The sequence below is a fragment of the Mucilaginibacter sp. CSA2-8R genome, from assembly GCF_038806765.1.
Classification (GTDB): Bacteria; Bacteroidota; Bacteroidia; order Sphingobacteriales; family Sphingobacteriaceae; genus Mucilaginibacter.
Window position 1 is genome coordinate 3,283,326 of sequence record NZ_CP152389.1, and the last position, 57,671, is coordinate 3,340,996.

56 protein-coding genes and 1 tRNA gene (1 of these 57 only partly in view) are annotated in these 57,671 nt (G+C 40.4%); 35 read left to right on the forward strand and 22 right to left on the reverse strand.

Annotated features, from left to right (window positions below):
* Positions 1-99: 99 nt before the first annotated feature.
* Positions 100-321, forward strand: coding sequence for a hypothetical protein (locus tag AAGR14_RS14035; RefSeq protein ID WP_342644854.1), 222 nt, complete (start codon positions 100-102; stop codon positions 319-321).
* 101 nt (positions 322-422) lie between these two features.
* On the forward strand, positions 423-947 hold the full coding sequence (locus AAGR14_RS14040; protein ID WP_342644855.1) for a hypothetical protein: 525 nt from the start codon (positions 423-425) through the stop codon (positions 945-947).
* Positions 948-1,132: 185 nt separating this feature from the next.
* Here the strand turns inward: AAGR14_RS14040 and AAGR14_RS14045 are convergent, their stop codons facing one another.
* The 4 genes from AAGR14_RS14045 to AAGR14_RS14060 all read right to left on the reverse strand — a co-directional run bounded on the left by AAGR14_RS14045 (position 1,133) and on the right by AAGR14_RS14060 (position 6,644).
* Positions 1,133-1,987, reverse strand: coding sequence for a hypothetical protein (locus tag AAGR14_RS14045; protein WP_342644856.1), 855 nt, complete (start codon positions 1,985-1,987; stop codon positions 1,133-1,135).
* 703 nt (positions 1,988-2,690) lie between these two features.
* Positions 2,691-3,377, reverse strand: coding sequence for an arylesterase (locus tag AAGR14_RS14050; RefSeq protein ID WP_342644857.1), 687 nt, complete (start codon positions 3,375-3,377; stop codon positions 2,691-2,693).
* A gap of 13 nt (positions 3,378-3,390) precedes the next feature.
* Entirely contained in the window at positions 3,391-5,955 is a 2,565-nt protein-coding gene (locus AAGR14_RS14055) for an FtsX-like permease family protein (RefSeq protein ID WP_342644858.1), read from the reverse strand.
* A complete protein-coding gene (locus AAGR14_RS14060; protein ID WP_342644859.1) occupies positions 5,952-6,644 on the reverse strand; it encodes an ABC transporter ATP-binding protein in 693 nt (230 codons plus the stop codon). Before AAGR14_RS14060 ends, AAGR14_RS14055 begins: the two co-directional genes overlap by 4 nt.
* A 328-nt stretch (positions 6,645-6,972) precedes the next feature.
* On the opposite strand from AAGR14_RS14060, the gene AAGR14_RS14065 reads away from it, so the two are divergent.
* A complete protein-coding gene (locus AAGR14_RS14065; protein ID WP_342644860.1) occupies positions 6,973-7,422 on the forward strand; it encodes an Rrf2 family transcriptional regulator in 450 nt (149 codons plus the stop codon).
* A 94-nt stretch (positions 7,423-7,516) separates the two neighbouring features.
* On the opposite strand, the gene AAGR14_RS14070 is transcribed toward AAGR14_RS14065, so the two are convergent.
* The 6 genes from AAGR14_RS14070 to AAGR14_RS14095 form a co-directional block, all read right to left on the reverse strand.
* Positions 7,517-8,152, reverse strand: coding sequence for a peroxiredoxin (locus AAGR14_RS14070; RefSeq protein ID WP_342644861.1), 636 nt, complete (start codon positions 8,150-8,152; stop codon positions 7,517-7,519).
* Between the two features lie 1,124 nt (positions 8,153-9,276).
* Positions 9,277-10,641, reverse strand: coding sequence for an oligosaccharide flippase family protein (locus AAGR14_RS14075; RefSeq protein WP_342644862.1), 1,365 nt, complete (start codon positions 10,639-10,641; stop codon positions 9,277-9,279).
* A 51-nt stretch (positions 10,642-10,692) separates the two neighbouring features.
* The gene (locus tag AAGR14_RS14080) at positions 10,693-11,481 is read right to left on the reverse strand and encodes a glycosyltransferase family 2 protein (RefSeq protein WP_342644863.1); all 789 of its coding nucleotides are present in this window, start codon (positions 11,479-11,481) and stop codon (positions 10,693-10,695) included.
* 19 nt (positions 11,482-11,500) lie between these two features.
* The gene (locus tag AAGR14_RS14085; protein WP_342644864.1) at positions 11,501-12,385 is read right to left on the reverse strand and encodes a glycosyltransferase family 8 protein; all 885 of its coding nucleotides are present in this window, start codon (positions 12,383-12,385) and stop codon (positions 11,501-11,503) included.
* A 282-nt stretch (positions 12,386-12,667) separates the two neighbouring features.
* A complete protein-coding gene (locus AAGR14_RS14090; protein ID WP_342644865.1) occupies positions 12,668-13,522 on the reverse strand; it encodes a fumarylacetoacetate hydrolase family protein in 855 nt (284 codons plus the stop codon).
* 157 nt (positions 13,523-13,679) lie between these two features.
* Positions 13,680-14,240, reverse strand: a complete 561-nt coding sequence (locus AAGR14_RS14095; protein WP_342644866.1) for an arylesterase — start codon at positions 14,238-14,240, stop codon at positions 13,680-13,682.
* Positions 14,241-14,349: 109 nt separating this feature from the next.
* Here AAGR14_RS14095 and AAGR14_RS14100 point away from each other — a divergent pair, with 109 nt between their 5' ends.
* Both AAGR14_RS14100 and AAGR14_RS14105 read left to right on the forward strand, forming a co-directional pair.
* The gene (locus AAGR14_RS14100; protein ID WP_342644867.1) at positions 14,350-15,165 is read left to right on the forward strand and encodes an SDR family oxidoreductase; all 816 of its coding nucleotides are present in this window, start codon (positions 14,350-14,352) and stop codon (positions 15,163-15,165) included.
* A 103-nt stretch (positions 15,166-15,268) separates the two neighbouring features.
* Positions 15,269-16,324: a spore photoproduct lyase family protein gene (locus AAGR14_RS14105; protein WP_342644868.1), complete on the forward strand. Its 1,056-nt coding sequence runs from the start codon at positions 15,269-15,271 to the stop codon at positions 16,322-16,324.
* A 3-nt stretch (positions 16,325-16,327) separates the two neighbouring features.
* Here the strand turns inward: AAGR14_RS14105 and AAGR14_RS14110 are convergent, their stop codons facing one another.
* The 4 genes from AAGR14_RS14110 to AAGR14_RS14125 form a co-directional block, all read right to left on the reverse strand.
* Positions 16,328-17,473 carry a GAF domain-containing protein gene (locus AAGR14_RS14110; RefSeq protein WP_342644869.1) on the reverse strand — a complete coding sequence of 382 codons (1,146 nt, stop codon included), beginning with the start codon at positions 17,471-17,473 and terminating at the stop codon, positions 16,328-16,330.
* 125 nt (positions 17,474-17,598) lie between these two features.
* Positions 17,599-18,216, reverse strand: a complete 618-nt coding sequence (gene msrA, locus AAGR14_RS14115) for a peptide-methionine (S)-S-oxide reductase MsrA (protein WP_342644870.1) — start codon at positions 18,214-18,216, stop codon at positions 17,599-17,601.
* 84 nt (positions 18,217-18,300) lie between these two features.
* Positions 18,301-18,552 (reverse strand): hypothetical protein, encoded by a 252-nt coding sequence (locus AAGR14_RS14120; RefSeq protein ID WP_342644871.1) that lies wholly within the window; start codon positions 18,550-18,552, stop codon positions 18,301-18,303.
* Between the two features lie 76 nt (positions 18,553-18,628).
* Entirely contained in the window at positions 18,629-19,498 is an 870-nt protein-coding gene (locus AAGR14_RS14125) for an MOSC N-terminal beta barrel domain-containing protein (RefSeq protein WP_342644872.1), read from the reverse strand.
* 121 nt (positions 19,499-19,619) lie between these two features.
* Between AAGR14_RS14125 and AAGR14_RS14130 the strand changes: the two genes are divergently transcribed.
* The 10 genes from AAGR14_RS14130 to AAGR14_RS14175 all read left to right on the forward strand — a co-directional run bounded on the left by AAGR14_RS14130 (position 19,620) and on the right by AAGR14_RS14175 (position 28,973).
* A tRNA-Arg gene (locus AAGR14_RS14130) sits at positions 19,620-19,693 on the forward strand.
* Positions 19,694-19,819: 126 nt separating this feature from the next.
* The gene (locus AAGR14_RS14135; RefSeq protein WP_342644873.1) at positions 19,820-21,040 is read left to right on the forward strand and encodes a site-specific integrase; all 1,221 of its coding nucleotides are present in this window, start codon (positions 19,820-19,822) and stop codon (positions 21,038-21,040) included.
* Between the two features lie 59 nt (positions 21,041-21,099).
* Positions 21,100-22,254, forward strand: a complete 1,155-nt coding sequence (locus tag AAGR14_RS14140) for a hypothetical protein (protein WP_342644874.1) — start codon at positions 21,100-21,102, stop codon at positions 22,252-22,254.
* Between the two features lie 103 nt (positions 22,255-22,357).
* Positions 22,358-22,774, forward strand: coding sequence for a hypothetical protein (locus AAGR14_RS14145; protein WP_342644875.1), 417 nt, complete (start codon positions 22,358-22,360; stop codon positions 22,772-22,774).
* Positions 22,775-22,879: 105 nt separating this feature from the next.
* A complete protein-coding gene (locus AAGR14_RS14150) occupies positions 22,880-24,721 on the forward strand; it encodes a hypothetical protein (RefSeq protein WP_342644876.1) in 1,842 nt (613 codons plus the stop codon).
* An 88-nt stretch (positions 24,722-24,809) separates the two neighbouring features.
* Positions 24,810-25,142, forward strand: coding sequence for a hypothetical protein (locus tag AAGR14_RS14155; RefSeq protein ID WP_342644877.1), 333 nt, complete (start codon positions 24,810-24,812; stop codon positions 25,140-25,142).
* 240 nt (positions 25,143-25,382) lie between these two features.
* Entirely contained in the window at positions 25,383-26,603 is a 1,221-nt protein-coding gene (locus AAGR14_RS14160) for a hypothetical protein (protein WP_342644878.1), read from the forward strand.
* Positions 26,604-27,249: 646 nt separating this feature from the next.
* Positions 27,250-27,612: a hypothetical protein gene (locus AAGR14_RS14165; RefSeq protein ID WP_342644879.1), complete on the forward strand. Its 363-nt coding sequence runs from the start codon at positions 27,250-27,252 to the stop codon at positions 27,610-27,612.
* Positions 27,613-27,868: 256 nt separating this feature from the next.
* Positions 27,869-28,375 (forward strand): hypothetical protein, encoded by a 507-nt coding sequence (locus AAGR14_RS14170; protein ID WP_342644880.1) that lies wholly within the window; start codon positions 27,869-27,871, stop codon positions 28,373-28,375.
* An 82-nt stretch (positions 28,376-28,457) separates the two neighbouring features.
* Entirely contained in the window at positions 28,458-28,973 is a 516-nt protein-coding gene (locus AAGR14_RS14175; protein ID WP_342644881.1) for a hypothetical protein, read from the forward strand.
* A 26-nt stretch (positions 28,974-28,999) separates the two neighbouring features.
* On the opposite strand, the gene AAGR14_RS14180 is transcribed toward AAGR14_RS14175, so the two are convergent.
* Positions 29,000-29,245 (reverse strand): helix-turn-helix transcriptional regulator, encoded by a 246-nt coding sequence (locus AAGR14_RS14180; protein ID WP_342644882.1) that lies wholly within the window; start codon positions 29,243-29,245, stop codon positions 29,000-29,002.
* 140 nt (positions 29,246-29,385) lie between these two features.
* Between AAGR14_RS14180 and AAGR14_RS14185 the strand changes: the two genes are divergently transcribed.
* Complete coding sequence (locus AAGR14_RS14185) at positions 29,386-29,577, forward strand: hypothetical protein (protein WP_342644883.1); 192 nt, start codon at positions 29,386-29,388, stop codon at positions 29,575-29,577.
* Positions 29,578-29,659: 82 nt separating this feature from the next.
* On the opposite strand, the gene AAGR14_RS14190 is transcribed toward AAGR14_RS14185, so the two are convergent.
* Positions 29,660-30,955, reverse strand: a complete 1,296-nt coding sequence (locus AAGR14_RS14190; protein WP_342644884.1) for a hypothetical protein — start codon at positions 30,953-30,955, stop codon at positions 29,660-29,662.
* A 772-nt stretch (positions 30,956-31,727) separates the two neighbouring features.
* On the opposite strand from AAGR14_RS14190, the gene AAGR14_RS14195 reads away from it, so the two are divergent.
* The gene (locus AAGR14_RS14195; RefSeq protein WP_342644885.1) at positions 31,728-32,384 is read left to right on the forward strand and encodes a hypothetical protein; all 657 of its coding nucleotides are present in this window, start codon (positions 31,728-31,730) and stop codon (positions 32,382-32,384) included.
* A 148-nt stretch (positions 32,385-32,532) separates the two neighbouring features.
* A complete protein-coding gene (locus tag AAGR14_RS14200) occupies positions 32,533-33,267 on the forward strand; it encodes a hypothetical protein (protein WP_342644886.1) in 735 nt (244 codons plus the stop codon).
* A 215-nt stretch (positions 33,268-33,482) separates the two neighbouring features.
* Here the strand turns inward: AAGR14_RS14200 and AAGR14_RS14205 are convergent, their stop codons facing one another.
* From AAGR14_RS14205 to AAGR14_RS14215, 3 genes are read right to left on the reverse strand one after another with little or no spacing between them, the layout of a single operon-like run.
* Positions 33,483-33,854, reverse strand: a complete 372-nt coding sequence (locus AAGR14_RS14205) for a hypothetical protein (protein WP_342644887.1) — start codon at positions 33,852-33,854, stop codon at positions 33,483-33,485.
* Entirely contained in the window at positions 33,832-35,364 is a 1,533-nt protein-coding gene (locus tag AAGR14_RS14210; RefSeq protein WP_342644888.1) for a PIN domain-containing protein, read from the reverse strand. Before AAGR14_RS14210 ends, AAGR14_RS14205 begins: the two co-directional genes overlap by 23 nt.
* A gap of 10 nt (positions 35,365-35,374) precedes the next feature.
* Positions 35,375-36,448 carry a hypothetical protein gene (locus tag AAGR14_RS14215; RefSeq protein ID WP_342644889.1) on the reverse strand — a complete coding sequence of 358 codons (1,074 nt, stop codon included), beginning with the start codon at positions 36,446-36,448 and terminating at the stop codon, positions 35,375-35,377.
* A gap of 260 nt (positions 36,449-36,708) precedes the next feature.
* On the opposite strand from AAGR14_RS14215, the gene AAGR14_RS14220 reads away from it, so the two are divergent.
* The 4 genes from AAGR14_RS14220 to AAGR14_RS14235 all read left to right on the forward strand — a co-directional run bounded on the left by AAGR14_RS14220 (position 36,709) and on the right by AAGR14_RS14235 (position 39,861).
* Positions 36,709-37,296 (forward strand): N-6 DNA methylase, encoded by a 588-nt coding sequence (locus tag AAGR14_RS14220; RefSeq protein ID WP_342644890.1) that lies wholly within the window; start codon positions 36,709-36,711, stop codon positions 37,294-37,296.
* 210 nt (positions 37,297-37,506) lie between these two features.
* Positions 37,507-38,031 (forward strand): hypothetical protein, encoded by a 525-nt coding sequence (locus AAGR14_RS14225; protein WP_342644891.1) that lies wholly within the window; start codon positions 37,507-37,509, stop codon positions 38,029-38,031.
* A gap of 425 nt (positions 38,032-38,456) precedes the next feature.
* Complete coding sequence (locus AAGR14_RS14230) at positions 38,457-39,503, forward strand: HNH endonuclease domain-containing protein (protein WP_342644892.1); 1,047 nt, start codon at positions 38,457-38,459, stop codon at positions 39,501-39,503.
* Between the two features lie 127 nt (positions 39,504-39,630).
* Entirely contained in the window at positions 39,631-39,861 is a 231-nt protein-coding gene (locus AAGR14_RS14235) for a DUF2188 domain-containing protein (RefSeq protein ID WP_342644893.1), read from the forward strand.
* A gap of 73 nt (positions 39,862-39,934) precedes the next feature.
* Here AAGR14_RS14235 and AAGR14_RS14240 read toward each other — a convergent pair whose 3' ends face one another.
* Positions 39,935-40,108 (reverse strand): hypothetical protein, encoded by a 174-nt coding sequence (locus AAGR14_RS14240; RefSeq protein ID WP_342644894.1) that lies wholly within the window; start codon positions 40,106-40,108, stop codon positions 39,935-39,937.
* Positions 40,109-40,276: 168 nt separating this feature from the next.
* On the opposite strand from AAGR14_RS14240, the gene AAGR14_RS14245 reads away from it, so the two are divergent.
* From AAGR14_RS14245 to AAGR14_RS14260, 4 genes are all read left to right on the forward strand, one after another.
* Complete coding sequence (locus tag AAGR14_RS14245; RefSeq protein WP_342644895.1) at positions 40,277-41,167, forward strand: ATP-binding protein; 891 nt, start codon at positions 40,277-40,279, stop codon at positions 41,165-41,167.
* Between the two features lie 541 nt (positions 41,168-41,708).
* Positions 41,709-42,656 (forward strand): zincin-like metallopeptidase domain-containing protein, encoded by a 948-nt coding sequence (locus tag AAGR14_RS14250; RefSeq protein WP_342644896.1) that lies wholly within the window; start codon positions 41,709-41,711, stop codon positions 42,654-42,656.
* 265 nt (positions 42,657-42,921) lie between these two features.
* Complete coding sequence (locus tag AAGR14_RS14255) at positions 42,922-43,731, forward strand: hypothetical protein (RefSeq protein WP_342644897.1); 810 nt, start codon at positions 42,922-42,924, stop codon at positions 43,729-43,731.
* 568 nt (positions 43,732-44,299) lie between these two features.
* A complete protein-coding gene (locus AAGR14_RS14260; protein ID WP_342644898.1) occupies positions 44,300-45,043 on the forward strand; it encodes a hypothetical protein in 744 nt (247 codons plus the stop codon).
* 45 nt (positions 45,044-45,088) lie between these two features.
* Here AAGR14_RS14260 and AAGR14_RS14265 read toward each other — a convergent pair whose 3' ends face one another.
* Positions 45,089-46,186 carry a S1/P1 nuclease gene (locus AAGR14_RS14265; RefSeq protein ID WP_342644899.1) on the reverse strand — a complete coding sequence of 366 codons (1,098 nt, stop codon included), beginning with the start codon at positions 46,184-46,186 and terminating at the stop codon, positions 45,089-45,091.
* Positions 46,187-46,564: 378 nt separating this feature from the next.
* Here AAGR14_RS14265 and dinB point away from each other — a divergent pair, with 378 nt between their 5' ends.
* The 6 genes from dinB to AAGR14_RS14295 all read left to right on the forward strand — a co-directional run bounded on the left by dinB (position 46,565) and on the right by AAGR14_RS14295 (position 54,237).
* Positions 46,565-47,746: a DNA polymerase IV gene (dinB, locus tag AAGR14_RS14270; RefSeq protein WP_342644900.1), complete on the forward strand. Its 1,182-nt coding sequence runs from the start codon at positions 46,565-46,567 to the stop codon at positions 47,744-47,746.
* A gap of 3 nt (positions 47,747-47,749) precedes the next feature.
* Positions 47,750-50,698: a DNA polymerase III subunit alpha gene (gene dnaE / locus AAGR14_RS14275; protein WP_342644901.1), complete on the forward strand. Its 2,949-nt coding sequence runs from the start codon at positions 47,750-47,752 to the stop codon at positions 50,696-50,698.
* A 5-nt stretch (positions 50,699-50,703) separates the two neighbouring features.
* A complete protein-coding gene (locus AAGR14_RS14280; RefSeq protein WP_342644902.1) occupies positions 50,704-51,189 on the forward strand; it encodes a hypothetical protein in 486 nt (161 codons plus the stop codon).
* Positions 51,190-51,195: 6 nt separating this feature from the next.
* Complete coding sequence (locus AAGR14_RS14285) at positions 51,196-52,008, forward strand: SOS response-associated peptidase family protein (RefSeq protein WP_342644903.1); 813 nt, start codon at positions 51,196-51,198, stop codon at positions 52,006-52,008.
* Between the two features lie 891 nt (positions 52,009-52,899).
* The gene (locus AAGR14_RS14290; RefSeq protein WP_342644904.1) at positions 52,900-53,676 is read left to right on the forward strand and encodes a hypothetical protein; all 777 of its coding nucleotides are present in this window, start codon (positions 52,900-52,902) and stop codon (positions 53,674-53,676) included.
* A 255-nt stretch (positions 53,677-53,931) separates the two neighbouring features.
* Positions 53,932-54,237, forward strand: coding sequence for a hypothetical protein (locus AAGR14_RS14295; protein ID WP_342644905.1), 306 nt, complete (start codon positions 53,932-53,934; stop codon positions 54,235-54,237).
* 1,011 nt (positions 54,238-55,248) lie between these two features.
* Here AAGR14_RS14295 and AAGR14_RS14300 read toward each other — a convergent pair.
* Positions 55,249-55,722, reverse strand: coding sequence for a PA2169 family four-helix-bundle protein (locus tag AAGR14_RS14300; RefSeq protein ID WP_342644906.1), 474 nt, complete (start codon positions 55,720-55,722; stop codon positions 55,249-55,251).
* 476 nt (positions 55,723-56,198) lie between these two features.
* On the opposite strand from AAGR14_RS14300, the gene AAGR14_RS14305 reads away from it, so the two are divergent.
* From AAGR14_RS14305 to AAGR14_RS14315, 3 genes are all read left to right on the forward strand, one after another.
* Positions 56,199-56,612 carry a hypothetical protein gene (locus AAGR14_RS14305; protein WP_342644907.1) on the forward strand — a complete coding sequence of 138 codons (414 nt, stop codon included), beginning with the start codon at positions 56,199-56,201 and terminating at the stop codon, positions 56,610-56,612.
* Positions 56,613-56,746: 134 nt separating this feature from the next.
* Positions 56,747-57,463 (forward strand): DUF2071 domain-containing protein, encoded by a 717-nt coding sequence (locus tag AAGR14_RS14310; RefSeq protein ID WP_342644908.1) that lies wholly within the window; start codon positions 56,747-56,749, stop codon positions 57,461-57,463.
* 103 nt (positions 57,464-57,566) lie between these two features.
* Positions 57,567-57,671, forward strand: the 5' portion of a protein-coding gene (locus tag AAGR14_RS14315) for a hypothetical protein (RefSeq protein ID WP_342644909.1). 240 nt of this gene lie beyond the right edge of the window; only the first 105 of its 345 coding nucleotides appear in the window; the start codon lies at positions 57,567-57,569; the stop codon falls past the right edge of the window.

Here is a 57,671-nt window from a genome sequence, read left to right on the forward strand (position 1 = left end):
CCCAAAGGGTAACACTAATAGAAACTTGTTCACATAACGCTGAGCGATTTTGAGAATAGCAAAGCTCTAATCAACACATTTTTGAAAAGCTATAGCTTAATGAAGAATAAGGAGGCCAGTAAAATTGCTTTTCTCTCGAGCGAATGCATCTTTGCGGTACTTCACCGGAATGAGCACATTCTTAAGGACAAGATTGAGTATATCAAAATCAACACTGCAATTAACTGCTCATTTAATAACGTCACAGACAGCACCATAATTAAAAAAGCTAAATTTAATAACGATTGGACATACGAGATCGCTGAGCGGGAAATTGAATGAGATGATGATCAAAACACTGGTTTAGATCAAAATCATCATCTTGACTCATGTTCTGCCGCTAGTATAAGACCTAACTACAGTTACTTTTTACGCTTATTCTTTTGAGAAACTTAATATACTCTATAACTATTGCGCTTTTTATTAGCTCACAATTTGGATGCAATAACTTTGAAAAGAAGTTTTATAGGGCTATTGAAGATGGTGAAAACCGGGCAATCAAAACTCGAAATCCTACTACTTTTGATTTAACATCAGTAACCGATTTTCAATGGGACAGTGTTCTTTTAATTAAAGGTAACGAAAGCGTTCCAATTTTTTCCGAAGACATAGAGACTTCCTTACATCGAAAAACGACTGATTTACCGGTTTTAAGAGACCGTTTCTACTTTTTACAACATAATAAATCGTTAATTGTCAAAGAAATAAAGAGCAGTTTTAATTCAAATTATCCAGACTATGATCTTGAATCGTGCATGATCGATTCTACTCATTACCGTGAATGGTTATCAAGGCGAGAATGCAAATTCAAATTGATGACAAACAGTTTTACAAAGGGTCGCGGAACTATATTTCTATTCCCGCCTTGCAAAACGTTTATTATTCCGGATAGCCTTTTTGTTAATTAAGCAACGTCTTTTCCAAGTAAAATCACTGAAAATAATTGCCTTTACCATTCGAGTGATAAAATTTACATAGCAAGTATAAACTGGCTGATGATCAATGAAATCCAACAAATTCCAGCTACACTTGCGCTGCAATAGTATAAACTATCTGTATCAGCAAAACTATTCGCCTATATAGCGCTCCCCGATCAAAACTTCAACCCAACCCCCATCTCAAAATACAACACCGACGAATTATTAGACAGCCCTACCGCCCTGGCTACGGCGCCTGATTTAAACCCGTTTTGGACGATGGCGTAAGTGGGTGTAAAATGGGCAATGAAATGCTTGATTTTATAGTCAAACGGTACCGAAATTTCGTAATCAAGCAACTGGAACTGGTTAAGCCGGCTTTCGAAGGTGTTCATGAGCGCTAATTGTCTTTCGGTTTGGTTGGTCTTGCGTTCAATGTAAGCTTCGTAGAAATTTTGCGTGCCCCAGTTAACCGATACCGTGGGCGAAATAATTAAAGCATCTTTTTTATCGAATACATTGTGGCTGATAAAATCGTGTGATAGGCCGGCGTTCAGAAAAATATCGTTGGCCACACCCCGATTATTCAGGCTGTAATCTACGCTGACGCTTGGGGTGATGATATGATCGATATTATAATCCAGGTTAAAGTTAAAAATGTTGGTCATAGAAGCACCTACCAGGGTGCTGTTGGCGTTGTAAAACATTTTGCTGTAGGATATGCCGCCTTCAAGGTTTCGGGTGAGGTCGAAATCGTAACCGGCGGTCAGGCTCCCGCCGTTGATTCGGTCTTTTTTAAGCCCCGGTACAATGTCCATGTCACCGGCAAAGTATAAACCCGATGCAAACATATACTTAAAGTCCGGACTTATAATAGGCACCGCCTTTCGGCCTGTGCGGCCCATAAAAACGTTATTACTCAAAAATTGAGTACCAATTTGGAGGGATGATTTTTGGTCGGCCTGACCGGTAGAATCGGGCCGGGCCTGACTAAACGCACTATAGCTCAATATGGTTAGCAAGCTAACCATCAACAGTTTACAATAATTAGGATACATAGCAAAAAACAGGGTCCGGAAAAACTAAAACTTACTTGCGCTTTCGCGGGTCAATGATAGTTAATCAGATACTAATAAGCGGGTTGACCAAATTAGTTTTAACTTAGAATTGAGGGTGGTGAAAAGGCTGTTGCAGTTGGAGTGCTAAATTTATTACCAATGTAATAGTGGATAACTCGTTAACCTTACACAAAAGCTACATCTGGATGTGCTTGTCGGATAAAAATGATAGATTAGCTTCTAATCAATTAACCTTATATTGAAAAAAATTCGCATCGCTGGAATATGTGTCGTACTGCTGGGTTTAGGCATGTTATCACTTGGAGCATCTATATTTTCATATCAAGGCAGCTACCGAAATCCATGGTTAAGCAAAGCGGGCGAATTTTCATTTTTTTTCTGGTTTCCTACCGTCATCATCGGTATTTATCTTATAAAATCAGGCCGAAGCAAAAATTCGGTTTCATAACTTTTGCTTTATAAAAATTTAAGTCTAGGCAATACACTCCCACATATAAAAAAACGCGTCATTGCGAGGTACGAAGCAATCTCTTTAGGACGGGCGAACCCTGTACCGGTTTAAAAATGCTTACCGTTAAACGCTGGCTAAGCTTAAAGAGATGGCGCCCGTACCTCGCAATGACGAGGTTATACAAAATTTATTTTTAACCCGGCGTTACAACACCCCCTTCAAAATCGACCACACGTTGCCGGCCACTATTTTGGCGCCTTCGGCGGTGGGGTGTATGCCGTCGGCCTGGTTTAGTTTGGGGTTGCCACCTACGCCTTCCAGCAAAAACGGAATCAGCAGCATATCATTTTTTACGGCCAGTTTGGGGAACACGTCCCTGAACTGTTTGGCATAACTTACGCCCATACTTGTCGGAATCTGCATGCCGGCCATTACCAATTTAGCGTTGGGGTATTTGCCTTTTACCTTATCAATAATGGCTTGCAGGTTGCGGTTGGTTTCGGCCACGGGTATGCCACGCAGGCCGTCGTTAGCACCCAGTTCGAGCACAAAAACATCTACCTTTTGCTTTAGCACCCAATCAATACGGCTACGGCCGCCGGCACTGGTTTCGCCGCTGTTTCCGGCGTTCACCACCTTGTAAGGGAAACCTTCCTGCGTAATCTTTTTCTGGATTACGCTCGGGTAGGCATCGGTAGCCGGGTCGTCCAGGCCGTAACCTGCGGTTAGGCTATCACCAAAAAACAGCACCGTTTTGGTGGGTTTAGAGGTACTGTCCTTAGCTGCGGTCTGTTTAGTTTCGCTTTCCGTAGCTGTATTATAAGTATTCTGACAGGCAGCCAGGCTCATCAGGCCTGCCAATAGAAAGGTTTTTATATTGAGTATTTGCATAGTTATATTCTGCTTATGTATCTGATCGGAGCACCTCCAGCGGCGGGCGGTTAAGCACGCCCCTGCTGTTGAGCAAACCAATAATAATAGTTAACGCCACGGTTAAACCAAACAGTATGCCAGCCGGTGCATAACTAACGTCGAAAGGTATTTCGAAACTATATTTAGCCAGCAGCCAACTACCGGCAATAGCAATTACAATACCCGTAAGGGCCGATAACGCTCCTAAAAACAGGTATTCGAGTGCTGTAATAACCAGTATTTGCTTACGGCTGCCGCCCAGGGTACGCAGCAGCACGCTCTCTTTAATGCGCTGGTATTTGCTTATGCGTACCGAGGCAATCAATACGATAATGCCTGTAGCAATACTAAAGCCGCTCATAAATTTAATCACGTAACTAATTTTGTCCAGTATCTCATCCAATACGGTGAGCACCAGGCCCAAATCAACTATAGATACGTTGGGGTAACCGCGCACCACTGCCTGCTGATATTGTGCCGACACTGCGCTGGATGGCACGTGTGTTAACAGCACATGTGTTTGCGGTGCCTGCTCGAGTGCCCCGGTCGGAAACACCACCTGAAAATTGGTTTGCACCTTGTTCCAGTTCACCTTTCTAAAGCTGGCTACATAGGTATCCATAGGTGTACCCTGCACGTTAAACACCAGCTTGTCATTCAGCTTAAGTTTTAGCCGACGCGCCAGCCGCTCATCAACCGATACTGGTATATCCTCGCCGTCTTTCGCCTTGCCTATCCATTTGCCTTCGGCTATTTTTTCGGACGAGGTTAAAAAGTCGCGGTAAGTTACCCGGTATTCGTAACCGTAGGCCCGTCGCATTTTGTCGGCCGTTGTATCTTTAGGTAACGATGCCGACGTTTTGCCATTAATGCTTTCGAGCTTGATGCTGATAATAGGCACCTGCTGTATTACCGGCAGTTTAAACTGTTTGGTAATGCTTAAAACGCCTTTTTCCTGATTGGTCTGGATATCAAACAATATCATGTTGGGCTGGTTGCCGCTGGTAGACAGCGTAACCTGCTTAATGAGCAGCGCCTGAACAAAAATTAACAAACAGATAAAAGCTGTACTTAACCCGATAGATACCATCAAAATGACGGTTTGGTTATTGGGCCGGTACAGGTTGGCAAAGCCCTGGCGCACCAGGTAGCTCCAGGAAGCCTTCATCACCAGTTTAATTACCCGCATTAACAGCAAAGCGGTTAGGGTAAGCAGTAAAAAAGACACCAACAGCGCAGCCGTAAATGCAGCACTGGCCTGCCACGATTGTAATTGCAGGTAACTAAACCCAACCACAAAACCCAGTATCAGCAGGTAAACCAGCCAGCGCAACGGGTCGCGACCGGTAGGTGCATCCTCAAAAGCCGAACGCAGTGTATTTAACGGCGATATATTACGAATGCTGATTAGCGGCAACAACGCAAACAGCACCGAAACAATGATACCCAAAACTACGCCCTGGCCAACAGCCATCCACGATATGGTAGTGGTAATTTCGAACGGCAAAAAATCTTTAAATACCACCGGCAGCACCAGCTGCACCACGGCACCCAAAAAAGCACCGATTACCGAACCGATAAGTCCGATGCCCGCTATCTGGATTAAAAATATAAGAAATGCCTCGGAGGCTCTAACGCCCAGGCAACGCAAAATGGCGATGGAGGCTACTTTTTCGCGCACATAAATTTGGGTGGCACTGGCCACGCCAATACAGCCTAACAGCAGGGCAATAAACCCAACTAAGGATAAAAAGCGGTTCAGATCACTAAAGGCACGGCCGGTACTGTCTTTACGGGTTTGGATGGTTTCGTAATGCAGGCTGTTTTTGTCCAGCCGGTCGTCCAACCTGTCGGCCAGTTTGTCTACGTCGGTTTTACTGTTAAATTTATAGTAATAGTTGTAAGAGATACGGCTACCGTTGCCCAACAACCCGGTCGAGTCCAGGTATTGCATGGGTATATATACCACCGGCGCCACCCCTGCTGCCAGTCCGGTTTGCCCCGGCGCCTGGTTAAGCACCCCGGCAATCTGAAAGGTAAGCTTGCCTATTTTAACCGAATCGTTAATATGTGCCTTGTATTGCTGCATCAGCGCAGCGTCTACCAGCGCATATTTGCCCTCTTTAAAATCTGTTGATGCTTTTGCAGGTGTAGTCTCTATACTGCCATAGTAAGGATAGCTACCTTGCAGCGCTTTGATTTGCACCAGGCGGGTATCATTACTTTTAGTAAAGTACACCATTGATGCAAAGTTGCGTTCTTGCGAGCGGCTGTCGCCCAGGCTATCCAGCAAAGGCTGTATTTTTTTATCGGGTGCCCGGTTGCCCGAAATCACCAGGTCGGCCCCCACCAGCGTGGCGGCCTGTGAATCGATGTCGGCACGCAGGTTGTAACCAAACGAGTAGATGGCTACCAGCGCAGCAATGCCCAGTACTATAGACGAAATAAACAAAAATAAGCGCGACCGGTTACGACGACTATCGCGCCAGGCCATGGTAAACAGCCAGCTCCATTTAATGGGGCGGCTTAAGTTATGCTGATCAGACGCTGTGCTCATAAACCGTTAGCTGTTTTTTGGTCTGATACCAGCTTACCGCCTTTAATGCTGAGGATGCGTTGCGTTTTACGGGCAAGTTCCAAGTCGTGCGTAACCACCACCAGCGTGGTGCCGGCATCTTTGTTTAAATCAAATAAAAGCTTTTGCACCCGCTCGCCGGTTTCGGCATCCAGGTTACCGGTAGGCTCGTCGGCAAACAAAATTTGAGGTGCGTTAGAAAAAGCGCGTGCAATAGATACCCGTTGCTGCTCGCCGCCCGACAATTGTGTCGGAAAATGATGACTGCGCCCGGCCAGCCCCACTTTATCGAGCAAATCCATAGCACGGGCCTTAATATCCCGCTCGCCCCGCAGCTCAAGCGGTACCATCACGTTCTCCAGCGCAGTTAAGGTAGGCAGCAACTGGAAGTTTTGAAATATGAACCCCACATGCTGGTTGCGCACCTGCGCACGCTTATCCTCGCTCAGGTTATTCAGGTTGATGTTGTTGAGCACTACCTCGCCGGTACTGGCACGGTCTAAGCCGGCACACAGGCCCAGCAGCGTAGTTTTACCACTCCCGGACGGGCCCACAATGGCGTTGGTAGAACCCGTGGTAATCGAAAAATTAATATCATCAAGCACCGAAAGCGTTTTGCCGGCGCTGTTGTAGGTTTTACTTAAATGAGTAATATTCAGGATGCTTTCCACAAACAGTAATTTAATTTTATATATATCATAGACTTTGTGCCAGCGTATATGTTACAACGCCCTTAGCAGCAAAATCTGTAATAAGCCGGGTTAAAAGGTGTATTTACCATTACTGACAATACACTGACCAACGTACCATAACCCCATGCATACATGTACCGGGTTGGCAATGCAGTAACAATTGCAATGGCATAACGTTTACCTTAATGTGCCTGCATTAATTTTGGACTTAAGCCCTTGCTTTAAGGTATGACAACAGCTACTATAATGGCAGAATGCTAATTGCCTGCGATTTTTTTAATATAATTGTATTTATTTAGTGTAATCTATGCTATCAAAAAAGACTAAGTATGCTATTAAAGCGCTGATTGTTATGGGTAAAAACCAAGACAAGCCGCCTATGCAGATTGCACAAATTGCCGAGCTGGAAAAGATACCTAAAAAGTTTTTAGAGGTGATATTGCTGGAGATGCGTAAAGCCGGGTTTTTATATAGCAAAAAAGGTGCAGGAGGCGGTTACGCGCTTAATAAAGACCCCAAGGATATTTACCTGGTTAACGTACTGCGTATTACCGACGGTCCCATTGCTATGGTGCCCTGCGCAAGCCTCAACTTTTATCACCGCTGCGAGGAGTGCCACAACGAGTCTACCTGCGGCATCCGCAGCATGTTTTTAGACATCCGCGACGCGACGCTTAAAATATTATCAGAAACCAGTATTGCCGATCTGATTGCCAAAGAGACTGCCCTGGGCGACTCGGCTTTGGTTGATTTGTAAACGCCTTTACGGTTAATTAAAAAGCCGGAGTTTATGCAGATTAATTTGCATAAGCTCCGGCTTTTTAGTGAAGCCTAAATTAACGTGCAATCAATTATTTGTTAGGCTGTGGCGTCATTCGCAAATAGGGCTTGATGACGGTATGTCCTTTTGGAAACTTAGCCGGCACATCTTCATCTTTTACGGCGGGTGTAATTACCACGTCCTCACCCTGTTTCCAATCGGCAGGTGTAGCCACGCTGTAGTTAGCGGTTAGCTGCAAAGAGTCGATTACCCTTAAAATTTCCTGAAAGTTACGGCCGGTTGATGCAGGGTAGCTAATAATCAGCTTGATAGTTTTATCGGGTGCAATTACAAACAGCGACCTTACGGTAGCGGTAGCAGACGCATTTGGGTGAATCATATCATACGCCTCGGCAATCTCGCGGCTTTCGTCGCCGATGATTGGGAAATTCACCTCCACATCCTGGGTTTCGTTAATATCGTCAATCCAGCCGTAGTGAGATTCGACCGAGTCAACGCTCAGTGCCGCAACTTTTACATTGCGCTTTTCAAATTCGTCTTTTAAGGCGGCGGTACGGCCCAGTTCGGTGGTACAAACCGGTGTGTAATCGGCAGGGTGCGAAAACAACACGCCCCAGCTATCACCTAAAAATTCGTAAAAATCTATTTCGCCTTTTGATGTTTTGGCTTTGAAGTTTGGGGCTTTATCGCCCAATCGTAAACTCATATGGGTTTGATTTAAGTAGTAAACGCTATAATAACCCCTGCCCTGCACCATTGTTAGCAGGGCTAATGGATTATGACAAATATATAAAGGTTTAGATAATGTCTATGAAAAAGGTAGATTATTTTACGTATGGTTGATAGGAGCACAATCCTTTAATTATGTTATTTAAGTCGTTTATGCTAAGTAATGAAAGTTTTTACAATTTTGACTTAAGTTAGTGGTGCTCCACCTACTTCGTCTGCTCTTGGCCGCAGGGGCCAGTTACTTTTGTCATAGCCACAAAAGTAACCAAAAAGGCCTAGCTGTTGCGATCACCTCACACCCGCACATGCCCATCGCTGGCCCGGGCGCAACAGCGGGCCATTGCGCTCTTTTTTCTGAACAGAAATCTGAACCTGAATTTTATCAGAATTTGATGAATTTACAGAAATGAATATCATTTTGTAAAGTCAAAGTCCTCCCTTCAGCTGGAGATTTAGGTGGGACTGTTCGCTGCCGCAGGCCTATCCTCCAGCCTTGTGGTATACAAGGCGGTTAAAACGCCGGATATACCTGTCAGCGGACCACAAGCCAGGAGGCTTGCGGCAGCAATTAATCAAAATCTCTTCATTCAGAGGGCTGGAAGCTTCGTCATCCTCCCCAGCTTCGGCCGAAATGCGGGCAGCACATGGTGGCCTGTGTGTAAAGGCAGAGGCCTCTTAGATTTTGCTGAAGCGTAGGCTATGTGTGCGAAGCAGGGGCAAAATGTAAGCAGCCTGTGGTGCTGTCCGGCTTTGCAGCGCAATGGCCTCGTGCGGCAAAGAAGCAAGCGGGAGGTGACTTGAATTTTTGCTTCTTTTGTTTCAAGACAAAAGAAGTAGCCATCCGCGGCAATGAGCGGACGAAGTGAATTCATTACCACAGCCTTGTGTCAAAAGCGTAGAAACCGAAATTAGATAGCTCAGGGTACGCTGCTACGAATTCAGTACGACTATCAGTTTGTTGATATCTCAACCTATCGCTCCAACTCACCGCGAGTATCAAGTTGTCTCATTAGCATTCGACATGACATGATTTTTTATAAGCTTTTCATCGTGAATCGACTTACGGACTCAACGGACTTCCTCACTCAGGGACTCGCCCCACTACTCAGACGCTATACTCTTCTTCTTTCTTACCATCGCTAAGCTATCCTTAATTAACCATTGCGTTTCGAGCCAGCCTATTTTATAGACGTCCCAAAGGTTGAACTTTTCGTAACGCTGCAGCCAGTTGTAGCTGATGACCAAACCGGTGAGGATAGGCAGTATGGTAGCGAAAGCTACACCGTATACGTTGCCAAAAATCCACACGCCTAAGAAGTCGCCGATGACGTTGGCGGCCAGCATAAAGATGAGTTTAATCATATTTACCTTAGGCTGGTTAATGGCATCCAAAGTAAGGGCCATAAAGCGCTCTACCGGGTACAGCAAAGCAAAAGTCATAAACACCCTGAACACGTTGGCCGCAGGCGTAGCCAGGTACTTTTTATCAACAATCCAGATGGCTACCTCGGCAAAAAACAGGGAGCCGATGACCACCGGTATTAAGATGACAGTGAGTAGTCCGGAGTATTTTTTGAGCAGATAGATAACGTGATACTTATTATCCTGGTTATACGCTGCTGATAAGGGCGGCATAATGGTAGCCGCAAAGCTGCGTAAAGGTATTTCTACCAGTTCCATCAGTCTCAAACCCAGGTTGTATACCGCCAAACTGCCCGGGCCTAACATGAAGTTAATAATGGCTGTATCCGAATATCGGAACAAGTTACTGCCCAGCGATGTGCCTACGCTGTATTTACCGAAGGCAAACAAGGCTTTAACCGTTTGGGTGGATTTTTTAAAAATGGTATCTACCCTGGCCCAGCCAAAAACAATGGTGGCTAAACTGGTTATACTACCGGCGGCAAAGCCCGAGTAAACCACATTCATGAAGTTAATGTGCTTGGTTACAATCAGCGCCAGTACCATTACAATAGATAAACCTGTACTAATAACCCGGATGTACAGCAGCCGGTCAAAACGCTGTTCGGCCTGCGCCACGCAGCTGGCAATAAACGAGGGAAGCGTAAAAATAAAGATCAGCCCGAACCAGTGCATAAACAGGTTTAAGCCTTCATCTTTAATCTGGAACGGAACGGCCAGGTAAACCAGATTAACAACTACAAACAACGCAGTTACCAGCAAGGCTAAAAACCAGGCCGAGCCGGCCACCTCTGCTGCACGCTCTTTGGCCGTACCTGCATAAGAGGTTATAAATGCAGTAGTTAGCAGCCCGGCCCTAAAGGTATCTACCAACCCTACCGTACCCTGAAAAAAGAACCACACTCCCATCTCGTCTACCTTGAGGTAGTTAAACAGTACGGCAACCAGCACCATGTTGAGCACCGACATTACGGCGTTGCCCACCAGGTTAATTATATGAGGGTTTCTCAGTTTATCAAGTATCTGCTTAATCTTAGCCAGCATCAGCGCTTAGGGGTGTTAATTAGGGTGGGTATGGATAGTAAAAAAGAAGGCTTATTTCATGCGCTTTAACTGCATAGAGCTGTTAACAACCTTGCCAACCAGGTACATGCGGCGCAAGGTAGTTATGGGTAAAGAGTTGCTCAGCTTCCATTTGCTGCGCACCATGGTATTAGGCTCAATAGCGCCTGCCTCGTGCAAAAACAAATCCGGACCGTTAAACATCAGGGCCTTGCCGCCCTTTTGGATAAACTTTAAACACATGTTGTATTCGGTTGGATCGCCGCGCTGGCCTTCAACATACCGGCCAAATTTTTCAAAATAGTTGCTGCGGCGCAGGTGCGGATGGTCGCTGTAAATGCGGAATTTTAAGTGGTTCATGTGCCACACATAAGGCTTAAAAAGCATTTTAGCGTAGCCGTACTTATAATTTTGCAGGTACGGGAACGGCGCCCACGGGAAAGTGTAAAAGCGAATCATGTCCCAGCTTTCATTATCCATCAGGTTTACCGCATTGTTAAAGTTAACAGCAAACTCAGGTGTAGGCTCAAAATCTTCCTGCACGTACAGGGTGTACGGCGAGGTTACAGCATCTTGCCCTTTGTTAATATTATTACCCAAACCTTTATTTACCGGCGTGGTAATCAGCCTGAAACCGTATTTGGCCTGAAGCTCTTTCACGTAGTTGAGGTGTGCAGGTTTACTGCCATCATCAGACACCACGATTTCGTCAAAGCCTAAGCTTTCCTCGGTGCACCGCTTTAATAAATGCTCTAATGATTTACTGCGGTTATAATGTGTAACCAGCATGGTTACCCGGTCGAATTGATATTTTGCCGACATTGAAATTGATATATTTTGATTAACCGGTTACTTTTCTAAGAAAGCGTCTGATCATGCGCACCCTGCGGGTAAATGCCCCTACCATTTTAAAATTGCGCCAGGCCGTTTGGTTCAGGTACTCAAAAAAGATGTCCTTATATTTTTGGCTATAGGTATAATTGGTATAAATGGGCTTATTACCTATGTAATGCAAGAGCTTGGCGCCGGGCTTGTCGTTATCCACTAAATGGTTCCATTCCGGGTCCAGAGGCAGCCAGCGGTTAGCCAGCACGGCATTCAAACAATACTGGTCGCCGTATACAATATGTTTCTGGTATTTAACAGCGGCATCAAGTGCTTTGCCGCAAACATCAAACTCGTTCCATTTTTTAAGGTTGATGAGCAACAAACCCGCATTAAGGTACGGGTCGTCGGCTTTGAAACCCAACTCAGCGTAGTTGCGCACGCCTCCACCCCATGAGCAGCCCAGCGTTTTAATACCCGGATCCTGCACGGCGGCAATGATGTTATCGCCAAAATCAACATCCCATAGCTCATCAATGTTACCTAACACAATCATATCCGAATCCAGGTAAAGCACCCGTTCGGTACCCTCAGGGATAAACGTATGCACAAACAAACGAAAAAACGTAGTAACCGGCAGGGCGGCATTGTTAAAGTATGGGATGGTTACTTTGCCAACCACATCTTTAACGAGTAAAAACTTCAGTGTAATTTCGCTGCTGGTTATGGAGCTAACCAGTTTTTGCCGGTTGGCCGCATTAATACCGTCATCAATAATGTAGATGTCTTTTTGCGAACCGGCCGAATTTATTTCCAACGATTTGATAGATGCTGCCAGCAACGGAACAAAGTTATTATCGCAAGCATAAACAACACTTAAACGCCTGTCGGTATTAGTCATATAGTTATATAGGGATACGTGTTAAAATTATAGGGCGTAGTTAGTTGTTGCCGGCCATCATTGGGTTGGTATAATACCTTTACACTAATGGTTTAACAACGCTGCTGTTAGGCTTAAATACGCTATTTAGCACGTTGTACGTACAAGCACAGCTTAGTGTTATACCCATTAACACATAAAAACAGGGGGCGCTTTATTGGGCCAGGCTGCTTAAACGGCAGTAAACAAAAACACCTGCATCTTCCGTAGAAAACGCAGGTGTTTAAATCAATTTTGTACTTGTTATTTGCTATAAGCTACTACCGTTTGCTTTTGAGTGCCCAGGCCGTCAATACCCAGCTCAATTACGTCGCCTGGTTTAAGGTAAACCGGAGGGTTAAAGCCCAGGCCTACGCCAGCCGGTGTTCCGGTTGATATTACATCGCCGGGCAGCAATGTCATAAACTGACTTACGTACGAAATAAGGAATGGTATTTTAAAAATCAGGTTAGCCGTGGTGCCGTCCTGCATTGTTTTCCCGTTAACACTCAGCCACAAACGCAGGTTATCTACATCACTTACTTCATCTGCGGTAGACAAAAACGGACCTAACGGTGCAAAGGTATCACAACCTTTACCTTTATCCCAGGTACCGTTCCGCTCTAACTGAAATTCGCGCTCGGATACATCATTATGCAGCACATAACCGGCAATGCATTCAGCAGCTTCGGCTTCATCTACGTAGCTTGCTTTTTTACCAATAACTACCGCCAACTCCACTTCCCAATCAGTTTTTACCGAGTTTTTTGGGATCATTACGTTATCATCCGGGCCCACTACCGCAGTGGTACTTTTCATAAACAATACCGGCTCGGGTGGCAGTGGTGCTCCGGTTTCTTTGGCATGGTCGGCGTAATTAAGGCCGATGCATAACAGCTTTGAAGGGCGCGCTACAGGGCTGCCCAAGCGTGCATCCTCATCAGCCACGGGCAAGTTAGTACCATGCTCTTCTATGATGGCCGCCAGTTTGGCCAGCCCGTCGGTTTCAAAAAATGTTTCATTATAATCCGGAATAAAGCCCGATACGTCGTAACGTTTGTCGTTGATGATTACCCCTGGCTTTTCCTGATTGGCGTGGCCAAATCTGATTAATTTCATGTGCTTATGTATTGGTATTTTCAGGTTTTTAAAGTAACCGCTTTAGTTTTATCCCTACAAGACATTTCGGCTAATTATCAAAAATAATACACCTGACTGATGTTAATATGATGGACAGCAGATGAGGATGAACAGAAAATGACCACTGCATTACCCCTTAAAATGCCAGTAACGGCCTGATGACCGGCCATATCTTTCCGGCAATGATTTGGTAACCCGCTGCTGTAGGGTGTAAACCATCGCGCAGGTTCAGGTGGGCAATGCCAGCCACGCCATCTAACAAAAAAGGCACAAAGGCCATTTGGTTAGCTTTGGCCACCTGTGCAAACACAGCCCGGTATGTGGCTGCAAAGGCACCGGGTATCCAGCCCGGTAACTCCATACCCAACAGCAGCATTTTGGCGTGCGGCCAGGCTGCTTTAACCTTATCTACGATAGCCTGCAGGTTTTTAGCCGTAGTTTGCGGCGGTATACCGCGCAATATATCATTAGCGCCCAGTTCTAACACAAACACATCTATTGGTTGGTGCAGCAGCAAATTAATACGGGCTAAACCGCCGGTAGTAGTTTCGCCGCTTACGCCCGCATTAATGATGTGGTAAGGCAAGCCTTCAGTTTTAATTTTGTTTTGTATAAGCGCCGGTAACGATTCCAGCGAAACGTTGGCCAGGCCATAACCCGCAGTCAGACTGTCGCCAAAAAAAAGAATATTTTTCAAATGAACTCCTGTTAGTACAATGTATAATAACGCACAACCCCGGCACTTCTGATATGTTTTATGAGCAAAAGCTACCGTTATTGACGTTAATCTGTTTAATTTTGAAACCATGATCAGTATTTTAGGTTGCGGATGGTTCGGCTTTGCTTTAGCGCAGGCCCTGGTTAAAAACGGCACGCCTGTAAAAGGCTCCACCACCACGGCCGAAGGGCACGAACGCTTGCGCGCAGCCGGCATTCAGCCTTACACGGTTAAAGTAACAGCTGCCGGCATTGATGCCGACAATGATTTTTTTAATTGTGAGGTATTAGTGATCAGCATTCCACCTAAATTGCGCAGCGGCGAAACCGACTACGCCGAAAAAATAGCACAGATTGCTCAAAAGGTGGCAGAGCATCAAATACAAAAAGTTATTTACATTAGTTCGACCGGTGTATACCCGGAGTGCAACTGTACGGTAGATGAGGAAACGCAGCCCCAGCCTGACACCGAATCGGGCCGGGTACTGGCAGATGCCGAAAACCGGCTGATGAACCACACAGCTTTTAAAACCGCCATTATCCGTTTTGGCGGACTGGTAGGCCCGGGCCGGCATCCGGGACGGTTTTTTGGCGGCAAAAGCAATATTCCCAACGGGCAGGCACCGGTCAACTTAATTCATTTGCAAGATTGTATAGGCATTACCCTCAGCATTTTATCTAATGACGCCTTTGGCTATATATTTAATGCTGTTGCCCCGCACCATCCGCAAAAACAACACTTTTATACCCGGGCGGCACAGGATGCAGGGTTGCCTCTCCCCCACTTTACAGACGAGCTGGGCAGTTGGAAAACAGTTAATAGTATCAACATTGCCGAAGTGTTACAGTACAATTTTAAAGTGGCCGATTGGGATGCTTGTTTTGGAGATAGTCTGTTTGCCTGATAAGTTCGCTTGTTAAAAGTGCAATAGTTTTTTGCTGCTTCTTATTAAATCATTAAACCACTGGCATGGTTATTATACCTGTATAGTATCTATTTAGCATTACATGCCCGAGTTTAAGCCCCAACAAATATTATATACTGCAGATGCTCTGAACGAGCAGGGCAAACGCATTACCGAACAATACCCCGGCGCAGAACAGGTACCTATTAAACAGCATAACCGCCTGCCTGATGCCGAAGATTTTAATTATTACAAAGCCAAATCGGATTTACTGGTGCTGGGCAAACTTAAATCGCTGGATATTAAATACAGCGGACGCAGTTCTGACTTCATTGCGCCTAGCCTGGCCAACGGCTGCTTTGGCGCCTGCACCTACTGCTATGTAGATCGGCACAAGGCTATTAACCCTATCACCGTGTTTACTAATACGGATGAGATGATGGCTAAAATTGACCAGCATGCCATGGCCCTGCCCTGGCCCAAGCCACGTAACCAAACCGATGCCGTTTACTATACGTATGATGTGGGCTGTAACTCGGATGTGGCCATTGACTACGACATATCGCCGGGCGTGGCCGATTTGTTTAAGTTTTACATAGCACACCCACGGGCCAAGGCTACCTTTGCTACCAAGTTTGTAAACCGTAATTTACTGGACGTTGACCCTAAGCGTAAAATAAGGATCCGGTTTAGTTTGATGCCGCAGGAAGTGAGCCGCCTGGTGGATGTGCGTACCGATAGCATTGAAAAACGACTGCAAGCCATTAATGATTTTTACGAAGCCGGTTATGAGGTTCATGTTAATTTTTCGCCGGTAATAGTGTATGACCGCTTGCGGGGTATTGACCGCGACTGGCGCGACGATTACCGCGAACTGTTTAGGCAACTCAATGCAGCAGTAACCGATGAAGTAAAAAAGCAGATGCAATGCGAGGTGATATTTTTAACGCACAACCAGCAACAACACTTAGTTAACGTAGAACTGAACCCTAAAGCTGAAGAGTTACTATGGATGCCTGATTTTCAGGAAACTAAACGCAGCAGTTATGGAGGAATAAACATCAGGTACAAACATCAGCTTAAAGCACGAATGATTGACCGTTTTGTTGAGATGCTCACTGAAGAGATACCCTGGTGCGGAATACGCTATATTTTTTAAAACTTATGCATTAGTTGTGTCATCAATACCATTAAGACGCAACTCCGACTCGTGCACAATATCCTTTATTTTGGAGTCCAGCTCGTTAATGGTAATCTCAATCATGGGGTAGCAGCTGTTAAAAACATAATTTTCGTCTAACTTTAAAACCTCCATTAGCCCCAGCAAAGAGGCTACCGGCCGGCGCAACTCATGCGATTGTATAGTGGCTATGCGTTGCAGCGCTGCATTTTGCTGGTTAATAAAGTCAGCATCCCGTTTACGAACCGTAATATCGGTAGCATTAATAACTACGCCAATGATATCGTTATTGGCCCCACGGGCGGGCTCAAAGGTAACATCAAACCACAACGAGGTATCTCCATGCTGTTTAACGTTCCATTCTACGTTGGTAACTTTACCTTTAAGAGCCAGCTCCACATACTCTACCAGCCGCGAGGCTGATTCTTGACTTACCACCGTTAATAAATGGACACCAACTTTGATATTTTTGTTGTAGCTGGCATAAATGTAGTTGGCAGCAGCTTTATTGTAAGCCATTACTTCCATCTGGCTGCCTATCAGCAAGTGTACATCTTTAGAGCTGTCAAATACGGCCTTTAGTTTTAGTTCAGATTGTTCGGCCTGTTTTTTTTGCTCCTGGGTGTTTAAGTTTTGCTCAATAAGGCTGTGCATGCTCCAGTTTAACTCGATAAGGTTAAGTACCTGCTTGCTGATTACTTTGAGCGAGTTGATCTGCACCTCGGTTAACATAAGCGGCTCGGTATGCATTACACACAATGTACCAATAGAGTGCCCATCAAAAGTAACGAGCGGCATGCCTACATACGAGCGTATAAAAGGTGCATTTTTAACGGCTGGCAAATTGGCAAAACGGCTGTCTGTAGTAGCATCCTGCAAAATAAAAAGTTGGTTGGATTTGATAGTCTGGTCGCAAAAAGACAGGTGGCGCTCCATACGTTGTAAATCGCCAATGCCTGTACTTGCTTTAAACCATTGGGTTTGCTCATCAATAACACTTACCAGCGCCACGGGCACATTGCAAATGTTGGCTATCAGATTTACTAAGTCGGTCAGGTCTTTTTTTATTCCAGTATCTAAGGTCTTAAATCGTGCTACTGCCCTAAGCCGCTCGTTTTCGTTCATCATAAATCCCAAGGATTACACCCGTTAAAACTGAGTTAATTTTGAGACAAAATAAAACTATTTTTTAACAAAAGTGTAATCCTGACATTTATTTTAAAGCTAAAAAAATCGATTTCATAATAAAGAAACTATAATTTAAGCTTCTGTTTAAAAACCTTTTCCAGCTTATCTACCTTGGGCTGTATAACCATGCGGCAATAAGGCTGTTTACCGTTAAGGTTAAAATAATTTTGATGGTAGTTTTCGGCTACGTAGAAATTTGTGAACGGATCAATTGTCGTCACAATGGGATCCGGATAAACTTTTTGCTTGTTGAGCTCAGTTTTATAAGCCTCGGCCATAGCCTTTTGTGCGGCATTATGGTAAAAAATAACCGACCGGTACTGCGTACCCTCATCTGCCCCCTGGCGGTTAAGCGTGGTTGGGTCATGCATGGTCCAGAAAATTTCCAGTAAATCTTTGTACGATATGATATCTGGCTGATAGGTAACCTGCACCGCCTCGGCGTGGCCGGTAGTGCCTGTACAAACATCCTCGTACGACGGATTTTTAACCGTGCCCCCGGCATACCCCGACTCTACCTTGACAACACCTTTAATACGTTGAAAAACCGCCTCCGAGCACCAAAAGCAGCCCATGCCAAAGGTGGCCTTTTCGGTGCCTGCAGCAGCGTTTTGCGCCGCCGCAGGTTTAAAGTTTATTAATACTGCAAATAACAGCAGGAAAGCAATTTTGAGTTTATTCATAACTCCATATACGTAAATGCCTGCCGCTTTAGTTTACCTGCATTGGTTTTTGACAGAACGCTGATGCCCTGCCACCGGCGCCGGTTAGGCGTTGTAACTATGCTCGGCTATGTGTTGCCCCAGGTGCTGTATCTGTTCGGCATCCAGCAGCAGGGCAGCATGTGCATGCGGCTCGTATATCCAGATGTTATTTTCGTTTTTAAAAATACAGCCACAAAGCTGATCGCAATAATACAGATCATAAACGTCAGCCTTGTCGGTTTCATTGCGGGGCTGCACCATCACCGCCATCGGGCGGTCTTTCATGGGGATATCTACTTCGAAGGATTGTGTCATAATGTTTATTAACCTTTTAACGTCAACTTGGTTCGCCAAACGGGCAACAAAATTACACAAGGCTGTTATTAGCTATCTATTTTGGAGCAGATACCTTGCTCAACAACTCCTTGTCCAGGTTGATGACCTGCAACTCATCGCCCACGCTAATGGTACCCACCCCCTCGTGCACAAGATTTTGGCCCAGATAAACCTTTTTACCAAACCGGCGGTAACCACTTAGCGTTTTTAAGGGCTCGGCATTTACCTCGGCCGTTTGCTGGTTAACTCCTACCATAACGCAGCGGGCACAAGGTTTTACGCCATAAAAATGGATATCGCCTATGGAAAAATGCGCCATCTCATCTTCGTGATATGGCCCGGTACCGCTGATGACTATGTTGGGCCGGAAACGGTCGAAACCGACCGGATCAGTTAAGCGGCTGTTTAAATCCATCAGTGAGGCCTCGCCAATGAGCAGCATGGGATAAGCATCAGCAAACGAGGTAATTTGCTCAGGCTTGGCGTAACGCGGATCTACCGGGCGCAGGCTGGCATCGTCCATGTAAACCAGGCGGCAGTGTAGGTCCAGCTTTCGGCTAAACCAGGCATCGGCAGCATCGCTCACCCGTATGCCGGTACAGGTATCGTCCCAAATGGTTACGGTTAGCTGTTCCTGCGTTTGTGGTGTAAACGGAACTATAAACACGTCCTGTGTTGGAGTATGCGTTACCACTATCCCCTCGCCGGTCAGCTGTAATGCAAACAGCGCCATTGGCGGCGTAGTACGCTGCGACATGAAGCGGTTGTTAGGATCTACCAGTACCCAGCGCCTGTCGTGCTGCAAGCCGCGTGTGGTTACCTGAGCCCCGGGCAGTACAATACCGCCTAACGATTTAATAGGATAAATAAACAACCGGCTGATGTGTGGCATATGCGTTTGCTGATGGCTGGCAAATATAGCCAAAATGGCCCTGTAAAAATATTACCCCGATTGTGTTTGCCAGTATCAACCCAAATATGCATATTTGCACCGCTCAAAGTATAAGTGATTTCGCTCAAAAAGCCTAACACTAATTTGGAGTGATGGTCCCATAGCTCAGCTGGATAGAGCAACTGCCTTCTAAGCAGTAGGTCTCAGGTTCGAATCCTGATGGGATCACTTAGAAGCCTTCTCAGTTTGAGAGGGCTTTTTTTGTTAGGTGTTATTTATCGTCAAACGAGGATATCTAATGACTGTTTGTTTGCACATAGTTTGCACAAACAGGGTAGCCATGACAACATTTTCATGGTTACTTACAAAATTCTTCTTGATACAAGAAGACCTAAAACTGACGGTACCTATCCCGTTCAAATCAGAATTACTTTTAACCGACAAAGCAGCACATCAAACACGGGAGTGTTTATTACATCAGACGCATGGAGCAAAGATCATAGTAAAGTCTTACCTGTCCACCCCAATGCTCAACTTTTAAATAAAAAAATTACGGAGGCATACCTTAAGGTTCAGAAGACTGTATTAGAGATTGACAACAACTTTTCCTTTGATGAATTAAAAGACCGCTTAAATGATAATTATAAAGCTACAAAGGTTATTACTACACGGCTGTTTGCAGATTATGCACAACAGCTCATCGACGAACTTATCGCTTCCAACAAAGCTGGAAACGCCTTAGTATACCAAGTAGCTGTTAAACGTTTTAACAATTTCACCAACAATACAAAGCTTCGTTTTACGGATATCAATTATGCTCTACTGGAAAGCTACAAACGCCGACTGATGAAGGACGGTGTCAGGCAAAACACAATAAGTAATTACTTCAGAACACTCAGAGCAATATATAACAAAGCGGTAAAGGCAAAACTAGTTGATAAATCCCATTATCCGTTCTTAGATATACCGATCAAGACTGAACGTACGACAAAAAGGGCTCTTAATGCTGTTAGCTTGCAAAAGTTTTTCAAACATGACGTTAAACCGAATTCACCTCGATGGCATGCACACAATTATTTTACAATCAGCTTTTGTCTCATTGGAGCTTCATTTATTGATTTAGCGTATCTTACGAATGAAAACATTAAAAATGGCAGGATAATATATCGAAGAAGAAAAACCGGACAACAACTAACTATTAAGCTTCACCCAAAGGCACAGGAAATCTTGTCTTATTATAAAAGGGCTAATGAAAAGTATTTATTACCCATACTGCCTCCTGACATAATTGAGGACGGCATGAGAGCAAAATACATTATCATGCAGGCAATTAAACAGACAAATAAACACTTAAAAAATATTGCTACTGACTGTGGAGTTAATGATGAGGTGACTACTTACGTAGCAAGACATAGTTGGGCCACAACTGCCAAACGTTTAGGTTATTCAATTGAATTGATTTCTGAAGCATTAGGCCATGAGCATGGTAACAAAATTACAAATATCTACCTAGATGCCTTTGACCAAGATATTATTGATGCTGCAAACAATCGTATAATACAGTTACTTGAATAAATACCTTTTAATGGTAGCAGGGTAACAAGCTCTGCTACCTTGCGTACCTTTGGTAAATTATGAAAGTATATTACCCTAAAAGTGAAAATGAACTGTTACTTTTTCTTTTAGCTCGATGTCAGAAAACTTTAAATAAGCATGATATAAATGATCCGATTGCCCGGTTTAAACTTAATAACATCGATTTTAGAGTTTTGCTTAACTTATATACTGACCTGTTCCCGCAACCAATTATTGACAGCTACGGTCGTTTACCAAGCGTGAAGAGGAAAAAACTCGTTATTCCAAGCCATACCCTATGCATAGACTCTAAGCTAATTCAGCATCACAAATTATTTAATCGCTATGGGATGCTGTTTGACAAATTGATTGAAGGGGATTTAAATGAGACACAGTACCAAGAAGAAATCCAATCATTAAACAAAAGTATCATAACCGACATAAGAGCCAATTTCGAAGAAGCTGTGCTCTGTACTCTTAAAAGCAAAAAAACCTTAAAACCTCATATCGATACGCTTCTTTTTGTTTGCCTTTACTTTTACAATACAATATGGGATGCTGATGGATTGACTTTTAATAGTGCCGTTGCTGTTAATAACAGCATATCCAATCTAACTTTTGCTGAGCAACCTTATTATTTTAGAATGCACAAGCAAATAAGGGATATAAGTCAATTACTATTTGATTATTACAGTGCACAGTCGACATCGCCTTACGAGATAAATTTTGTTGTCAACAAACGCCCACACCCAATTAACGACCCAGTATCCAATAATTGGATAATTCAATCATTGATAAAAAGTATTAAAGATGGCAATTCCCCTATAAGTTTTGATTACTTAGGCTATCAATTATCTTGTTTACTCAAAGAAAAAGACAAATTAGAAAGTAGCGAATTTCTAAATAATTTAAAACGCTTTTCTACGCTTGAACTACCCGACCATATTAACGAGAAACGGATTGCTGTTCGTCAATTTTGCTTGGAAATACATAAAGTTTTCACTTACTATTTAGGATTAGATATAGAAAGTTTTGATGGTAAAAGAAGTAAAATTTATCATAACATATTATTAGCTTTTCAAATGGATGATTTTAACAATTATATGCGTAACAGCGACCGCATAGAAAACAAATCTTCCAGAGCGGATGCTGCCAGCAATCGATTAGGAGCATTACTTAGAGGCGAAAACACAATGGAGTCAAAACGCAAGTAAGGACTCCCATGAGTTGTCAAATGCTACTTGCATTTGCTATTGCAATTTTGGATTGGCAAATCTAAGGGAATGGTTCCCTCGATTACAAGCCATGTAAAATCCAATGGACATATTCCAAAAATTTTTCGGATCACCCGAACCTAATGTAAAGGTACAACACCTGTCACTTTTTAAAGAAGACAATGAAAATGGAGGTAAATTTAGCAAACTTACTTTTATACCCGATCTTCAAAAAGCAGCGAAGATACGTCCGTCTTTAGTTGTTCATAGCCAAAAACTAATTGACTTTATGCAAGCTAAGCGTCGGTTTGCCAGTGCTCCTACTCAATCCTTTGATAAAGGAATAAGTGTCACTTGGTGTCACATTCGCTATGGCAATACTACCGTCCGGCTCTGCGTACCAAATATAGAAGGTATGGCTGAACTTATAGAAGATTACGAGCATGGCCGAATCGTAGTTAATCAAACTTTTGAAGAACTGATGCAACAAGCAGCCGGTGTTGTTACTCAACAAAACTAATCTATTTAGGGAGGAGAACTCTTCTCCTCCACTTTTTAAATCGTTTAATCTATATAGATAACAGTACACCATCATGTACTGAGAAAAACTTTATTGCTATTTAAAATGAAGCAACTAAAAGATAAAACATACAGTATCCGAGAAAACCAGTGGATCAAGGATGTTCTCAAAACAATACCAACGAACATTATTCTTTGGAAGAAATTGTGCGGAATCGGTGCTACGGCACTTGAGTTAGATACATCTCGCCATAGTATTGTTGCAGAAGCCAATGTGCCGGTTATAAAGGGGAAATGTAAAAAATACAACACCACACGTGCTAAGAAAATACTAGGTGTCTATGAGGGTGTAACCGTCGACGAAATCATTGAGTATTTGGAATCGCCCGTACAATGGAAAAAGATTTTAGTTACGCCTGAATCATTCGGAAAGGTTAAAGATGCAATGCAAGAATTGGGTATCGATATGTATGGTACATATTTCCTCTTGATTGATGAATGTGAACGTACTATTCAAGACATAGGTTACCGGGCAAACATTACCTTACCTATGAAAGACTTCTTTACTTTTAAAGGTAAAGCCTTCATTTCAGCAACACCCATTATTCCCAGCGATCCGCGCTTTGCTCAATATAAGTTCTCGAACGTTTACATCGAACCAGCCAAGGACTACGATTACAAGCAGAAGCTTCATGTTATTGAAACCAATAATGTCATGCTGTCACTTAAAAAGTTTATAACCGAGAATAAGCGTAAACAGTATTTCGTGTTTTTTAACTCTACAGATACCATTGCGCACTTTCTTAATGAGCTGGAAGTGAAGGACCAAAGCGCCATCTTTTGTGCGAAGGAAAGCATGCAGAAATTAAAGGTGAACAACTTCACGCATGTGTCTACCTCGTTGGGCGAATTTAGGATATACAACTGGATGACTAGTCGATTCTTCTCTGCCGTGGACATTGACGGTATTGTTGACCCAACGATTATTATGATAACCGACCTGATTTCTGCTCAGCATTCCATGATAGATCCACTAAGTGAAGCGATTCAGATTGTTGGAAGGTTTAGAAAACCTAAGGTTGGACAGATAAAGAAGGAAGTCGTTCACATTACTAACTTTTTGCCTGGCCTTATTTCAATGAGCGAATTAGAAGTGCTGGAATATATTAACGAATGCCAGATAGTATACAGAGTACTGAAACGATATTTGAAAGCATCTACTACCAGAGGCGCAGTTAGCACATTAAAAGAAATTCTTAAACGCATTGAGTTTGCCAAATACATCAATGAAGATGGCTCTCGCAATTATTTCATGCAGGATAACACTGTTTTTGAAGAAGAACTTAAGGGTTACTACCAGTGCCTACAAAATCTTTTAAATGCTTATGAAGAAAGCAAGCGATTTGTGGTAAGTCATCATTCCGAAGTATATGATATCACAGATAAAGAACGGGCTTTAAAGCAGAATACAACACCTTTAAAAACGGTTTATTCTGTATTGATGCCAATGCTTAAAGACATTTACGATTCAGAAAAAACCACCGTCTTTCAAAGAGAATTCCAAATGGCTTTTCTCCGCAAGGAATTTAAAAAGGTTGTGCAAGATTTTGACCGCTTAGGTTACGAGACAGTGAAAGCTTTAGACTTTAATCCTAAAAAAATTAAAGCAGCCGTCAAAGAGAAAGACAAGTCTGAGCAGGAAAGCAACTTCGGGTTAATGCAATACATTGAAGAAGCATTTAAAGAAGGTGAATTATGTTCCTCACAAAAAATTACAGCACGTTTAACTCATGGAATACGAGAGAACAAACTTCCAATGCTGAAGCCTAATGTGAAACTTTTAAAAAAATATTGCCAATTATCAGAACGAATGTGGATTGGTAAAAACGGTGACAAAGACGTCATGGGCTACCGAGTGCTTAAAATATATGACAAATTAAAAAATTAAGATACAGCTACACTTCAGAAAGAAAAGGTGGTTTTATATCCCCTTTAACCAAAGTGTAGGTAATATTTAAAATTAGAATTAATTTAAAATGAATAGCAAGAAACAAAAAACAACCAAGAATAATACATCTTATTTTCTTGAAGATTGCCATAAAGTAAAATTAGCACATCCAAATACAAATCAGTGTCCCACTGATTCAGAAATTACAAGTCTAAAGGTTGGGGATCTAGTCAAACTAGTGTTTAATCAAGTTACTAATGAAGATGGAACACTGGTCGAAAGAATGTGGGTTAAGATAAAAACGATTAATGAAGACGGTTCATACTCTGGCATATTAGATTTTAACCCGTTAGTTATCGGAGAACTTAAACGTGGGTGTGAAATAACGTTCAGAAAAGAAAATATAGCTATCATATACTGAGCCTTTGCTTATTATATGCGAAACCAGCCTCAGTGCTGGTTTTTTTATTGCAATGAGCTGCAGTTAGTAGAAAATGCTTGTAAGCAACTGCTATTGCATGATTTAGAGCTAAACTGATTGTTTTGCTTAAATAAATGCCTAAACAGTCGTTTAGCAACAGCGAAGGTCGAACTGTTAATATTTATTGACCTTAATAAGTTTTATTAATTTAGTGATTGATTTAAATCTTATAAACAATAGATGAGAGCGTTCAATGAAATAAGTACTTCCAATGCATTTGACCAATTTAGAAAACAAATAACAGATAGAATTGCATCTGAATCTAAAGAATATATACTCAGTGTTGACGAGATTGAATACAAAAACTTCTTGTACAAAAAGTATTATTTAGAACCTTTAGTAGTTCACTTCGATCAAGAGCAACGCCAACAGCCGATTAAAAGCAAAGAGTATCGAGAGGATTCGTTTAGACGTGTAAGGTATGAAGTGGATGCATATAATTTTACTGTCAAGTACCCTTTTTCAGGATCAGCAATAATCTTTCGCTTCCATCCTTCAACTTGGAGCATGACCTCTTACGACATACATATCGATGAATCTCGTAGTATTGTTTCCTTAACATTTAAGATATACAGACAAAGTGCTGAGGATTTTAACCAAGAGTTAGCATCAGCAAAGGGAAGTGCTTTTGCGAATATCGATAATGCAAACAGCGATGTCAATCAATGGAATAATTCACTTAAACCATTCATAGAAACTAATTTCAATAATCATAAAAGTAAGTTACTACAGGAGAATGACTTCTTTGCTGCTATCAATATTCCAATTGACAAATCAACTCAAGCCATTTTCACTGCTCCAACTGTAACTAAAAAGGATATACCGCAGCCCAGGGCAAGCAAAAGTCGAGAGTTTTCTAATGAACCAGTAATGAGTAAAGCCATGTATGACGATGTGCTAAAAGTTATCTACGACAGTGGCAAGGGTATGGAAAGGAAACCGTCCCTATACATGGGAAAAGACGAAGAAGGGTTAAGAGATCAATTTTTGTTTGTACTTGAAACAAGGTACGATGGTATTGCAGCTTCAGGAGAAACATTCAACCGAAGTGGGAAAACAGACATATTGTTAAGGTATGCGACAGATGGATCTAATCTATTCGTTGCAGAATGTAAGTTCTGGCATGGTCAGAATGGCTATATAGAAACAATCAACCAGTTGTTTGACCGTTATTTAACCTGGCGTGACTCTAAGGTAGCTATTATGATGTTTGTTAAGAATAAAGATTTCACCAGCGTTATAAACAACATTGCCAACGTAACAAGGACACATCCATATTTTGTTCAAGATGTTGGACGTCGTGGCGACACATCATTCAGTTATATCTTCACTTTACCTCAAGACCCAAAGAAGAATGTTTACTTGGAAGTGATGGCATTCCACTATGACAAAGCAGAGTAACATTCCACTTTCCAATAAATTCAAGAAGCTTACTCTCTTAAGAGAACCTACAAGAACTCCTAACTTTTTGGAAACATAGGTTTACTTCTAAAGGTAAGAACGCCTCAATCGAATAGCTTTATAAGTCAACTTTGTGAATTGAATCTGTTGAGCGCTCACACCAACATATACCCTACTTTACATTCGACCCCTCCGGCATCTAATTTTCAAAGGCAACAGTATATACCTTAATGCCTTTGGATAGATTTTCCCAATTTGTTGTTTGTGTTTCGACCACCACAGCAGGTCTGATCAAGCGCCCTCCTATGTTGCGAGTGGAAAGCAAATAATATACGTTAGGCACTCACTGCACCTGTTTCCCGAAACGTAAAAACCCGTTTCTACACAAACCCTTCTAATCCTACTAAAAGTACTCTAAGAGAAGTGCCCGATTGATTTGCTTTTCAACATAACTCACTGTCCAATCACTCACCACTAACCTAATCAAAATATGGAATTCGATCCCGTAAGGCTCAATCCTCCACAGCCCGTGGAACCACAAGCACCATCCAGAGAATGGCCCAAACGCAAACGCTGGAAGGTTGCAAAGCGCACTACAATGGGCAAGCACAATGCTATAAGCAATATGCTCATTGAAGACCATTTTATGAGAGTTCGCAAAGCAGTCAGGCTCCTTTACGCTCAGCATAGCGAGTACTTTTATGATAATGACCAAAGAGAAGACCTCTCGGAATCTACCGTGTCTATGCATAGCCTGGCTTGCAGCACCTTCTACATGATACTGGACTGCAACTACTGCGACGAGTACGTTGTGGAGTATGATATCGAAAGCAGTCCGTTTAAGGATGAAATTGCCCGACTCATCAGCAGAGGTCCAATGTACAGTATTGGAAAACAGGTAACGCATGAATCGACTATGGAAGCGCATTTTCAATATATGCGCACATACCACAATGACAACCCGAAACACTTTTCCTATCTCAACATCGAAATAGAGCAACAAGATTAATCAACTCACACAATCACACACAACTAAGCCTGATAGCACACCACTGTCAGGCTTTCTTATTTTAAAAGTAAACCACATGAAAGCAAATTCACCTAATCACACACCATCAGATTCACTTATGTTGACTTATAACAAGTCAGTCAAACAAACCTAGAAACCAGCTTCTAGGAAATCTTATGACACCCCGTTCTACTAACAGGTATTGACACTCTGTTGGTGCCTTAACTATCCATTCACTTACTTAATCAACTTACTTATGAATCAATCAACAGCTATCAGCAGTATGGAGCAGTCATGCCTGCCCCTTAGATTTTCACCGAATGCCGCTAAGATGCAAAAGTGTTGGAAGCTTGCCCAGCTTCGTGTCTGGGATCAAAAGCAACTGGCCCGAAACAACTTTATCGATAGTGAATACACGCTTATTCTCATTGAGATAAAAAAACTATTTGCAAAGGAAGCACCCTTGGTATTTGAACGTGACTATCGTGAGGACAAGACCGCATCCGCACAGGCTATGCACTGCTTTGTTACACCATCGTTTTACTTCTACCTGGAATGTGATTTGGCATTCAACTATAGGGTTGAATATGCCTTCGGCTACTGCAGACTAAATGACGACATTCTAACGCAGCTCAACAGCCTCGCTTTGGATGATTGCCTGTTTGAAGTACCCTTACCATTACCGTTCTACTTATTTTATAGAATGGTGCAGCATGCACAGCCCGTTGAGTACTTCTACACGCTCGAAGGTCGGCAGCACTAACAAATCTTACAAACACCCAAAGCCCGGTTAATGAAAGCCGGGCTTTTCTTTTATCCACTTACTCAACTTACCCCATACACACATGAAAACACCAAAAAACAATGTTGAGCAAACTGCTCAACCAAATCAACAGCAAGAGTTCAACGACTCGATTAAGCAGTCTTACTTTGCTATTCTCAAACATGCTAAACAGCTTCTATCATCACTTAAAGAAGAGCCGATGCGCTATACGTTATCCAGGCAAGATAAGCCCGCAAACGGAGGTTACATTGTCCATGAACTGGTTTCACCTTTACTTTACTTAAGGCTTGAATGCCATCCAGAGGGTAATTATTCTATCCGCTATGGCTGCGAAATGTCTCCACTGCTAAATCAATACCATTCGGTAACCAATAGCTTTATCAGGTTAGTTTATAAGCTCACTATGGCTGATGCAACGCCTGTTGACATTGAACATGCTGTTAAGACAGACTTTGTCATTACCGAGTGCTTAGAGCTGTACGAATACATCGAAGAACGATGGAAGAGCAATCATGACTTTAAGCTATTGCCTTATAAGTCAAAAGCAGTGAAAAGAAACTTAAGGAAAGTAGCGTAATCGCATCAATAGGAATCTTCGGGTTCCTATTGGTTAAAAGGCTTGTCAGGCATGAAGTCTTTGATAGAACACCCAAGGATGATTGCTAACTTATTCAGATGGTTTAAATTGTATTTGGTTGGAGAGTTAGAACTTTCAGCTTGACCGATGAAACCATTAGAAACGTCTAACCTCAAAGCCAGCTCAGATTGAGAAAGATTTGCTTGCTCTCGTTTCTCCTTCACTTTAGCAATTACATAGGCTTCTATATCTGATTTATGGTTAACCGCCATCAGATACGAAAGAATTAAAACATTCTCCGTTATTTACTTAGTTATAACTAAGTATTTATAAATTTGTAATGCAGCCTTGTCCATTGCATTATTGTAAACCCAACCGATGTTGGACTCTCGGTATTCAACACCTTTACCCAATGTCTAAAAATGCCAGAGGCTGGCTGCTGTATGCCTTTTTAATGATTTTATTGTATGCCGGTATATCATTCACTCAACTTAATTCAGATTTTACGATATGGAACACTACTGCACGAACAGTTTTAATAGTAGGTGCTGTAATATTATACTTTGGCGCTATGTTTTTAGCGGATCCACCTGAAATGAAATAATAATTGTGGATTATAAAATCTCAATTTCAGCGCTGTACTTATTAGGTAAGCGCTGCAATTCAATCAATAATTATATGCCGACTTAGGTATTTAAAAGGCCATCTGGAATATCTAAATTCTCAATAACGTCTTCTCTATCACAATTCTTAATGAAGAAATAAAACGTTGAATCAATTATTTTAACCGAGTTAGTACTGTTGTCAAAATCAAAAATTGGAGGCGAAATATTTTTTGAAATTTGACTTGACACCAAATTTTTTAGGAAATAACCCATGTCAGATGGTCGAACATCATCTGGTCTGTGATGGATTTCTTTTATTTTCTCCTGTAAAGGTTTTCTTTTTAAACCTTGAATGATAATATCAATCGGCTCCTGGAAAAGTACTTTCACAAAATAGAAAGGTACATAAAGAGGAACATCTTGTGAACTTCGAGCTCTTTGCTCAATAAAACTTTCTAAACATCTTGTATGCCGACTTGAATAATCTTCAAGCTTCTTCTTAATTGCAGTATCAACATTTTCTATAGTAATTTCTCGGGCATCTTGTTGAGTATCATGATAACCAGCAGCATAACAAGACTCCTTGCAAATTTCTTGAAAAACACCTACACTATCGAAACAACTCTCGATTATATAATCAACAACGTTATTAAAGCTTACATTTAGTAAAGGCAATCCTTGCTCAACTATTTTGATAAGATCCGTTTTTTCCCATGGTTCCACAGGAACTTCGATCACTCGATCTACAAGATCTCCGTTAAATTGAGACAATCGATTTTTTTCTCGCCAAATGCCAAGGATAATAAATAGTATATTGTAATCTTCAAATATCCTCAAATCAATAGATAACTGCTTTTGAACATCTTCGGTTAGATAATGGAAGTTTTCTAATATTACTCGTTTTTGAAAATTTACGTTTTTTAACAGCTCCGAAAGGTCTTGCGCCAAAGCTAAATTGTAATCAACCGTCTTATATTTTTTTCCAGTTTCTCGTTCTCCAGTCGCAGCGGCTTCAGTCTCGGCATCAGCACCTCCAAAAAAAGGGAAACGAACTTTCGCTTTTAAACCAACTTTAACTTCACCACCCATCGTTGTCGTAATTTCAGTTGATTCAATTATTTCAACATTCAATTGACGTACAATTGAATTATAAATATCTAACGTAGTAGCCGTCGGAGAACAATTAACTTTTATAAAATCTGTATCTCTCAGATGTTTATTAGTTAATGATGTTTTACCTTGTTTAGAAGCACCATAGATAATTATATGTTTATTCTTTTGCAAACCACTAAGAAATGCCTCATCAACATTGTTACGTTCGATATAAGTATCAACTAAATCATTTGACACACCATATACCTGATTAGTTAATCTCATAAAACTTACTTTAAAATTCGAAAATCTGAACTTTTAAAAGTAAAAATAAGATATAAATAAATGGTGTCCAGCACACAAAATTTGAAGTCAATTATTTCAATTACTCAATGTGACTCTTTTCATAAGCCATTACTTGCCTTCCCCGCTGAGGGTTGCTTAAGACGGGATAAGGCAATCTCTGCTTATTCCTGCTTCGTTAAGGCCACCCACACAGTCCACGCAGGAAATTAGGTATTCCGCATCACCTAAGCTTATCAAAGTAGTCGCCAGATGTCGTTACGTTCAACAAGCCTGCCGGCACGTTTCACTCCACTGCTCCACCGCACTCAATGTCGCACATTTTTATTTCTATTCCTTTACACTAATACTACCCACAAATAAAATGTGCAGTCATCCTTAACCCTACGCTTCTGCAATCTGTCACCTGCTTTGAATTAAGCAAAGGTGTTGCTTCATGAAACCTTTATCTGCCTTTGGTCACATTACGCTATCACTTTATTACAACCAAAGTCAATCGGTTTCCTTGTTAGGCTCGCCTGTTAGTCGTTCGAGCTTCCCAATTGTCACAGCTTTTGAAATATCAACATAAAGTCCACTGGTCAAAAGCAGCGCCTAGCGCTTGCTCAAGCACATTTATATAACCATAACAAACTACTATTCACACTCAACACCTCATTACAGTCGCATACAGCTATGGATATATTTTATATTTCCGATTATGGGTTATATTTAGCCTTATAATTTTGTATATCGTATCATAAAGTTATAAGCCATGAATCCAATGGAAAGAATATTTGGCAATCACGCCATTTACAAAGCAGCATTACCCACATTCGCACTATTTTTAATGCTAGCCAGTATTTTATTTCCAGCAGTCAATAATTCAATGAAATTGGAAAATCCGACTGCTTCGCAATTATTAATCACTATATGCGTATCTCTTTTCGCCAGCGTTATATACTTATGGATCCTAGATGCAACGGGCATTTTACCATTCAAAAATGAATGGATTAGTAAATCGGTTTATGGTGCAGCAATCGTATCAATACTAGGAACTAGTGTTGGAGTTTATAAAGATTACTTTCAAAGTGATAAGTATCCAATGAGAGGAAGGTGGAATATTTCGATATCAGTCAAGAACAAACAGTTAGCTGATAACGAATTAAATCTCAGTTACAGTGAAAGTTCCAAGGCTTATTATGGATACTCTAATATAAACACTGTTGCTTATAGAGATAGTGTAAACGGCATTATTGCTGTTGAAATTAAAAAGCTTTCACTTAATTTTAAAACCATTCACTTAGTATGCTATAATAAAGACGGAAACAAAACTGTATACAATAATGCTTTGTCTATGACGGTAATGGAAAACCAAATAACATGTGAACTTGACTCTGTAACAGAATTGGCTTTTATAAGACCGAACTAAATTATATAAACCATAAAGTCGATTGATATGTTCATTGTAGTTAAAGCATGCTATGTGGACTGACATGGATTAATGCAGCGAAAATAATTCAATTTGCTCCATTTGCATAGTATCTATTTGCGGTGTTTAAAATTGTCTACTTTACCTTATGAATCACCTTATTGATATGGCAACTTCGATAGAAGCGGACGTTGCAAAAGAAAATTTAAAAGAGCTTATCGCTGAAAGGGCGGATGATATTTTAGAACAAATAACTGGCATGACTCCGGGACTCTCTATAGTCGCAAAGTTAGGCAAGATTTATGGAAGTGTACGAGATTACCATCTCATCGAAAAATGCGTAGCTTTCTTAACCAACCTGAGTTCTTTAAGTTACGATGAGCGAAAAAACTTAGTATATAAAATCAACAACGACCCAATTTACGGGCAGAAATTTGGAAAGTTTATAGTCTTAGCTATTGACAGATTAGAATACGCTGAAAAAGCCGTATATCTAGCTCGCGCATGTAAATTCTATGAAAGGGCGGACATCTCAAAAGATTTATTTATAAGAATTAAAGGTATATTAGAGAAAATCGAGCTATGTGATTTACAGGCTCTAAGCTACAACGACAAACATGGATATCACGGATTTCCAAGCAGGTTCAACTTCCCGAGATTGTACCAATTTCAGTCACTTGATTTAGTCATTTTTGAACACACAGTTGCGGATTTCAAGGCATATGAGTCTTCCTATATTAGCGGAAACCGCTTGGGTACATCAAGGCCAAGTGAACCTAAGCTTACTAACCTTGGAAAGATTATAATTCATATAATTAATGATATACCGCTAAATAGGTGGCTAAAAGGTGTATCTGACCAAAATATTAACTCATCAATTTAACATACCTATAAATAGTTAAAATTTTTCGAATAGATCTATAGAATCCATAACATATTTGAAAATGTCATGTTAATTCTCAATCAAAACACCTTAGCGGTTATATAATCCAATCTATTAATCTATTAATAGGTAATTATTTGATCCCTCTAATTAAGCATAAATATTTATGGTGGTCATTCGAACTAAACATATACAAACGAGCAGTCTGATAAGCGTTATTCAGTCAAATAAAGAAAAGATTGAGGTGGGGACAACTTGTAGTCATCTTTTAAACAAAGCGGTTTCTCATACCTCTTAGTGCTTTTTATTTTGATAGCAAACCCATGTTGTTTATTGACAAAGTATTGAAAAAAAAATGCCTTGTCTACACCTGCATGTGCTTCTGTTTTTTCCCAAAGCGATTGTAGGTTTTCATTTAATATTGTTTCTATTTCAAACTCCCCTATTACTTTCTGTAGCGGCGATGATGCGTAGACAACTATTGTATTGACTTTCTCTTTAAATATCGACCTTCTAAATTCATATTTCTTAACTCCGTCAAATATTAAGTTTGCATAATGTGGTTTAATAGACAATAATACTTTCATCAGTATCCGTTTCTTTTACAATGTAATCAAACTGTTGTTGCGAAATCTTTTTTAATCCTCTTAGCTCGTTCTCGCTTCCCATAAGAATTCCAGCGTCTAAAAGCTTTTGTCGATTGATTCTTCTTCCTATTTTGAACGAGTAAACATATAAAAAGTTAATAATAAATGGCCGGGAATTAAGTTTAAAATTCCAATACTTTTTCAATTCTTCATCAGTAAATACACTGCGCTTTCTACATTTAACAATGAACTCTGACTCATTTTCTATATTATCGATTTTATCCTCGGCAATTGCGATAGTAGTAATCACGCTCGTATAGTATGCGCTTCTACCTTTCTCCGCTGTCCTATAGAAAATCATTATATCGCCTTTTTTAACATTCCTTTCAACAGACCTAGAAATATATACCTTGCTTATTGCGTTTCTATGAGGCTCATGCTCAATGTAATCTTTCGGCGATTCGTTATTCAAAATTGAATCTGGAAGCAATTCAGTATGATAATCAGGATAGATTGGCACCAAAAAAACATTTGTTTTACTTGAGACGAATGGATATGTTATCTTAGGGTGCTTAAAGTCAAAAGTTGGAGTAAAAGATCGTATGTACACTCTTTCATCGCCTCTTGAAGAGTGTTTAACACCATAGTAGGCAAATCCCCATTCTTCTAATAAGTTAATCAACCTTTTCTGTTCATCTCTTTTATCATAAATTGTTACATATATTTCCTCTACATGATTCAATAAGGCGTTATCAAATATGATTTTCAAAAAGCGCTCTCCAAGTCGAAGCCCATTACTTACAACTTTGAAAGTTCCAATTTTTAAGCGCTTCTTTGGTTTAAATACTGGTGTGATATCGTAGTAATTTTCATTTCTGCCTTCTACTTTAATGAAGAGAAATGACAATATACTTCTTTCATTGAAAGTGACATACGCAATTTCATTTGCCTTTTTGTTAAACCAATAATCAAAGCCTTCGTAATCTTCCCTAAATGTATCAAAGAATGGATCTTTCAAATTTAATTCTCCAAAATATTTCTTTGTTACACCTAGAACTTTATAGTTTACTAGTTCGGGAAATTCAGCTACTGTTTTTTCGAGAAATGAGTTTATCGTAAACACCTTTTCACTTATACCTAATAAGGATGCTTTCTTGTGAATTTTTTTATCTTCTGATATTAATAAATCAACACGATTACAGTAAACCTCATTTAATAGCGCTGAATCATTTCTATCGTTTTCATTTACATCTACTTTTGCTGACAGAGTTGCTAGTTCACCAGATATTTGAGCTATCGTTTGGAGCTCTTCATAGCTATCAAGTTTGATATTAAAGGTGTTTACAGTAACCTTATTGGGATTTTTGTTTATTTCTTGAATTGTGATCGGATGAATACATTTTTCATATTTGGCTTTGTCTAGCCATTTAAATAGTATTCCTATGTCTTGATTGAACACTCTTCCGGCTTCGCGGTGAATGATGATATTAGTATCTAACAATGCTTTCATTGCTTAAGCTTTACATTAGAGATTGATACCAACTTTTCAAAATAGTTAGTAAGTAATAACGGAGGAACAATATTAAAGTCAAAAGAATGATTCCAAATCCGATATATATTTCAGACGGTAAATTTGTCCAAACATCATAAAGCGTTAACTCTGGTTTGAAACTTTTTCTGTACGCGGGAATAAATAAAAAGATACCACTTACGAAGCTCACTAATGTTGCTAATGCAAACTGTCCTGCGCCTATACGCTCTTTCGCGTAGATATTGAAAAAAGAAAATGGCTTTCCTTTAGATCTTTTATTAAAAACAACAAGAAGTTCATCCTTTTTAATACGACTATCATTTAAATAAGACTTAAATGCTTCGTATTCGAGAGTCCTTACACTCTGAAGTGAAGAGTTGTCAAAGAAAACTAAATCATAACTATTAGGAACGATATTAAAGCAGAAGCATGTATTAACGACACATAATTCATTTTTTTCAATTTCATCTATCAACTCTTCTGGTATGTTACGCCGTTCATTTACCTTTATGTCGTAAAGGATTGTTGATTTAGTAATCCCATTTCTAATCGTTGCAATCACCGGATTCCTCGGTTTAACTGCAAAGCGGAAGTAAAGGTTGGGCTTCTTAACGTTTTCATCTTTCGCCACAAGTTTTTTTATCTGATCTAAGTATCTAGAAAGGTCTAGCCCAACGTTGATTTTTTTCAATATAGAATTCACTTCAATTTCAATGGGATGAATGCAAAGTTGGTTTCGGCTTTTGAATTCATGAATAACTCCCTTGAGATTTCTACCTCCATCTAATGATACCGTATGCGTAATTGAATCATTAAAGATAAAGCGGCTATTATTTGAGGTGCTTAGCTTTAAATAAAAATCCTCTACAATACAGTCATTATTCAACCAAGGAATAAATATATTGAGGAGGATGTTCTTTTTATCTTCAATGGAACTGAAATCGATCTCAAACCCAAACTCAATCAAAGAAGTTTCATCCTTAAACTCCCAAGTACAAATATGAAGTCGTTCGATTAAAATTTTATTTTCTGGTTCAGCGTAAACAAAATAGGAGTTATCCATTCTTAATCGTGATTTAAATTTAGTTGTCATTAAACCTACTGAGATAAAATAGGATAAGCAAGGAATCGACTATTTTCATTCTTTGCCCAAAGTTAGATAAGTCAGCCGCACACAGTTTCAGCTAACTTCAAGGTAGGATCTAGTAATTGGACATCCCTGTCAGGAGCCTCCGCAATTACTCAATCTCCACCTTGCCTTTAGTGCGTCTGTTCAGAAGTGAGTCTGCTTCGAGAATTCACTCGAATATAAAATTTTCTGCTATGACAGAGATTACACAGCTATTGACTGCTTTTGAATGTTTTGCTTATGGACAATCATTGCACACTGCATTTACTGACTTATTAGATTGGACACTTTTACCTTTTAAAAGGTACGCTGATAAGTTGGAGCAACAAAAAGCACTCGACACCTACCGCAATCATCCTAAAGTCAAACAGCTGGTTGAACTTATAACGATTATAGGTGAACTGTCGGAAGATATACACGACCCATTAGGCGAATTGTACATGAACGCAATAAGCAACGGGCACAACGGTCAGTACTTTACTCCCGAACCAATTTGTGATATGATGGCTGCAATGCAGGTCGATGTTGATATAGAAGACGGTAAGAAAGTTCTCGACCCTGCTTGTGGTAGTGGCAGAATGTTACTTGCAGTTGCTAAACTTAACCGCAGTTGCTTGCTATACGGTGCAGACCTGGATATTACTTACTGTAACATGGCGTTGGTCAACATGCTGCTTAATTCTTTACAAGGTGAGATAGCACATATGAACAGTATCAGTAATGAGTTTTACACCGGTTACAAAGTCGATACCGTACTTTTTGATGGGTGCTACTATCCGTAATACAACGAGTTTACAGACTCATCTAAAAGCTGCATGTATTCAAAACCTGTTAAGGAAACAGCATCTAAGTTTGATAAACCTTTTGAACCAGTTAGTGCTAAGCAACCAATCAATGGTATTCAGGGTAGCCTCTTTTAAGAAGACTGCTATAATAGATCCTTTTTATTTAAAAATTATTATCCTTAAATATCAGATTTGTATCTTAAGCCTATGTTAAGTACCGACCTTCACCACAATAGAAAAAACTGGTTAGATAAGAGGAGATTTGTAGAGTTCTATTTTCATTGCTGCTTTGGTGAACTCCTGAGAGATACGAATGGCTGGGAAAGCGAATTGACAGGAAACGAAATAGTTGCCGTTTTCAATTATCTAAACATTGACTTTGACAGAGCGCTAGTGATAAAGGTCTATAATAATCATTTAGACCATTCGGTGGAAGTATTTCATAGTAAATCTGATGAGCAGGTATTTGCTTACTTTGATTTGCTCAAAGAACCAACAGATCAGAATGATATGTTCTTGCTAGGTATAAGATGCAATCTTGAGCAGGAACCAACTGTTCATGAGATGTTGCTGACAATATACAGGCAATTGAAAACAACATCCGCCTTTAGTTTTGATATGTGGAACAAGCAATTATATAATAAGGTATTTCACAGTAAGTTTTACTTTTACGAGCGAGATCAAGAGCTTTACAGAAGACAAATGCACCATCATGGATTAAACGCTAGCTAGCATCAATTCAAATACCTTCTTTAGAAGTCGCCTGCCTTTTAGTGTTTTTAAAGGCTAATCGCGAATACCAAGCTTTACAAGCCTACACTTCCTGAATTGACAATTTATATGCCTTAAGCCGAGCATGGCTCCTCAATGATTAACCATAAACTAATAGCAGTCATTGCTTAGTTTCCAAAAAATATCAACTTTTTGCAACTCTCCTTTTATAAGATACTTTTAAAGATTTTCTGGAAAATTGGTAATGTTTCGATCGCAGTAGCACATCCCATTCATTTGCACCTCTCACCTTTTAAAAGGTAGACTTGAATGTTTAACAGCTAAAACCTGCATATTACCTCACCTAAGGCTAAACAGTGATTTTTGCAGATATTGCAGCTAAAACACTAATTTTAGCAAGCTTTACGCCTTAAACCTATAAACAAGTGTCCTTACCTCAACACCCAGGCTTACCAGTAAACAAACTAGCTGCCTGCTTTAACAGCAAAGTAACTACCTATAAGTTTTATTGGTTCCTTTCCATATTACAAGCTGTCGAGCACCGTAAGTCTATCATCTATAAGCGGGAGCTATTTGCCGGCATGATATCTAATGCTTGGTACACAGTTAATTATTTTCATGTTTCGTTTGGGCATCAAGATCAGCTTCAAAGTGCAATTGAAACATTGTTAATGGAAGAAGTTCTTGGTGTAGATGAAAAGCAAATCGCTGTACTTGAAAGATTAGCAACAACAGAGAACCAAACATCCATTAGAAAGCTAAATCACTTTAATAAGCAAGTACCACATTGGTTTCTCAGCCCTTGGTTTCCAAATGCAGACCGCAAAGAGATTTATGAGCGTTCTAAAATTTTCGATAATGACTGCCTTTACTCATTAGAAAAGGATAGAATTATTGTAAACCCAAATTGGTTTGAGTACTTAATTTACAACGCAAGGGTATTGAAAGACTATTGTTATTGGAACTTAACATTATACTTACAAGACCGCAATCCAAACGTTCCAGATATAGCAGGTAAGCTCATCAAGCCGGCAATCCGTACCGGTCTTACAGGTCAACGAAAGAACTATTGGGATGTAGTTTTGAAAGAGGTAGGAACAGTGGATTGCATCTATACTGGTGAGAAGCTGAGCATTGGCAACTATGCGGTAGAACACTTCATACCTTTTGCCTTTGTTTCTCATGACCTGATTTGGAACCTCATACCTGCTGACAAATCTTTCAATTGTACTAAGAGTAATAAGCTGCCCAGCCTCGACACTTACTTTGAACCTTTTTACAAGTTACAAGCCACAGCTATAGAAGTAATGGAACAGGTAAACCCAAGGAATAAATATCTCGAAGACTACCTGACTATCTTACCTGAGTTGAGTCTAATTCAAACCGATGGCCAGTGGGCAAAGCAGCGATATAAGGAGCAACTTCAACCACTAATTACCATTGCTTCTAACAATGGGTTTAACTTTTTCTAGATCTTTAAACCTGCACCATATGGTTATGATGAACTATTATGTTAATAACTCAATTGTGTGTTTAAAACTTTGATTTGCAGTGTAGTAATGTAATTATTAACTTTATATATAACCAATAATTACAATTATGGCTAAGAGAGTAACATATCACGTGACAAAAACTGAAGACGGTTGGCAAGCGAAGAAAGAGGGTGGAGAGAGAGCTTCTGTGACTGGAAATACCAAACAAGAAGTTGTAGAACGTGCAATCGAAATCGCTAAGAACAAAGAAGTAAGTTCAGTAAGAATTCATAAGTCAGATGGTACAATCCAAGAAGAAAGAAGTTATGGAAGTGACCCTTTCCCACCAAAGGGATAATTAGAAACAAACGCCAAGCAGAAAACTTGGCGTTTGTTATTATACTATGTGTCATTGAACAAGTTGTAGATGCTTATCCTGCACATCCAATGACTTCTATATTCATCAATCTTGGCTCTCTCATCTCAATCTGAGGTTTGCCTTTAAGCATTGTAAACGAACCTATTGCAATGATATACCAATCAGTATTTTTAGTGCTTGGGTAAAGCTTGCTAGCACTATCTTGGCTTTTTTTAAAAGCTTTCATAGCTTCACCTTTTAGAACCACCTTTGTAACTGGTTTGGTAAACTGCACTCACGTTTTGATAATACGTTTAAACCCTGCTAAAGCTAAGCAGCTCATCGATGGCATTTATAGTTAGCTCGTTCTGGCAAGCTATTATAATGATATTCGTTCACTTATACTACTACTACTATGTTTGATCAGGAGTACTTAACAAACCTCATAAACAACAAAATCGAAGAAAACCTCAACTTAGACTATAAGGCTGCTGGAGCACTTCAAAGAAACGACCTTAAGACCAAAGAAATTTCTAAAGACGTATCTGCATTCGCTAATTCCGCAGGTGGGGTAATTGTCTATGGACTAAAGGAGGATAGCTTAAACAAACATTTAGCATCTGAAATTGACCCTATAGATAGGAAAACAATTTCTAAAGAATGGTTGGAACAGATTATTCAAAATTCTATTCAACCTAGAATTACAGGCGTGATTATACATCCTATCGAAATATTTGACGAAAATCGTGTTGTATATGTCGTTGAAATTCCAAAAGGCACAACTGCTCATCAAGCTATAGATAGAAAATATTACAAAAGATTTAATTTCAGTTCAGAACCAATGCACGACTATGAAATTAAAGACATAATTAACAGGCCCAAGCACCCACTTATAAACGTTAGCTTTTCGATCACAATTGATCATCAGGATGAAATAATACTTGAGCTCTATTTTCAAAATGTTGGTGATGTGTACGCAAAATACATTAATTGTATGGTGACATTGCCAACAAAGTGCCTTGAATATATGATTGATGATCTTGGCTATGACGAAGTCGCAATTTTGAAAGATAATACTATTAAAGACGTTGTTAGTTATACAAACGATAGAACACCTCAACCAGTGTATAGCGCAGCTCGATTTAATCCATTGTTGCCAGGAATGCGAATGAGAGCTAGTTTAACTCCAATTATATTGTCCAAAGGATATAAGGAATGCAGTATAAAATGGCGACTTTATGCCGACAATGCGGAAATGACAGAAGGTACAATTGAGCTTAGAGATATTAAGGTGAATTACGAATAATTATCAGTGCACAAACGTGAAAATATTATAAGTAATAAGACTCAATGAGCTTGACCATTAACCTATTTTTATAATTTTATTTAAACGTGTTAACGCTTGATATAGATTTAGCTCAATTGACTTATATACTCATCAGTCACTCTTTATAAGCTAAAACTCCTGCGTCCAATGGTAGTGAATGGTGGGACATTTTTAAGGCAAGTAATATTACAATAGACCTACTGACAATAAAATGTCCCACATCTTTACGCACCTCAATTTCTAAACAATTACCCACCCCACACTGAGCTGTAACTGATAATGGCAAGCAAAGTTCGCCAACACGCTTGCAAACGGGTGCCTTTACGCTCATTCCAGTTTCCACCAAGGTTGTATCAACAAAACAGCAGGCTTTCACGGCATAAACCCGCTATGCCCTCCCGCTGCCCATTTATTCCATGTTCCTGCAGTTTTCCCGATCTCCACCTTGCCCTTATTGCCCTCGTTTGGCGATATGGCTGCCATAATCCATTACATCATTCACTAAAACCAGTTTAAGATTATGGCAACGTACACTAAAAACAAACCGGCAAACGGAGCATCTACTACCTTTAAAGACACTTATCAGGAAGTTACCGATGCAGTTATCCAAGCACTCGAAGAAGGCACCGTTATCTGGCAATGTCCCTGGAACAGCGCAGGCTTACCTAAGAACATCACCACGGGAATTCAATATCGAGGTTGGAACCTGCTTTGGCTAAACTTTCACAGTTCGCTTAAAGGCTATACGGCTCCTTACTACATCACTTACAAACAAGCGCAGCACTTAGGAGGCACCATTAAGAAGGGCCAGTCAGGCACTAAGATCATATACTGGGCTACCATCGAACTTAAGGGCAATGCAGCTAACAGCAACCAGGAACAGCCTACAACAGCTAACAACGATGAAAAACCACAAACACGCATGGTTCCCAAGGTTCATACCGTCTTTAACATTGACCAGACTGAAGGCATTGTGTTTCCTGAGATACAGTCACTCATTAAAAGCGAACATGAGCGTATTGAAGCTTGCGAGCAGGTTGTTGCTAACATGCCTAACCCGTCACGCTTGATTACTAACGGTAGCCAAGCTTTCTATACACCGGTATCTGACACGGTAGTTGTACCATCACTGCAAAGCTTTAACCAAGCAGAAAGCTATTACAGCACACTGTTTCACGAGCTGGCACATAGTACCGGTCATCAGAACAGACTTAACCGTAAGGAACTGGTAGATACTGATGGATTTGGTAAGACTAACTATGCCAAAGAAGAGCTAACCGCAGAAATGACTGCAGCATTCTTATGTGCCATTACCGGAATTCAACAATCTACTCTTGTCAACAGCGCAGCTTATATACAGAACTGGTTAAAAGCCTTGCGTAACGATAAAACACTCCTTATAAAAGCTGCTGCCCAAGCCCAGCGAGCATCCGACTACATACTTGACATTACTAACGAAGCCTCGTAAAGGGGCTTCATAAAACTCTTTAGCAGCTAATAAAGAGATATATCATAGAAATAATAAATATAATATTATTCTTTTTGCAATACTATAAACTGTTATGACTTTCAGCCAAACGTATCCTCCATGAATTATAAATGCCATATTGTTCTGACAATCAAAAAATTAAAGACACACCACTCTTGCTCAACGCAAGTATATATAATAGTTTATTCTACTTTATAATACTCAATGAAAGTAATATATTTATGCGAACCTAATCTCGATTATTATGAAAAAAAATCTGCTTGTATTAGCGCTAATTACCTTCGGAACACATTACCTAATGGCACAGACAACTGGAGCAAAATCCAGTTTCCATTACAGAATTACTAAAAAGAAGCTTGATAAACTTAATGCCAAAAATATTTACATACAGAATACAGCATCACCAAATCTCCAGATATGTTCTACGGATAACGTGTTTAAGTGCGTAATAAATAACAACAAAGGCACTTTGGATTTGGATGGCTGGTCATATATAAGAAGCAATGCAGTATGTAATACCCCAGGTGTTATCGGCAGCACCACCTCTACTGGCGATTTGAAGATCGTAATCCCCAAAAGAAATACGTTAGGTGATCCAACTTGGGTTGTAACAATTCCTTATAGAAGTTTAATATTCAGTGTAAATACAATACAGTTAAAAATTAGACCTGGTGTCACAGATTACATGGGTAATAAATGGTCTAGTAATGTTATAGCCGGGACATATAACTTAGGTTTAAACTTTGGATACTCGTTTGGGTGGACAAACTTTACTGCTAGGTCATCAAATAATTATTCAATAACACCAGGTATTAATTTTGGATTTGGCTCTGCAAGCTTATCTAAAGAACCACTGTCTAGAGCTATCGACACAAAGTATACTCCAAGCAACTTTGTATTTTCTCCTGCATTAAGCTGTGTTTTAGCTCGTAATGATATCGGAATTATATTAGCTACTGGACCTGACTATATGACTGGAAGAGATCATAGTGCTTGGGCTTTACAAGGTAAGTGGACTTTCGGTTTAGGTGTAAATGCAGCATTTAAGTTGTAGAGTCAAACGGGTTTTTTAGATAAATTCCGTAATGAGGAATCTTATATATGTTACCTTAAAGATTGATAGCATAATACATAGGTACCCTACTCAAAAGGGTTTAATTATCCTTTAAATACACATAAAATTTAACGCCAGGCTTAACAGCTTGGCGTTCCTTGTTACTGGCTCATACACTTAAAAAACTTATCCTGCACCTCCAATTACTTATATATCATCATGTTTTCTCTAAAAGCTTTCACAACTTCACCTCTCAGGGTCACCGTTAGTAATTGGTTTTGATAGGCTGCACCCATGTTTTCATCATACGTTCAAACGTGCAAGCCTAAAACAGCCTGTTATTAGCCCATAAGATAGCTTGTTTTGAACAAGCTACTTCATGAAGTTAATTAAAATTGCGTTTATTAATATATATTTACCATGTAACTATACATCAACCTTATTATGTTTCTCCAGAATTGGAAGCTGATAGACTTGATAATAGTTTTGCAATGTGTTGTATTTATTAAGTTCCCAAATTGCTATACGTAGCTCCTAAAACAATTAAATTACGCAGTTATAATACAGAATGGAAAGATGTTTTGTGATACAACCATTTGACAAAGACAGGTTTGATCAACGCTTCGCAGACACGTACGCTCCAGCAATTAGCACTGCCGGACTAGAGCCGTACAGAATCGATAGTGATCCAGGAGTACGCATTCCAATCGAAGACATTGAAAAAGGCATAGCAAATTCTGCTATATGTTTTGCTGATATTACGATCGACAACCCTAATGTTTGGTATGAATTAGGGTTTGCATTTGCTTGCGGTAAAGATGTAGTAATGGTATGCTCTGATGAGAGGGCAGGTAGTTTTCCATTTGATATTAGACATAAGACTATTATTAATTATAAAACAAGATCTGTCAGCGATTTTCAAGCACTTTCAGTCGCAATAACAAACAGAATCACTGCTTTACTTAATCAAAGTAAGAAAGTCAAATCATTACATACCGTGCAAGCATCAAATTCTGATGGCTTGGGTGGTCACGAGATAGCTGCCATACTTATTATAGCTGAGAATCAATTTACATCCTTAGATACAATGAGTGTTTATAATTTAAAGATAAAAATGGAGCAAGCTAAATATGATGGATTTGCAACAGGGATAGCGCTTAAAACTTTAGAAAGCAAGCAACTGGTAGCAACATCAGAAGAGAGTGATTATAATAGTCAGGGTGAATTATATATGGTTTGTAAGTTAACAGATATAGGAATAAAATGGGTGCTTTCCAACGCTAGTAAATATATTAAGCAGCCCGAAAGTTGAATATAGATTAGATAAGCTATAGCCTCTTTTAGCTTATAATGGCTACTAATGAATAATAATGTCCTTCGGGTTTGAGACCTCGATCTGAGGTTTGGCTTTATACAAGCTTACCTTTCCGATAATCGTGATTTCCTTGCCATCTACTTTAGTTGCCAGCTCTTTTGCTTTGCCTCTTAATACGACTGTAAGCGGTTGATTGGGATAGGCTGCACCAACGTTCAGCAACACCATACTGCCGAAATCTTTATATCCAAACACTTTGCCTTCTGTACCCAGTTGCTTGCCTATATTGGCTTTTAATTCATTAATGGGAACAAAATCTGCGGTAGAATCCTGAGTTTCTGCAGGTAGGTCTTGAGAAGGTGGAGCAAGCAGGTTGCCATCATAGGGGCCTTTGCCTTTATAAATTTCGTTGAGCATGGCAGCTAACCGAATGCCGGCTTGTTCGATACGCTGATCTACAATGGCAATATGAGATTTATAATAATCCTCACCTATGGCTCTACTCTTCATTTGATCAACCTCTGCATAGAGCTTACTTGATGCCTGATAGCTTTCCCATATCCAGTCGATCATTGGCGTTTGCTGCCACTTGGTAATTGTCGCAGGTGGTATCTTATCGTATTCGTTTACCAGTTGAGCCTCTGACAATCCTTTCTTGTCTATTAACCGTGAATCCCACAAACTGTGCAGGTTGGTTCCCTTACCTTCAAAATTAAGTTGGACGGTATTACCACCTTTATCTTCTGCTCTGGAAACATGCATGGGCTGATGCAAATCACCAACCAAGTGTATGAGAAACTTTAAGCTCTCCGATCTTTCCGCTTTGGACAGCTTAGGGTTCATCAGGTTTTGCTGCGCTTTACGAACTGCGCTATAAACGTTGTCCTTTTCCATCAGTACAACGGTCTTATTGAACTCAGTGTGACTCAACCCCAAAGGCAGATTGATGAAGTGCCAGCCTGATGTATGCTTGTACTGACCCTGATTACGTACCTGGTCTGCCCAGGTACTCACCTCTGCCATGCTTTCACCAACTAATAAGTCGGCAACGGCAGCTTTAGCCTGTGGCGTTAAATGTCGCTCGGCAATCAGGGCAATAACACGGTGACCAGTAAAGCCCCATGAAATGAGGAAAAGCATAACTATGCAGACTAAAAAGGGTGATAAGTATTTCTTCATGCTGTATAAAAGATAACGTAAGCAAGTTATGAGATTATTAGGCTAAAGTAATAACCATATCTAAGAATCCTCAAGCTAACATGTAGCTACAGCTCTCATAGTAGCCATTAAACACTTGCATCATAAGATTTGGTCACCCATCATCAGTACTTCGCACGTTTTACAACAATTACTTGCGAATCAAGATTGGCGAAAGATAACCAGTCACAAACATTTGTTTATAAGCTATTTATAACTAAATATCCAATATAACTTATATTTTAATTACTAACAATATTAGTATTTAAAGAACACTTTGTATATAATTGCGTTGTTTTTTAGTATTTCAACCTCAAAGTTATGGGAAGTCGCTGTATCGTTCATTTTGACCTGGACACATTTTTTGTGTCTGTAGAAGCGCTTAAAGACAGCTCCATCAAAGGAAAGCCGGTAGCTGTTGGAGGTGAAGGAGATCGCGCCGTGGTAGCTTCTTGCAGTTACGAGGCTCGCCAATTCGGTGTACATAGTGGTATGGCTATGAAAATTGCTAAACGCCTGTGCCCGCAGCTCATTGTTAGGCGTGGAGATTACGACTCTTATAGTGAGAAGTCGGCGGAAGTAACTGCCATCATTAAAGACCAAATTCCGGTCGTTGAAAAAGCATCCATAGATGAGCATTACCTAGACCTTACTGGTTTTGACAAATACTTTGGGAGCTATAAGTATACGCTTGAGCTATGTGAGAGAATTACTAAAGAAACATGGTTACCTATTTCCTTTGGCTTGTCTGTAAACAAATTAGTGAGTAAGGTTGCCACTACAGTAAGCAAGCCATTAGGCCGAAAACAAGTAGAGTTAGGAACCGAACGCCGTTTTTTTTCTCCGCTTCCAGTTAAAAAGATTCCCGGAGTCGGCAAAGAAACAGGTATGCAACTGGCACTGATGGGCGTTAAGTTTATACAGGATGTTCACCGGCTAAGTCCAAATCTACTGGAAGCGACGTTTGGAAGGAATGGCTTGGCTTTATGGGACAGGGCAAATGCCATAGATGACTCGCCGGTTATCCCCTACTCTGAATCTAAGAGCATCAGCCGTGAGGCAACATTTTCACAAGACACCACTCATCTGGAACTTCTACGCAGCAGGATTCTGCAAATGGTTACAGAACTGGCCTTCGAACTACGTGCCAGCAATAAAATGACTACCTGCGTTACGGTAAAGATACGGTACTCGGATTTTGAAACCCATACACAGCAGCGAAAGATCAAGGCCAGCTCATTTGATGAAGATATTTCCGAAGTTACCTGGGAGCTGTTTACAAAGCTTTACGAGCGCAGGGTGTTAATCAGGTTGATTGGCGTAAAGTTCAGCCAGCTTGTGACGGCCAACTACCAGATTGATTTATTTAACGATACAGGAACGCATATTGCGCTTTACCAGAGCATTGACAAGTTAAGAAACAGATTTGGTCACAGCGCAGTAATCAAAGCAGGCGCGCTTCCCATCGTCACACCTAATAAAATCAAAGAGGGAGGGAAATGAGTGATGCTAATCAACGTCCACAGCAACTACAGCCTGCAATACGGCACTATTCCTATCCGCGAACTGGTAAATGAACTAATTTTAAACGGGTACCAGGCAGCGGTCTTAACTGATATTAACAATACCAGCGCTGTTTTAGACTTCATTGAAGAGTGTCAGCAAAAACAGTTCACTGGCCTTGCAGGTGCAGAATTCAGGAATGATGACCAATTACTATTTATTGCTATTGCCCGCAACAATGACGGCTTTAGAGAAATTAACGAGTACCTGACCCAGTACAATCAATTAAAGAAGCCGTTCCCTATACAGGCACCAGAGTGGCAAAACGTATATGTGTTATATCCATTTCGGCAAACGCTCGATGGGTTGCGTGAGTATGAATACTTAGGTATTAGACCTGCTCAGATAAACAAGCTGTTTGGTAAACCTAAGGCTTTTATTGAGCGGTTGGTTATCTGGTCGCCAGTGACTGTCAAGGCGCGGAGTGACTTTGACCTGCACCGACAGTTAGTTGCCATCAAGCACAACGCACTGATTGATCACCTGCAGCCAGGACAAATGGCAAGGACAGATGAAGTATTGCTGTCCGTTCAGGAACTCGTCACTTTTTACAGCGCCTATCCTAAAATCATCTACAATACAGATCATTTACTGTCAAACTGCCGATTTGACTTTGACTTTGTTACCTGTAAAAATAAAAAGACTTTTACCAATAGTGCTTCTAACGACAAATTGCTGCTGGAAAAGTACGCAATGGAAGGATGGGCAGACCGATATGGCAAAAAGCATAAAGAGGCATTGAAGCGGCTCAAGCATGAATTGGAGATCATCGACAAGTTAGGTTTCTCAGCCTATTTTTTAACTACGCATGATGTAGTGAGTTATGCCACGCGCAGAGGCTTCTATCATGTAGGCAGGGGCAGTGGAGCCAATAGCATCGTGGCTTATTGCATGCGAATTACTGATGTCTGCCCTATAGAACTGGACCTTTACTTTGAGCGCTTTCTCAACCCCAAACGCAATGCGCCTCCTGATTTTGATTTGGACTTCAGTTGGAAGGAACGGGACGAAATCTTTGATTATATCTTTAAACGCTACGACCCTAAGCATACAGCGCTACTGGGCATGATGACCACCTTTCAAGACCGAAGTATCATTAGGGAGCTAGGTAAAGTCTATGGCCTTCCTAAGCGGGATATTGATATTATGATCGAATCACCCAAAGATATTCGTGCTGACGACCAAATCGCAAGGAAGATCTTAAAAGTATTTGAAAGGATTAGTGATTTCCCGCACAACAGAAGCATTCATGCCGGAGGTGTTTTAATCAGCGAAATTCCGATTGCTTATTACACGGCATTAGACCTGCCACCTAAAGGACTGCTGACTACCCAGTTTGATATGTACACAGCTGCCAAAGCAGGCTTTGAAAAGTTGGACATCCTAAGTCAGCGCGGTATTGGGCATATTAGGGAAACGGTGGATATTATACGTCAAAATAGTGGCAAAGCAGTTGACATTCATGATATCCCAAGTATTAAAAAAGATGTCAATGTCAATACGCAGCTCAAGAGCGGGGATACGATCGGCTGCTTTTATATCGAGAGCCCTGCTATGCGTGGCGTACTCAGCAAATTGCGTTGCAGTGATTACTTAACCTTAGTCGCAGCTTCCAGCATTATACGCCCAGGCGTTGGTAGTAGCGGTATGATGGATGAATACATCAGGCGCTTTCATAATCCCGACAAAGTAGAATATTTACACCCAGTTTTAAAAGAACAGCTGCGGGAAACATACGGCGTCATGGTTTACCAGGAAGATGTATTAAAGGTTGCCCACCACTATGCAGGGCTGGACCTTGCTGATGCGGATGTCTTGCGAAGGCTCATGTCAGGCAAGACCCGTGGAGCGCATCATCTGCCTGAGATTCAGGATAAGTTTTTTGCAGGCAGTAAAGCACTGGAACGGCCAGAAACAACAACCAACGAACTATGGAGGCAGATTTCCAGTTTTGCAGGCTATTCTTTTTCCAAAGCCCATTCAGCCAGCTATGCCGTAGAAAGCTACCAAAGCTTATATCTTAAAACATACTTTCCTAAAGAGTTCATGGTGGCAGTGATCAATAACGAGGGTGGTTTTTATCAAAAATGGCTCTATGTCGCAGAGGCTCGCAAATCAGGAGCAATAGTTCACCTGCCGTGCGTCAATAACAGTCAGGACAAAGCTATTATTCGCGGGGATGACGTTTATTTAGGATTGAACCTCATTCAAGGACTTGAAACTGCTGTTCTGGGTAACATCATCAATGCCCGCCAGGAAGAAGGTATATTTACTTCTATAGAAAATTTTATCGAGCGGACAGGCATCACCTTACAACAGGCTTTGTTGCTTTTAAGGAGTGGTGCATTACGTTTTACCGGACAAAATAAAAAGGCACTCATGTGGCTGGTCAATATAATCTTTGAAAAACGTAGACAAGTTAAAAGCATTGTTCCTGGCTCGAGAGCACTAATGCGTCCGCAAGCCGTTGAAATTACCATACCACAGTTCCAGTCATTCAGCGAAGAGGACTTTTTTGACGAAATGGAGTTCTTACGTTTCTCGCTATCGCTCTCCCCTTTTACCATGCTGCAAACTAACTTTCGCGGTCAAATAGGCGCACGTGATTTGCTTAACCATACAGGCAAAGTTGTAAAGATGCTGGGGCTTTACGTCACTGCGAAACCAACAAGAACTAAAAAAGGCGAAACAATGGCATTCGGCACTTTCTTAGATAGAGACGGCGCATTCTTTGACACTGTGCATTTCCCGGCAGTTCTAGCCAAACATCCTTTCCAAAAAGGAGGTTTATACCTCATCTTAGGGAAGATAACAGAAAGCTTCGGCTTTCCTTCAATTATCGTAGAAAAGATGGCAGTTTTACCCATTAAGCCTGATCCTCGCTTTAGCTAAATAAAATGACAAACCTATTTTACAACCCGTTCCTTCCGGTTAACAATACCGCTGTTAGCCGGTTAATTGAAAATGAGACACCTTATATAGTGATCCAGCGCTTTGAATGGCCCGGAGTACCATTTAACAAAGGTTTTTTGATTACAGCGTATAGCCAGGAACATGAGGCTGAGTTGCATGTAAGAGAACTGGCTCCAAATGAAGGCAAACTGCAGAACCTATTGGATGAAACGGATTGTGAGAAGATCATTGCACTTACAGGGATAGGTTCAGGCTACTTTGTTTTCTTTAACGGCACCATTGATCTTGCTCATGAGAAAAAACTACAAAAGGCATATGTCAAGAACGTGCACGGATATATTAAGTATATTCGTATGCCTAAGGATGGCGGATATGACGTGCGTATATTTGTTGAGCATGGCCGGGTTAAAGCGACCATAACTTCAGGAACAAACAGCCATACGGCATTCTTTTATACCATGATTAAATAAGATATTATGTGCAGAGATATCAGTTTACACGCAGACATTCAGATTGTGACCCGTGACTTCAGAGGTGTAAAAATATCACCTGAGGTGACGCAGCATTCTGACCAAATGGTTCACGTAACCTGCGAGGTACTGCCACATTACCCGATACTCACTAACCGTGGTGAGTTACTGCTCGAAAATATGAGTTGGGGAATTATTCCTGCTTATGAAAAAGACCCAAAGCAGCGACAACTTCGACGCCGTAACATGGTGAACGCACAGTCAGAGCGCATTCTTGGCGACCATAAGTCCTACTGGTACAAGCTGCGCAACAAGCGTTGCCTTATTCCGGTGACGGGTATCTATGAGCACCGTAAGGTCGCGGGTTTTAAAAACAAAATCCCTTACCTGGTTAATGAAAAAGGGCGTGATGGTTTTTATGTACCAGCACTCTACCAGATCAGTGAAGAAGTAGATCAGGAAACAGGTGAGATTTATAAGGAAAGTTCGTTCACTATGATTACCAGGGCAGCCAATGAACTAATGATGTGGATTCACAATGATGGCGATAATAAGCACCGTATGCCACTATTTCTGACGCCTGAATTAGAGAAAGCATGGTTGCAGGCTGATTTAAGTGAAAACGATATGACAGAGATTTTTCAGTTCCGTATGCCGTCTGATGGCTTGGATCATCATCCGGTATTTACCATTAGAAGCAACAAACCGCAACCGGATGGCAAGCCTAAAGATGCATTGTATGAATGGGAGGGCAAGCTACCTGTATTTAATCAGGAAAGTGCTTCTTCAGGTTCTGACAAGCAAACTTCTTTATTTTAGTTGAATCTTATAAATACTGCTCGGTTCTAGCATGACTTTAATATGAGAACATGGCATCTTTCCTGGTTCTAAAACACCATCTGTATCTAACCATTAGAAGCCGAAACTGTAAAATTCTTGTTTAATCAATTTCATGGGAAATTACTTGACAGGCCACCAAACATCCATCAATCTTTTTCGGACTTATAATGCTTGAGTGGTGTGATGTAACCCACAATCCGCAAAACCAATATTCACTTACACTTAACTAAAAGTGGGTATAAAACCCCAAAATTTATGTGAAGTGTAGTTGAAAATGACTCGACACACTTCTTATTCGCTATTCTCAATCCAATCTTTATTTACATAAGTTGTCTGAGCAGTTATTCAACAGTCTTGCCTTGTAAAGAATGATGGACGACGGTTAAGTATTATTCATTCTCAAAATACCGATTACCTACAGTTCATATGAAGGGGATATAAAAACCCCATTTTTGATAAAAGTGTAGTTGTAAATATATTTCTTAATCCAAGATTTTTCTTACCTGTTTAAAGTAACGTTTTTAAGAATCTCTGGATTAACCAACGTTTCCTTTAGTGATTACAGCAACCGTGTTATTAATTCTGCTTAGATTTAAGGCTAGTTTAATATACCACATGAGAGCTTGTTTAATTCTGTCGGTCGCTGCGTTGTTACTGAGCTTAACGACTTATGCCCAAAATGACGTTCAATTAGGTGGATTTAAAGGTAGCGTAAAATCCATAAAACATTACACTGGTGGCAAACTCATCAAAGCTTCAAGTTATGATAGGAACAGTCGTATAACAGTTATAGCGTTGTATTGTGATGGGAAGGAAACACCATGCGGTTATTCTAAGATTTGGTATAACGCTGCCGGAAAAAGAACTAGGGTGACCGATGATGACTTTACAACAAGCTACGCTTATGATGATGCAGGTAATCTTTTAGAAGAAACGCAAGCTCATTCCTCCTCTGGCAATTTATTCAGCAAAATCGCTTACAGTTACATTAACAGACAAAAGGCGACTTCGAAACAATACGAGTATATAGGCAAAGTGGAAAGACTACGATACTCGTCGTCTTTTGAGTACGACCATAAAAGTCGGTTAACTAAGGAAATCAAGGATAATTACACGCTGTACCCTTCAACACTTGCTATCTACAGTTCGGAAACCATAACGTACACTTACGATAGTAATAATAACTTACTGAGCAAATCAACCTTTAACAGCGCAGGTCGGCTATTATCTTCTGATGAATATCATTTTGACTCATTTAATAGAAAGATCAAATATATCTCCCGGTCTGAGCATCATGAGTTTGATTATCAAGAAGAGTATGAATATAATCGAAAAGGCCAATTAGCTAAGATAACCAATAGCGATTTGAATGGAAGTAAAAACCACGAATTGAAAAGGATTTACGATAAGGCAGGCAACGAAATCACCTTATTAGGTTACAATAACAAAACAGGAAAAGTAAGCAAAACTGTGTACGAATACAATGCTTTAAACCAGGTGTCGGTTGAAACAGACTATCTGGAAGACGATCTGAATACTAAGAAAGTGTACGAGTATGATAAAGCCGGCAATAAAACATCACAAACACATTTTAATAAAACGGGCAGCAAGGTTGTCTCTATTCAAGATTCCATTGAATATTACTGATATACGTCGCTTGCCGTATCTAATCAGTTATTTCAGTTCTGCATTCTCATCAGCATCAAGAAATAGGACTTCTCAAAAAATCATGGATTATCAAATCTAAAGTTTGGACACTTTTCAATAGAGGTCCTATAAAATAACCCTTTTCATAAAACTGTCCATTTTATGTTTTCGGCTTTTAATCCAAGATTTTATATACCCGCATAAAGTAAATAAATTGATTAATTGTGGATTAAGCAAGTTATAATTGTAAATACGATGCCTAACGATTTACCACAGTTGCTGTTTCTGCAAGTTGTATATATCTTAATCATGGCGCTCATCATTAGATACAAACTTAAAAAAGGGCAATCTGCTATATTTTATTGGTTAATAGCAGCTTTGTATCTTTTCGTAGCAATTTGCCTATTACACGAGTACATTACGATGCCGACTATTGGTGAAGGTGGAACTTGGTTTGCAATTGAGATGTATGGTATGTTTGTACCTGGATTACTTGTTGGTGCAGCCTTGATAGCTCTCTTTGTCGATTATGTTAGACGAGACTTTAAAACAAAAAGATAACATTGATTCAAAGTTCATATCGCCACTATCAACTGGAAATGAAATCACTTTGGAATTGAGCAAATTAGAGAATTATGGAATTACTGAGCAAAGTTATGTTTAGTAGCTGCTGAAGGGCATGAAAGACTAAGCATAAACACTACCTCTTCCACTACCATACATTTATTCCGTTTCCATTCTTGCTTAATTACTATAACCGTGTATGGGCATCATAAATCTTTTATTCACTTAAACTTAGGAAATATGGTAGATACATCATGAAATACATTTCACCATTAGAAGCTAAATCCGTAAATTAGCACTACAGTTCATTAATTTATTAATCCGGTTACTCTGTTTGCACACTGTTTGCACAGACGTCTCTAGATGCATCGAAATAGGCTTTCAACACGTAGCTCAGCTGGATAGAGCAACTGCCTTCTAAGCAGTAGGTCTCAGGTTCGAATCCTGATGGGATCACAAAGTGTATACTAAGAATCTTTATGCCCCTTTAAGTAGCTTATTTAAAGGGTTTTTTTATTAACTACCCCCTCGAGTACCCTTTGTAAAGCCAAATTTCTGAACATCTATTACATGTTTCTCCTTTAGGTGTTCGATAGTAGCATAACATGCTATTAAATAACATGTTATGCAATAACTAACGCAGACTTTCGAAAAACTAAAATCAACGCTATAAAAAGCGCAAAAAAGCATTTTTCAAATTAAATTTTAGTTTGCGTCCGCAACACCACTTTTTAAAGGCGTAACAATCAAAACTTTAAGCAAAATCTTGGGACACACCAAACATGCTACAGATCAAATATTTACCCGCGCCGTAGAAAAGACACTTCAGGCAGATAGGAAGAAGTTAAAAGAAAAACTACCTGGAGAGATATCGTAAAAAATTGAATAGCACAGGGGTCGATTGCCGCTTGTGCTATTCAATGCATTTTAACATATTCTGAATCAAATTTGCAAACAGCTACAGATTGCTAGTTAATCTCCAATGTAAAGATGCGTCACCTTAAAAAATTACGCTTGCACAATTCTTTTTTCAATTTGAGTTAATGAGTTTGCAACTCCATCACGCTGTTCTGTCAACAATTTAATGTGATCAGAATGATCTGCGAAGTCGGCAATCAGTTCATCGTATTTAGCAATAACGGCGCGCTCCCCGGTTGTAATTGCTTTCAAAATCTCTTGATCGTCGTTGCTGGAGAATGCTTGCTTAACATTTAGCCAGGCACGATGCAGACCTCCAAGTAGTCCACCGTTTTCATTATCGGCCTCACCACCGTGTGCTTCAATATGTTCTTTCAATTCTGAAGCATATACGATACGTTCCCCCGAAGTTTGAGATAGAAATGCTTTTAGATCCTGGGATTCTGTTGCCTCGGATGCTGACTGATAACCTTCCTTTCCGTCATTAACAAGGACTAACAGACCTTTCAAATCATTAATGATTTGTTCCTTAGTTTTTAGAGATGATGTTTTAATGCTTTCCATATAATTTGTTTACACTGGAGTAGCAATAAGTCAGCCACGATGATTACCCTTCTCGTAGAGTTGATCAAAAGAGAAAATCTGAAACTTTCGGGCAGTTATACTTAGCTATTACAGGCAAATAGGTACTCCGCATTACCTAACCTTATTAAAAGCCGGCCAAATGTCGTTATGTTGAACAAGCCTGTCGACAAATTTTACTACACTCAGTGTGGTACTTTTGTATTCCTATTACTTTATGCTAATTACATCACGGAAATAATGTGCATATATTCTTTGGCCCTCCGGGTATACAGCGTTTATAATAACCTCGTTTCTAAATGTGTTTATTTAAACCCTTTGCCGTCTTACGGTTCTCTCTATGATGACGGTTTGCCCAATTTGCGCAGGGATACTTCGCAATGCGAGGCCATTTAGTATCTTAGTTTATAGAATTAACCGCAGTGTTCAAATATCTAATTTTAGTGCTTGCCTTGCATGTGACAACAGTTAAGGGACAGCCGGCCTTAGTAGTAAAATATGTCGACGACCGCATCAATGAGTCAACTTATCTTGACTTCAAGTCAAATCATACGTTTGAGTATCATTATCTTTACGATTCAATGGGTGATGCAGCAACCGGCACATACCGGCTACACAGAGATACCATATTTCTTAAGTACGCACCTAATGCCTCAGACTTAGAAGAACGTTTCATCACACATACAGAAGCACTACGGGCAGACACTTTACTTATCAAAGGAAACTTATTGTATGAAGTAAAAAACGGCGTTAGCCGTGAATACGAACCCAGAGATACAGTACACTACAAGCCACCCAGACATTGGCATTACAGGCGTAAGTACATTTATTTGGTATCTATCAGTCACCTCGTTACTCAAAGCACTATATGATAAAGGAAGGTTATGCTAAATGGAATCACAAAGCGTCAAAAAGCGACTAACATTATTGCTTCCTTCACTCAGACAATGTGACTAATTCATCTATGATATAGTATGTAAGTAATGCGTTATCTTAGTTTGCAATTATGAAAATTCCAGTCATCAAAGGTATAATAGACAGACGCATGCTGGTTAATTTTACAGTTGAGCTTGATGTTGCAAGGGCTATTGTACCAGCTCCATTTACGCCTAAAGCTTTTAAAGGTAAAGCTATTGCTGGCATATGTCTAATACGGCTCAAGCATATCAGGCCTAAAGGATTACCCGCCTTGATGGGTTTAGGTTCTGAGAATGGTGCACACCGCATAGCTGTAGAGTGGATGGAAAATGGAAACATCAGGGAAGGCGTATATATTCCCAGGCGAGATACTTCCTCAGTATTTAACGCTTTAGTAGGTGGCCGGGTATTTCCGGGCAGACACTATCATGCACATTTTGATGTTAAGGAGCAGGCTGGTCAATATCACGTTGCTTTTAAGAGTTCAGATGCTACCATGATTACTGTTGATGCCAAGCTTGTGCAATCGTTGGGCGCAAACTCTATCTTTAAAGATTTGCAAGAGGCCTCAGTATTTTTCAAAGCGGGCGCGACAGGTTATTCCCCCAATGGTAAAAAGTATGATGGACTACATCTAAATACTTATACATGGGAAATGAAGCCTTTAGAAGTTAGTAGCGTTCACTCAAGCTTTTTTGAGAATGAAACAATATTTCCTAAAGGATCTGTTAAGTTTGATAATGCTTTATTGATGACAAACATTGAACATGAATGGTGGTCTGTAGCAGATAAACTTTGTTATTGAAACGTTGTGAATGCCTATACATAGCAGCTTTATAACTACTTACACTCAGATATGCCTTAGCTTTTGTAAGACGATTTTTACACAATTATATCCTAATAACAACATGGAACCTTTACAAGCAAGACCCATCCGAGAAGAGGAAATATTATTGGTAAGCTACTTAGTTAGTATAGCATATAATAAACCCGATGGCTTAACTATACCTGCC

Bases quoted from the DNA above. Each gene is read 5' to 3' on its own strand.
- AAGR14_RS14140 (WP_342644874.1), top strand. From the start codon at position 21,100: ATGAAAGTATATTACCCTAAAAGTGAAAATGAACTGTTACTTTTTCTT.
- AAGR14_RS14205 (WP_342644887.1), bottom strand. From the start codon at position 33,854: ATGAAAGTATTATTGTCTATTAAACCACATTATGCAAACTTAATATTT.
- AAGR14_RS14220 (WP_342644890.1), top strand. From the start codon at position 36,709: ATGACAGAGATTACACAGCTATTGACTGCTTTTGAATGTTTTGCTTAT.
- AAGR14_RS14190 (WP_342644884.1), bottom strand. From the start codon at position 30,955: ATGAGATTAACTAATCAGGTATATGGTGTGTCAAATGATTTAGTTGAT.
- AAGR14_RS14225 (WP_342644891.1), top strand. From the start codon at position 37,507: ATGTTAAGTACCGACCTTCACCACAATAGAAAAAACTGGTTAGATAAG.
- AAGR14_RS14110 (WP_342644869.1), bottom strand. From the start codon at position 17,473: ATGATGAACGAAAACGAGCGGCTTAGGGCAGTAGCACGATTTAAGACC.
- dinB (WP_342644900.1), top strand. From the start codon at position 46,565: ATGGGAAGTCGCTGTATCGTTCATTTTGACCTGGACACATTTTTTGTG.
- AAGR14_RS14265 (WP_342644899.1), bottom strand. From the start codon at position 46,186: ATGCTTTTCCTCATTTCATGGGGCTTTACTGGTCACCGTGTTATTGCC.
- AAGR14_RS14070 (WP_342644861.1), bottom strand. From the start codon at position 8,152: ATGAGTTTACGATTGGGCGATAAAGCCCCAAACTTCAAAGCCAAAACA.
- AAGR14_RS14200 (WP_342644886.1), top strand. From the start codon at position 32,533: ATGAATCACCTTATTGATATGGCAACTTCGATAGAAGCGGACGTTGCA.
- AAGR14_RS14235 (WP_342644893.1), top strand. From the start codon at position 39,631: ATGGCTAAGAGAGTAACATATCACGTGACAAAAACTGAAGACGGTTGG.
- AAGR14_RS14260 (WP_342644898.1), top strand. From the start codon at position 44,300: ATGGAAAGATGTTTTGTGATACAACCATTTGACAAAGACAGGTTTGAT.
- AAGR14_RS14295 (WP_342644905.1), top strand. From the start codon at position 53,932: ATGCCTAACGATTTACCACAGTTGCTGTTTCTGCAAGTTGTATATATC.
- AAGR14_RS14100 (WP_342644867.1), top strand. From the start codon at position 14,350: ATGATCAGTATTTTAGGTTGCGGATGGTTCGGCTTTGCTTTAGCGCAG.
- AAGR14_RS14035 (WP_342644854.1), top strand. From the start codon at position 100: ATGAAGAATAAGGAGGCCAGTAAAATTGCTTTTCTCTCGAGCGAATGC.
- AAGR14_RS14310 (WP_342644908.1), top strand. From the start codon at position 56,747: ATGAAAATTCCAGTCATCAAAGGTATAATAGACAGACGCATGCTGGTT.
- AAGR14_RS14055 (WP_342644858.1), bottom strand. From the start codon at position 5,955: ATGAGCACAGCGTCTGATCAGCATAACTTAAGCCGCCCCATTAAATGG.
- AAGR14_RS14195 (WP_342644885.1), top strand. From the start codon at position 31,728: ATGAATCCAATGGAAAGAATATTTGGCAATCACGCCATTTACAAAGCA.
- AAGR14_RS14210 (WP_342644888.1), bottom strand. From the start codon at position 35,364: ATGAAAGCATTGTTAGATACTAATATCATCATTCACCGCGAAGCCGGA.
- AAGR14_RS14090 (WP_342644865.1), bottom strand. From the start codon at position 13,522: ATGAAATTAATCAGATTTGGCCACGCCAATCAGGAAAAGCCAGGGGTA.
- AAGR14_RS14145 (WP_342644875.1), top strand. From the start codon at position 22,358: ATGGACATATTCCAAAAATTTTTCGGATCACCCGAACCTAATGTAAAG.
- AAGR14_RS14080 (WP_342644863.1), bottom strand. From the start codon at position 11,481: ATGTCGGCAAAATATCAATTCGACCGGGTAACCATGCTGGTTACACAT.
- AAGR14_RS14150 (WP_342644876.1), top strand. From the start codon at position 22,880: ATGAAGCAACTAAAAGATAAAACATACAGTATCCGAGAAAACCAGTGG.
- AAGR14_RS14240 (WP_342644894.1), bottom strand. From the start codon at position 40,108: ATGAAAGCTTTTAAAAAAAGCCAAGATAGTGCTAGCAAGCTTTACCCA.
- AAGR14_RS14155 (WP_342644877.1), top strand. From the start codon at position 24,810: ATGAATAGCAAGAAACAAAAAACAACCAAGAATAATACATCTTATTTT.
- AAGR14_RS14255 (WP_342644897.1), top strand. From the start codon at position 42,922: ATGAAAAAAAATCTGCTTGTATTAGCGCTAATTACCTTCGGAACACAT.
- AAGR14_RS14300 (WP_342644906.1), bottom strand. From the start codon at position 55,722: ATGGAAAGCATTAAAACATCATCTCTAAAAACTAAGGAACAAATCATT.
- AAGR14_RS14250 (WP_342644896.1), top strand. From the start codon at position 41,709: ATGGCAACGTACACTAAAAACAAACCGGCAAACGGAGCATCTACTACC.
- AAGR14_RS14185 (WP_342644883.1), top strand. From the start codon at position 29,386: ATGTCTAAAAATGCCAGAGGCTGGCTGCTGTATGCCTTTTTAATGATT.
- AAGR14_RS14175 (WP_342644881.1), top strand. From the start codon at position 28,458: ATGAAAACACCAAAAAACAATGTTGAGCAAACTGCTCAACCAAATCAA.
- AAGR14_RS14120 (WP_342644871.1), bottom strand. From the start codon at position 18,552: ATGACACAATCCTTCGAAGTAGATATCCCCATGAAAGACCGCCCGATG.
- AAGR14_RS14050 (WP_342644857.1), bottom strand. From the start codon at position 3,377: ATGCAAATACTCAATATAAAAACCTTTCTATTGGCAGGCCTGATGAGC.
- AAGR14_RS14105 (WP_342644868.1), top strand. From the start codon at position 15,269: ATGCCCGAGTTTAAGCCCCAACAAATATTATATACTGCAGATGCTCTG.
- msrA (WP_342644870.1), bottom strand. From the start codon at position 18,216: ATGAATAAACTCAAAATTGCTTTCCTGCTGTTATTTGCAGTATTAATA.
- AAGR14_RS14085 (WP_342644864.1), bottom strand. From the start codon at position 12,385: ATGACTAATACCGACAGGCGTTTAAGTGTTGTTTATGCTTGCGATAAT.
- AAGR14_RS14285 (WP_342644903.1), top strand. From the start codon at position 51,196: ATGTGCAGAGATATCAGTTTACACGCAGACATTCAGATTGTGACCCGT.
- AAGR14_RS14180 (WP_342644882.1), bottom strand. From the start codon at position 29,245: ATGGCGGTTAACCATAAATCAGATATAGAAGCCTATGTAATTGCTAAA.
- AAGR14_RS14160 (WP_342644878.1), top strand. From the start codon at position 25,383: ATGAGAGCGTTCAATGAAATAAGTACTTCCAATGCATTTGACCAATTT.
- AAGR14_RS14065 (WP_342644860.1), top strand. From the start codon at position 6,973: ATGCTATCAAAAAAGACTAAGTATGCTATTAAAGCGCTGATTGTTATG.
- AAGR14_RS14245 (WP_342644895.1), top strand. From the start codon at position 40,277: ATGTTTGATCAGGAGTACTTAACAAACCTCATAAACAACAAAATCGAA.
- dnaE (WP_342644901.1), top strand. From the start codon at position 47,750: ATGCTAATCAACGTCCACAGCAACTACAGCCTGCAATACGGCACTATT.
- AAGR14_RS14045 (WP_342644856.1), bottom strand. From the start codon at position 1,987: ATGGTTAGCTTGCTAACCATATTGAGCTATAGTGCGTTTAGTCAGGCC.
- AAGR14_RS14170 (WP_342644880.1), top strand. From the start codon at position 27,869: ATGAATCAATCAACAGCTATCAGCAGTATGGAGCAGTCATGCCTGCCC.
- AAGR14_RS14280 (WP_342644902.1), top strand. From the start codon at position 50,704: ATGACAAACCTATTTTACAACCCGTTCCTTCCGGTTAACAATACCGCT.
- AAGR14_RS14165 (WP_342644879.1), top strand. From the start codon at position 27,250: ATGAGAGTTCGCAAAGCAGTCAGGCTCCTTTACGCTCAGCATAGCGAG.
- AAGR14_RS14135 (WP_342644873.1), top strand. From the start codon at position 19,820: ATGGTTACTTACAAAATTCTTCTTGATACAAGAAGACCTAAAACTGAC.
- AAGR14_RS14215 (WP_342644889.1), bottom strand. From the start codon at position 36,448: ATGGATAACTCCTATTTTGTTTACGCTGAACCAGAAAATAAAATTTTA.
- AAGR14_RS14075 (WP_342644862.1), bottom strand. From the start codon at position 10,641: ATGCTGGCTAAGATTAAGCAGATACTTGATAAACTGAGAAACCCTCAT.